The organism is Streptomyces sp. NPDC058650 (assembly GCF_042717315.1).
Taxonomy (GTDB): Bacteria; Actinomycetota; Actinomycetes; order Streptomycetales; family Streptomycetaceae; genus Streptomyces.
This window is the reverse complement of the sequence record NZ_JBHXRL010000003.1, coordinates 223,133-276,818: the sequence shown is the minus strand read 5'-3', so window position 1 is coordinate 276,818 and position 53,686 is coordinate 223,133. Positions and strand designations below refer to the sequence as shown.

Below are 53,686 nucleotides of genomic sequence, written 5' to 3'. Positions count from 1 at the left end.
CCGGCGGGCCGGTCGCCAGGCCGCCGCGACCCCGGCGACCGAAGGCCGGCCGGTGTCGGCTCCTCGGATCGTGGCCGAGGGCCGGCTGGTGTCGGTCTGGAAGGCCTTCATGCGGTCGAGGACGCGGTCGGCCGTCGGCGCGGCCATCCGGTCGACGAGCCGCCCGTCCGCGAGGAGGACCACCTCGTCGGCGTGGGCGGCGGCGACCGGGTCGTGGGTGACCATGACGACCGTACGGCCGGTCTCCCGCACGGTCCGGCCGAGCAGCCGCAGGACTTCCTCGCCGGAGCGCGAGTCGAGGTTCCCGGCGGGTTCGTCGGCGAAGACGACGTCCGGGTCGCCGACGAAGGCACGGGCGACGGCCACGCTCCTCCTACGCCCCGCGGGCGTGGGGGACCCCCAGCTGCTGACCGCCGGAGAGTTCGCCCGGCCGGTGGTGCAGGCGGTCCCGCAGGCCGACGGTGTCGACGAGCCGGTCGAACCGGGCCCGGTCAGGGGGTCCTCCCGGCGGAGGTCGAGCGGGAGGGTGATGTTCGCCACGACGGTCAGGGTCGGCAGCAGGTTGAAGGCCTGGAAGACGAAGCCGACGCGGTCGCGGCGCAGGAGCGTCAGGCGGCGGTCGTCGAGCGTGGAGAGGTCGGTGTCGCCGACGAACGCGGCGTCGGAGGTGAGGGTGTCGAGCCCGGCGACGCAGTGCAGGAGGGTGGGCTACCCGAGCCCGAGGGGCCTACGACGACGGTGAACCGGCCGGCCGGGAAGTCGACGCTCACCCCGTCGAGGGCCCTGACCTCGGTGTCGCCGCGCCCGTAGACCTTGACGGCGTCCGGGACCCGGGCCGCGTCGGCGGGGGTGTGGGTGGCGGTGGTCATGCCCGACGGCCCTTGGTGGTCGCGGCGCGGCCGAACTGCTCCTCCAGGACGGTGAGGCGCCGCCAGTACTCGTCCTCGTCGATCTCGCCTGCGGCGAACCGGTGGCCGAGCAGGGCGATCGGCGAGTGCTCGTCCGGCCCGCCGTCGCGGTAGGGGCGGCCGCCGCGTCCCGGGCGCCATCCGGCGCGGCGGGCGACGGTGACGATCCCGGCGATGACGACGGCCCAGACCAGGGGGAAGAGGAGGATCCACGGGCCGGGGCCCGCGTGGGCGAGTGTGTTCATGAGGGTTCAGCTCCTCGGTGCGCTGTGGGGATGTGTCCGTGGTTCGAGACTCGCCCCGGGAGGGGGTCCGGGGCGTCCTACGGGCAGCGGCTTCGCGCGTACGACAGCGGGAGTACGGCGGGCGGGTGCGGGGGCCTCCCGTCGGACCTTCCGTTCTGTACCTACTGGTATGTACAGTGCGGTCATGAGCACCCCGAAGACCACCTCCGAGCGGCTCGTCGAAGCCACCCGCGAACTGCTCTGGGAGCGCGGCTACGTGGGCACCAGCCCCAAGGCCGTCCAGCAGGCGGCGGGCGCGGGCCAGGGCAGCATGTACCACCACTTCGCCGGGAAGCCGGACCTGGCGCTCGCGGCGATCCGGCGCACGGCCGACGAGATGGGCGCGGCGGCCGAGGCCGTGCTGGGCGGCGGGGGTTCGGCGTACGCCCGGATCGAGGCGTACCTGCTGCGCGAGCGCGAGGTCCTGCGCGGCTGCCCGGTGGGGCGGCTGACCATGGACCCGGAGGTGATCGCGCATCCGGAGCTGCGCGCCCCCGTCGAGGAAGTGCTCGGCCGGCTGCGCGGCAGACTCGCCGAGGTGGTCCAGGAGGGGCTGGACAGCGGTGAGTTGAGAAACTCCCTCATCCCCGAGGAGATCGCGGCGACGGTCGTGGCGACCGTGCAGGGCGGCTACGTACTGGCCCGTGCCACGGGCTCCCGGGCGCCGTTCGACAGCGCCGTGCGCGGGCTGCTGACGCTGCTCGCCGCTACCTGATCCCCCGGTTCGAGATCACCGGAGGCCGTTCCGTGCACGCGATGCAGTACGAGATCACTCTAGCCAACGGGGCACCCTTGCATAGACGTTATCACGGCCGTTGACCTGCGGAAACGACGACTCCCCGGCCATCCTCCACGGGGGAAGAGGGCCGCGCGTGCTGTCGCTGTGTCTGCCCGGACTGCCACGCTCGGATGCGACGCGCCGAGACGCTGGAGTTCGGCGTCGATTGACCGGATCTCCGCTTCCGCGGCCGTCGCATCCACGTCGATGCCGATGCGCTTGCCGGACAGAGTTTCCATGCGGGCGCGAAGACGGGCGAGTTCAGCGTCCACTCCCGTGTCGGAGAGGCGGACGTCCAGGCGCGGCATGGCCTGAAATGCTGCCGTCAGCTTCGTCTTCAGGGAGCGCGCGAAGGCGCCGCCTGTGTCGCTGCCCTGTCGAGCCGCAGCGCGCTGAGCCGCCTGACCACCGGTCTGTATCGCTTGCGGGAGTGCGGTACCTACCTGACGCACGATGGCGTCAGCCATGCGATCGCCGAGGATGCGACCCGCTTCCTGTCCGACCCGGTCCGCGGCAGGAAGGACTATGCGCCCAGCTTCCGGTGGAAGTTGGGCGCGATCGGCAGAACGTCGACGCCGGCACTACCGACGATGTCCAGGTCTGACGCCATCAGAACTCCACCAACGGGCCGATGTCGGTGGGTTCACGCCGCGCGTCGAGTGCCGCACGCAATTTCTCCATGCCTGCCTTCGCTACAGGCGTGTCCGCCGTAACCGGGGCGGTAGCGAGGGTGCGCTCCAGCCACAGGAAGTCAGCACAGGTGTGACTGCAATGCGCCGTCGGCAACAGCACGTCGCCGACCATCGTCAGCATGGGCAGGAAGGTTGCAGCCGTCGCGTGCACACGGCTCGTTCGGGTCAGCGGGCATCGGTACCTCTCAAGAGTCTGGAAACCTCGAAGGGCCCGCAGCGTTATGGCTACGAGCCCTTCGGGGATTAGTTGGTTACTGCACCTTTGGAACACTTCTGGGCTTCTGACCTGCGGTTTTCGTCAAGCCAGAGAGGGCGCTCCTGCCTAGATCTAGCTCGCTCGCTGGGCGCGATCCACCCTGTCCGGCCCGCGCGCGGGCCCCTGACGGGCCTAGGCGGCCCCTACGGGGCTCCTGTGGACACCGTGGCGGCATCCCCCAGACCCGTACAGACAGAGAGGACTAGCACCTCTACGGTCTTGAGGGTGACCGGCAGGGGGTCACCGGGTGGCCCTGTTGAACTAGCCTTCCTTGCAGCATCGTTGCTCTTCCTGTACGTTGGGCGGCGCGTGTATCGGCTGGAAACCTTCGCACGCGCAACCCTTCCCGAAAGGACGAACTGACTGTATTTGGCCTCGCCGCAATGGCGCAGGCCCAGGAGCTGCCACGTCGGCTCCTAGCTGGAGACTTCACCCCTAGGTGAGGTGTGTCTCCATGCAATACGCGTCAGTGACACTCGGGAGGAAACAGCGTGACGTCCAGCGGCACCACCACTATCTGCGCGCACCCGGTTCGCGACATCATCATCGTGATGCTCGTCGGTGTGGTGGCGGGCCTTCTGTCTTTTATCGTCGTCACCGAACTCGGTGGCACTGCTCTTGATGGCCTCACCAAGGCCGGAACCGCGTGCCTCGCGGTTACTGGTGCGGGCCTCATCGTGCTCCAGTACCTCAAGCGCAACTAACGTCTTCGAGAGGGGCGACCCAGTCGGGTTGCCCCTCCGACGCATGGAGTCCCTCAGCGCTCCATGGAGTAGCCGTTCTCCACAAACGGATTGCGGTTGGCGGTCGGGACCGTCTTCTTCTCGGGACGCCGGCCGTCCTCGTCAAGCCCGTTGCGCTCGCGGTAGAGGGCGGCGCCAGCGCTGACACCTCCTCGGTTGCTGCCGACGTCGGGTCCCTGGTTGCCACCGGAACGAGGCGCGGGCGGCGTCGGGTTCGCTGCGCTGAGCTCAGCGGCGAACGCCTGCGCATCGGCCGTCAGCTCGTCCGCCGTCGCCCCGCGGAGTCGCTCGCTCTGCTCGGGCGTCAGGCCAGCAGCGAGACCGGCGCGGAGCTTGGCAAGCTCCAGCTCTGCGGGGTGGGGCGTCTGCGGGTTCTGCTCGGGTTCCATCTCGATACCTCTCTTCTAATAGCGCCAGACAGGCGCCGTCGAGTCCCCCGGAGTTGCGTTGGCTTTGGGCTTGTCGGGGGCGGGATCGCTGTGGTTCAGGTGCGGCGTCGTGGAGTGCGGGTAGACATCCGGCGCCTTCGGCGTGGGGATAGGCGTCTCGGTCACCCGAAGCGTCACCGGGCCGTGGTCGTCGTAGACGATGGGCGCCGGCGTGGCGGCTTCGACCTCTTCCGCCAGTTCCTCGAACGACCCCGGGACGTAGGCGGCGCCGCTCTCAGCAAGCCAGAGCACCGAAGCAACGGAGTAGGTCTTGGAGCGCGCGGCGTTCCGCACGTACTCCGGCACGTCGTCGGCTCGGGCTCCCCGCGCTTCACCGTGGCCGGCTGTGCGCCAACGCGTGGCTAGATTGCGCGCCTCGTTGCTTCCTGGCAGTTCTCCACGCCGCAGCTTCGGCGTCAGCAACGCCCATTGCGCCGCACGCACGTTGGCGACGTCAGAGACGCACGCCTGAAGCCGTCCCCACGCCTCTACGGCGTCGCCTCCGGCTTTGATGGCCTCCTCCGCGTTCCTGGCTCCGCTGAGCTTTTCGGAGGCCGCGAGAGCCTCGCTCAGGACGTCAGCCAGGCGCCCCGCAAGGTGCGCGAGAGCGTCGGGTGCGAGGCTCTCGAACGCATCGGTTGCACGGTCCTCCGTGAACTCGACGGCGTGCTTCAGCGCGAGTCGCTCCGCTTCCCACGACATCCCGTCCGCGTAGGCCGTCGCCGCTCGCTCGCCAATGTCAGATGGCCATCGACCGGTAGCCGCGAACGACTGGACCGCCTCGTCGATCACGCGGTCTCGTGCACGGTGGGGCTCCTCGCCGGCACCGTGCCGCGCGAGACGTCGCTTGGCAGCCTCGAATACGTCGTCCGTGCGCTTGATCTCCGGAACGGTCGCCAGCGCTGCCGCCAACTCCGGGTTGGTTACTGCCATGTTCGGTTACCTCTCGTTGGAAATGACTGAGCCCCCACCGGTCGGCAGGGGCTCAGGAAGGGGTCTGTGCGGGCGCCTAATTCTCCAGCCGTAGATCGTGATCTTCACGTCTGACCGGCTTGCCGTCGATAGTGGCTGGCCTGGGCGCGGGCTTGGTGGCGACGTCGCCAGCAGGACCAGTCGAGCTGGTGGGCCGCGTCGCGGACGGGCCGGATGACGAGCGTGGTGAACAGGCGCTGGATCTCGTGGCAGGTGAGCGGTATCAGGTCGGCCGGTCCGGGTTGCCGGGTGTGCTCGTCGGCTCGGACGACTGCGAGGAAGGCGTGGGCGAGCATGGCGAGGGTGACCCAGCGGGACCAGGAAGCGAAGCGGCGGACCTGGTGCTCGGCCAGTCCGGCCAAGCCCTTGCCGGACTGGAAGAACTCCTCCACCCGCCACCGTGACCCCGCGACTCTCACCAGCGTGGGCAGCGGCACGGGGGTGGTCGAGTAGCAGCGGTAGAAGGCGAGTTCACCCGTGCCGCGGTTGCGGCGGATCAGCAGCTGGTAGCTGCCGGGGCCGGGGTGGACGAGGTCGATGACGGCCCAGTCGTAGAAGCGGTGTCCCTTCGCCCCGGTCCCGGCGGACAGTTTCTGCCAGGCCCTCTTCGGCAGCTTCTTGGCCAGGGCGTCCGCGCGGAACTTCCCTGCCTAGGTGGTGACTTCGTGGGTGCGGGCGACGGCCAGGACGTAGCCGCAGCCGCAGCCGCGCTCCTCCAGTGCGCCCCGCAGCGTCGGATTGCCGCCGTAGACCTCGTCGCCGGCGACCCACGGGGCTTGGTGGGCCGCGTCCAGGAACCGGCCGATCATGCGGGCGGCCAGCTCCGGCTTGGTGGCGAACACGGTCTCCCCGCCGAGCCCGGCGGCCTGGCAGCGGTCGGGCTGGTCGGTCCACGAGCGCGGCACGTACAACTCCCGGTCCACCGCGGCGTGACCGCGCCGCCCTGCGTAGACGAGGTGGACAGCGACCTGCGAGTTCTCGATCCTGCCCGCCGTGCCGGTGTACTGGCGCTGGACACCGACCGTGTGGGTGCCCTTCTTCACGTCCCCGGTCTCGTCGACCACCAGCACCGCTTGGTCGTCGCGCAGATGCTCCACTACGTACTCGCGGACCTCGTCGCGCACCAGGTCGGCGTCCCACTTGGCCCGGCCCAGCAGGTGCTGCATCCCGTCCGGAGTCGCATCGCCGGCCCACTCGGCGATCGTCCAGCAGTTCTTGCGCGGCAGGTCAGACAGCAGACCGAGCACCAACAACCTCACCCGGCGCCGGGGCTCGACCCGCGTGAACCGCCCCGCGATCCGGCCCATCAGGCCCTCGAACGCGTCCTGCCAGCGGGCGGGATCTATGCTGTGACCTGCGGCCACCGTCTCTTCGTCAGTCCACACAACTCACGATGATCAACGGTGGCCGCACCTGTGTCGGCACAGGCCCTGACCAGCGAAGTCACGCAGTGCCGCTACTGGCTAGACTCGAATCAGGGGCATCTCAAGGTCGGAGGTGACTCCATGCCCGCTATCCTCTTCGTCCGGATCACATCCGGACTCGATGCGCAGGAGTTCGAGCGGCGCCTGCTGGAGCGGCGGCCCCGCTTCCGTGACGTACCCGGTCTCCTGCAGAAGGTCTACGGCCGCGACAGCGCGACCGGCGACGTGTGCGGCATCTACTTCTTCGAGAGCCAGGAGGCGCTCGACGCGTTCCGGGAGACCGAGCTTGCCCGCACCATCCCTGCCGCGTACGAAGCGGTCGAGGTCCGTCGCGAGGTGTACGAGGTGCTCTATTCGCTGCGGCCCGACCGGGGGCCCTTAGCCGAGTCCGGCCACCCGGCGGCGTGACCCGCCGACGACTGGCGCGAGGGCATCAGACCGAGCCCGTGCCAGCCGCTACCAGCGCCAAGCAGCGCAACAACCGTGAAGATCACGATCTACGGCTGGAGTACTAACCGTGTCCGTGTACGCGCTCAGGTTGTCTGCCCAGACCTTACGAACCACGTAACCGTTGTCCGAAGCCCAGCGACGTCCTCGCTCTTCTTGGGCTCGGAATGTCAGCGCCCGCTCCCGCTGACGTGTGATGGCTGACTTGCGCAAATACAGATCGATCTGCTGCATCTGCTCCCCTGCCTGGCGGTGAGACTACATGCAAGGGTGCCCATGCAGCCCTGCCCGCCGACTACGACATGGGGATCATCCGCGAGCGGGTCGCGACGAGGGGCCATCTGCTGGACGCCTTCCCGGGGCTCGGGCTGAAGGCCTATCTGATCCGGGAGCGGGCGGCCGGATCGCCGGTCAATCAGTACGCGCCGTTCTACCTCTGGGCCACCCCCGAGGGCATGAACTCCTTCCTCTGGGGGCCCGGCTTCCAGGGCATCGTGAACGACTTCGGCCGGCCGGTGGTGCAGCACTGGACGGGCCTGTCGTACGAGGAGGGGCCGGCGGCCGCGTCGGCTCCCCGTACCGCGACGCGACGCAGGATCCCGCTCGGTGAGGCGGTGCCGCCGGGCGAGGCGGTGGCGGAGGCGGTGGCCCGGCACGCGCGGGAGGCGCGCCGGGACCGTGTGGTCGCCTCGGCCCTGGCCGTGGATCCCCGCCACTGGGAGCTGCTCACGTTCACCCTGTGGGCCGACGGGCCGTCGACCGATCGAGAAGCGCGCGCCGGCGAGGGCGAGTGCTTCCGGGTCCTGCATCTCTCGGCCCCCGGTCGCGGAGTACTGGGGGCCGGACGGCGCCGGTGGTGACGCGGCCTCAGGCCACGGCGACGAGGGTGAGGTACGTGATGCCGAGGGCCCGCCGGTAGCCGTTGAGCCAGCTCGACCGCTGGCGGTCGACGCGCTCGCGGGTCTCGGTGGCGAGCGGGTGATCGGGGTGGGCGGCGAGCCAGACCTCGGTGTCGTACCGGTAGCCGGACTCGAACTCCTCCCATTCCTCGGCGCTCGCCGTCTCGATCCACGCGGGTCGGAAGCCCGCCTCGATCGCGACGTCCACGAGGGCGCCGAGGGAGAGGTGGTCACCGGTGTGCGCGCCGGGCCACATCCCGGCCAGCTCCTCCTCCGTCGGCGTGCGCTCCCAGAAGCCCTCGCCGAGCACGACCCGACCGCCGGGCCGGACGAGCCGGCGCAGTTCGCGGAGAGCGACAGCGGGGTCGTGCGACTGCTCGGGGTCGCAGAGCGCCTGACTCGACCCGAGGCAGAGGATCGCGTCGACGGGGCCCCGGTCGGTGCCGAGGGCCGACTCCTCGACGAAGAGCACGCGGTCGGCGAGACCGCGCTCCTCGGCGAGCGCCCGGCCGCGGGCCAGGTCCTCGGCGTTGATGTCGATCCCGATCCCCTTGGCGCCCGGGGCGTTCTCCAGGACGCGGAGGAGCAGCTCGCCCCAGCCACAGCCGATGTCGAGGACATCCGCGGGCCGTTCGGCGGCGAGCCGTTCGATCATGCGGGTGGCGCGGGCCTCGGAGAGGGGCCCGTGGAAGGTGAGGCTGCCGAGGCGCGGCGGAAGACTGGAATCGGAAGTGATCATGAGGTGGAACGCTACGTCGTACGCCCTCCTCCGCCCATCGATTTTTGGCCGACACGGCACGGGATACGTCACATTCCACGCGCCCCGCATCCGCCCGTCCGGCCGGCAGCCCCCTGATGTCGGCGATCTTCCACGACGAACCCGCCATCGACGCCCTCGAAGAACTCGGCGTCACCGCGTCCTCCGTCCTCCGTCCTCCCCGCCATGGCTCGGGCCGGTCCGGTCGCGGGGGACGTTCAGGCTGAGTCCCGGCCGAGCGCGGCCAGCGGATCGTCGAGCACCGGCTGCCAGGCCAGCTCGGCGGCCCCCACCAGGCTGTTGTGGTCCAGGGTGCAGGGCAGGATCGGGACACCGCCGCTGCGGCCCCAGAGGCTGCGGTCGGCGACGACCGCGCGGAGGCGCTCGGGGTCGGCGTCGAGGAGCTCGCGGTGGAGTCCGCCGAGGATGATCCGGTCCGGGTTGAGGATGTTCACCAGACCCGCGAGACCGAGACCGAGGCGGTCGATCAGCTCCCCGACGGCCACCCGGACGCCCGGGTCGTCGCGACTGGTCCGCAGCAGGTCACGGGCCTGCTGGAGCAGGGAGACCTCGGGACCGGGATCCCGGCCGGCGACCGTGAGGAAGGCGAGCGGGTCGGTCTCGACGTCGAGGCAACCACGGCTGCCGCAGTGGCAGGGGCGCCCTTCCGGATTGACCGTCAGGTGACCGACTTCCAGGGCGAGGCCCGCACTGCCCGTGTGCAGGCGCCCGTCGAGGACGAGCGCGCCGCCTACACCCCGGTGGCCGGTGGCGACACAGAGGAGGTCACGGGCGCCGCGCCCGGCGCCGTGGCGGTGCTCGGCGAGGGCGGCGAGGTTGACGTCGTTGCCGGTGAAGGCCGGCCCCTCGATTCCGGCGGCCCGCACCCGCTCGGCGAAGATCTCCCGGACCGGCGCACCGGCGGGCCAGGCGAGGTGGAGCGGGTTGAGTGCCGTGCCCTCGGGCTCGGCCACGGCGGAGGGCGCGGCGAGTCCGGCGCCGACGCAGCGGCGGCCGCTCTCCCGGAGCAGCGCGGCTCCCGCGTCGACGACGGCGCCGAGGACCTGGGCCGGGTCGGCGGAGACGGTGACACAGCCGGGGGCCGTGGCGACGATGGTGCCGCCGAGACCGACGAGCGCGGCCCGGAAGCCGTCCGCGTGGACCTGGGCGGCGAGGGCGACGGGGCCCTTCTCGTCGACGGCGAGCCGATGGGAGGGACGCCCCTGGGAGCCCGCGGCGGCACCGGGGTTGGAGTCGACGCGGATGAGACCGAGGGCCTCGAGCTCGGCGGCGACCGCACCGGCGGTGGCCCGCGTGACGCCGAGCTCGGCGGTGAGGACGGCTCGGGTCGGCGCCCTTCCGGTGTGCACCAGCTCCAGCGCGGGGCCGAGCGCGTTGCGCCCCCTGTCCAGCCGTGTCCGGATCGTCGTCGCCTTGCCGTTCATGGGGTGGAGTCTCCCATGATCGGGGCGTGGGGTGTTCCCTGGACGGGGTGCGGGGTACCCGCTGGCCAGGGCCTGTGTCCGCTGGGCGGTCGGGCGGGCACCCCGTCGGTCCAGCCGTGGGGGACGCTCCGGGACCGTATGCGGAGCTGCATGATTCACGGCGCGCACCGGGCCTGGAGAGCGCGGGCTCTTCTTACGCGCCGCGCCACACATCACGCTTCACGTCCCGGACACGGGCTCTGCGCGTCCCTCGGTCCCGTGCGTCACCGAATCGCCCCACCTCCGGAGCGGGCCGGCTCGGGCGAGGGCTGCGTCCTCGCCCGAGCCAGGGGTGGTGTCAGGTCAGTGGGCGCCGAGGAAGGCGCCCTCCGGGCCCTTCTCCCAGCCCTTCTCGAAACACGAGCCAGTGAAGATCGTTCCGTACACGGACGGGACGCCGGTCACCGCGCAGTGCGAGCTGAAGCCCGCGCTACCGGCGGAGAAGTACCCCGCCCCGACTCCGTCGTTGGCAAGCGCGGCACCGGCGCCGCCCAGCAGAATGCCCACGGCCAGGACAGACGCGGCGAGAGAACGCATGACTACTCCTCAAGATCTCGGAATGACGTGCCAGAAGTGCTCGTCTGCCGGTCAAACGCCTCCGGAAAAGGCGAGACACGACGTCTCACTCCAATGCCGGGCAGTCGGATCCATGGGTCACGCGGGTGCAGAAACGATGCTCTCCGGTGGCCCGTTGGGGAGCACCCTCACCACGATGACCTGGCCTTTGTCACCCGAACAGCGTCCACGGCCGTGGACATCACAGTTCGGCGCGGAGGGTGCGGCTTCATCGGCGCCGCCTTCAGGGCACGGGCGGTCACGAGGCCGTCGGCGATCTCGCAGCGCCAGCGATCGGCCGGCGGTGCCCGATGATCAAGAGTCACCTTCGGGTTCGCCCGCCGCGCGCTTGATTGCGGCCGGGGGATCCCCCTATCCTGAGTTTGTGCCGCTACTAAACAAAGTACGGACGGCCGCATCGGGGGGCTTCGGCGAAAACACCGCCACCCGCTCCCTGTCCCGCCTCCGCATCGCCCTGACCCTCTTCTTCGCCCTCGACGGATTCCTCTTCGCCGGCTGGGTGGTCCGCATCCCCGCCGTCAAGCAGCAGACCGGCGCCTCGGCCGGCGACCTCGGCCTCGCCCTCCTCGGCGTCTCGGCGGGCGCCGTCGTGACCATGACGCTGACCGGGCGCCTCTGCCGCCGCTTCGGCAGCCATGCCGTCACCGTCGCCACCGCCGTCCTGCTCTCCCTCTCGGTCGCCCTCCCGGCGCTCACCCGGTCCCCGCTGGCCCTCGGCCTCGTCCTGCTGGTCTTCGGCGCCGCGTACGGCGGGATCAACGTCGCCATGAACAGCGCCGCCGTGGACCTGGTGACCGCCCTGCGCCGCCCGGTGATGCCGAGCTTCCACGCCGCGTTCAGCCTCGGCGGCATGCTCGGCGCCGGCATCGGCGGGCTCCTCGCCGGAAGCCTGTCCCCCGCCGTCCACCTCCTCGGCCTGACGGTCGCCGGCCTGGCGCTGACGGCCGCCGCCGGGCCCGTACTCCTGCGCCACACCGCTCCCGGCCGACCGGAATCCCTCCAGGGAGAGACGGAGAAGTCGCCGAACGCCGGGAAGCCCTCGCGGGCGGCTCGCCGCACGGTCCTCGTCTTCGGCGTGATCGCGCTCTGCACGGCGTACGGCGAAGGGGCACTGGCCGACTGGGGCGCGCTCCACCTCGAACAGGACCTGGGCGCCCACCCGGGCGTGGCCGCCGCCGGCTACTCGGTCTTCGCCCTGACCATGACCGCCGGCCGGCTCTCCGGCACGCTCCTCCTGGAACGGCTCGGCCAGACCCGTACCCTCGTCGCGGGCGGGGCCGTGGCCGCCGCCGGAATGCTCCTCGGCGCGCTCGCCCCGACCGTCTGGGCCACCCTCCTCGGCTTCGCGGTGACCGGCCTCGGCCTCGCCAACATCTTCCCCGTCGCCGTCGCCCGCGCCGGCGCGATCGCCGGACCCGGCGGGGTGGCGACGGCCTCCACCCTCGGTTACGGAGGCATGCTGCTCGGCCCGCCGACCATCGGGTTCCTCGCCGACTGGTTCTCCCTGCCGGTGGCGCTCACCACCGTCGCGCTCCTCGCCGCCGGTGCCGCGGCGATGGGCTACTGGGCGCGGAACGCGAGTGCCAGACCCACGAGTTGAGCACGCGCACGCACGCGGGCTGCGAGAATCCGCCCCATGGAAACGATCACCGGGGGCACGATGAAGATCGCAGAGCACATCACGGCGCTGGAGACGGCCGGGCGGGCGCTCGCGGAGGCGGCGGCCGAGGCCGGGCCGGACACGGAGGTCCCGACCTGCCCGGGGTGGCGGGTCCGGGACCTCCTGCGGCACACGACGATGGTGCACCGCTGGGCCACGGCCTTCGTGGTCGAGGGCTACACCACGTACCACCCGGACGGCGGCGAACCCGCCCTCGACGGCGACGAGTTGCTCGCGTACTACCGGGAAGGCCACGCGGGCCTGGTCGCCGCGCTGCGCGCTGCGCCGGAGACGCTGGAGTGCTGGACCTTCCTCCCCGCACCCTCGCCGCTCGCCTTCTGGGCGCGGCGGCAGGCACACGAGACGATCGTCCACCGCGCGGACGCCGAGTCGGCGCTCGCGACCGGGCCGGGGACGGTTGACCCGGTGTCGGCCGCCGACGGGATCGACGAGCTGCTGTGCGGCTTCCACGGCCGCGACAGCAGCCGGGTGCGTACGCCCGGGCCGCGGATCCTGCGGGTGCGGGCCACGGACACCGGCGACGTCTGGACCGTACGCCTGTCGGCCACGGAACCGCCCCGGACGGAACGGGGCACCCAGGCCGCGGCGGCGGGGCCGGGGGCTGCGGCGGATGCGGAATTCAGCGGGACGGCCGGGCGGCTGTACCTGACCTTGTGGAACCGGCTGCCGGCCGACGCCGTGACCCTGACCGGGGACGATGAGCTCGCCCGGCTGTGGCGCGAGAACTCGGCGGTGACCTGAGCTGAGAGCGGGGCCGCGTCGGGGCCGGGGACCCGGACCCAGGGCGGGGACCCGGACCCAGGGCGGGAGCCCGGACCCAGGGCGGGAGCCCTGACACGAGGGCGGGAGCCCGGACCCAAGGCCGGGGGCAGGCCCAGCCCGCAGCCCCGGAGCACCGCTCTCGGCTCAGGAGCTGCGGTCCAGCATGCGGATCAGCACCTCGCGCTGGAGCGGCCGCACTTCGACATGGCGCGCGAGGCCCTTCTCCGTGAGCTTCACCTGGACACCGCGCCGGTCCTCGGCGCACATCCCCCGCAGGACCAGGCCGTCCTTCTCCAGGCGCGCGACCGTACGCGACAGCGCGCTCTGGCTGAGGTGGACCCGCCCGGCGAGCTCCTGGACGCGCCAGGAGCCCGGGCCGTCGTCGGTCGCGCCCTCGGCGAGGACGTCGAGGACCTCGAAGTCGCCGGCGCCGAGCCCGTACGGATGGAGGGCCCGGTCGAGCTCACAGGTCGTACGGGCGTGCAGGGCGAGGACGTCACGCCACTCGTCCACGAGCGCGCGTTCGGACTGGTCGCTGGCCTTCCTACCGGCCGGCGTGCTCGTGGCGCTCTCCTCCACGAAGATCGGCGGAATCGTGGACCGCTTCGGCACGCCCCGGGTGATCGCCGTCGGCTTCACGCTGCTCGTCGTCGCGTACGCGCTGTTCCTGCGGATCTCGCTGATCCCGCAGTACGCGGCCGTGATCCTGCCCTCGATGCTGCTCCTCGGCGCCGCCTGCGCCCTGGTCTTCCCCTCGCTCAACATCCAGGCCACCAACGGCGTGGCCGACCGCGAGCAGGGCATGGTCTCCGGACTGCTCAACACCTCGATCCAGGTCGGCGGCGCGCTCTTCCTCGCCGTCATCACCGCCGTCATCACCGCGGACGGGGAGGCGTCGCCGTCTCCACAGGCGGCCCTGGACAGCTTCCGCCCGGGCCTCGCCGTGGTCACGGTCATCGCCCTGGCCGGACTCCTGATCACCCTGCCGGGGCTCCGGAAGAAGCGGCGGAGCACCACCGAATCGGTCGTCGTCGCCCGCTCGGAGTCCACGGACGCCCCGGCGAAGGTCGCGGTACGCGACTGAGCCCGCCCACCGGAGGCCGTCACGGACGGGAACACGGACGGGAGTCCGGACGGGAGTGACGGCCTCCGGCCCTCCGGTCCTCCGGCCCTCCGGTCCTCCGCTCAGCCCAGCCAACCGGGCCGCACGAGGCCGGACTCGTAGGCGAGGACCACGAGTTGGGCCCGGTCCCGGGCCCCCAGTTTCACCATCGCGCGGCTCACATGGGTCTTCGCGGTGAGCGGACTGACGACCAGCCGACGGGCGATCTCCTCATTCGAGAGGCCGATCCCCACGAGCGCCATCACCTCCCGCTCCCGTTCGGTCAGCGCGCCGAGCGCGGCCGTGGCCGCCGGGGCCTTGGAGCGGGCCGCGAACTCCTCGATCAGCCGCCGCGTCACGCCCGGCGAGAGCAGCGCGTCCCCGTGGACGACCGCCCGCACCGCCCGCAGCAGCTCCTCCGGTTCGGTGTCCTTCACGAGGAAGCCGGAGGCGCCGGCGCGGAGCGACTCGAAGACGTACTCGTCGAGTTCGAAGGTGGTCAGCATCACGACCCGGACCTCGGCGAGGTCCGGGTCGTCCGTGATGCGCCGGGTGGCGTCGAGCCCGTCGAGCCCCGGCATCCGGATGTCCATGAGGACGACGTCGGGGCGCAGCGCCCGCACCCGCTCCACGGCCTCGCCGCCGTCCGCGGCCTCCCCCGCCACCTCGATGTCCGGCTGGGCGTCGAGCAGGGCCCGGAACCCCGCACGGACCAAGGCCTGGTCGTCGGCGAGCAACACACGGATCACGGGGTCTCCTCGGAACTGGGCGGACTGAGCGGGAGAACGGCGTGTACGCGGAAGCCGCCGTCGGGCCGGACGGCCGCCTCGATCGTGCCACCGAGCGCGGCGGCCCGCTCCCGCATTCCGGCAAGTCCGTTGCCGCTGCCGCCCGCCTCGGTGCCGGTGGCCGGGCCGTCGTCGTCGACGCGCAGGTCGAGGCGGGCGGGGCCGTGCGCGATCTCCACCCGGGCGGTGCGGGAACCGGAGTGCCGGACCACGTTGGTGAGCGCCTCCTGCACGATCCGGAAAGCCGCGAGGTCGGCGCCGGGAGGCAGGGCCGCGGTGGGCGGGCCGCTCGCCGTGACGGTGACGGTGAGACCGGCGGCGGCGGCCTGTTCGACGAGTTCGGGGAGGCGGCCGAGGCCGGGGGCCGGGGCGCGCGGGGCGGCGCCGGGGGTACGGAGGGTGTCGAGGACCTGCCGCACCTCGCCGAGCGCCTCCTTGCTGGCGGCCTTGATGGTGGTCAGCGCGGTGCGGGCCTGCTCGGGGTCGGCGTCGAGCAGGGCGAGGCCGACCCCCGCCTGCACGTTGATCACGGAGATCGAGTGGGCGAGCACGTCGTGGAGTTCGCGGGCGATGCGGAGCCGCTCCTCGTCGGCGCGGCGCCGCTCTGCGGCGGCACGCTCGGCCCGCTGCTGCGCCCACTGCTCGCGCCGCACCCGTACGAGCTCGGAGGCGGCGAGCACGGCGACGGCGAAGGCGCCCGCGGGCAGCTCCTGTCCCCAGGGCGCGGGACCGTCGCCGGCCGGGGGCAGCCATCGGTACAGCCAGTGCGAGAGCAGCAGGTGGCCCGCCCACAGCAGGCCCAGGGCGCACCCGGCGGCGGTCCGGTGACCGTGGACGACGGCGGCGAAGCAGGCCACGGCGACCAGGACGAAGACCGGGCCGTACGGGTAACCGGCCGCCAGGTAGGCGAGGGTGACGGCCGTGACGCCGAACACCACGGGAACGGGCCACCGGTGACGGAGCACCAGCGGCGCCGTCCCGAGGAGCAGCAGGGCCCGCCCGAGGGCGTCGAGCGTCTCCCGGTCGGGCTGGTTCCGTGCGGCGAAGCCGGTCCCGGCCATGACGAACACGGCGATCACCAGCGTGGACCGCCACGGCAGCCCGGCCGGGCCCCGGTCGCCGGCCCACCATCCCCACGGCGCCCGGCCAGGGCCTCCGACACCGCGCCCGGCGGTCCGCTCCTCGTCCATACCCGCCACGCTAGCCGGGCCCGCCGCACGAGGACGTCAGCCGAGCGGATTGGCTGCCTGTACTCCCGCCGGAGTATGCGGGGGGGGTACGGGAGCGGGGTACGGGCCGGGGGACGGGCCGGGGGATGGGAGCGGGGTACGGGGCCGGGTACGGGAGCGGGCGCTCAGGCGCGGGGAAGGAGGCCCACGTCCTGGCCCAGGCGGCGGGCGGCCGTCGTGAAGAAGGCGTCGCGGTCCTCGACGAGGCGGTGGAACTGGCCGAAGACCTCGAAGGAGACCAGGCCGAACAGCTGCGACCAGGCCGCCACGAGGGCGACGACGAGCGCCGGGGGGAGGTCCGGGGCCATGTCGGCGGCGATGCGGACGGCTTCGGGACGGACGGCGTCCGGCAGCGGGGGAAGCGCGACGCCCTCGCCCTCGTGGGCCTCGCGGGCGATGCCGACGAGGACGAGACCGACGCGGGCGGCGGGGGCGTTGGTGTCCTGGGGTGCGGTGTAGCCGGGGACGGGCGAACCATAGATCAGGGCGTACTCGTGCGGGTGCGCGACGGCCCAGGCGCGGACGGCCCGGCAGACCGCGGTCCAGCGGACGAGCGGACGCTGCCCGGCGGTCTCTCCGGCGGCGCCTTCGGCGGCGGCTCCGACGGCGTCGTAGGCGTCGACGATGAGGGCGGTCAGCAGTTCGTCGCGACTGGGGAAGTACCGGTAGAGCGCGGAGGACACCATGCCCAGCTCACGGGCGACGGCGCGCAACGACAGTTTGGCGGCGCCCTCGGCGGCGAGCTGGGTACGGGCCTCGGCCTTGATGGCCGCGGTGATCTCGACACGTGCGCGGGCGCGGGCTCCTCTAACGGTTGTCATGGTGAGCAGTGTGCCATTCGCAGAGCACCGACCCGAAACGAGAGCACTGCTCTTGCATGAGAGCGCCGCTCCGTGCAGACTGGAAGCAAGCGAGAGCAGTGCTCACGCTTCACACCCACCGTTCCGCAGGAGGAACCCATGTCCGCTCAGCCCGCCGCCCACGTCATGAAGCCCGGCTGGTTCACGGTCAACGTCCTCAACCGCGCCGTCTCGTGGATGACCCGTCGGGGCATCAGCGTCTGGGGCTCCCGTGTCCTCGCGGTCCGCGGCCGCAAGAGCGGCGAATGGCGCCGCACCCCCGTCAACCTCCTGACGGTGGACGGCGCCCAGTATCTGGTGGCCCCGCGCGGCCACGTCCAGTGGACCCACAACATGCGGGCCGCCGGCGGCGGACAGCTGCACCTCGGCAAGCGCGCCGAGGGCTTCACCGCCGTGGAGCTGGCCGACGACGACAAGCCCGCGCTCCTGCGCGCCTACCTCAAGCGCTGGAAGGCCGAGGTCGGCGTCTTCTTCGCCGGGGTCGGCCCCGACTCCTCCGACGAGGAACTCCGTGCCATCGCGCCGAAGCACCCCGTCTTCCGCATCACGACGACGGGCCCCGCCGCCCCGGCCGTGTGAACAGGCCGGGGCAGCGGAGCCCGTACGCGTCGCCGACGCCGACGATCGTGCTGTCGGCGAACCGTCAGATCTGCTCCGCGGTCTCCGAAGCCGCCGACGTCGGGCCGTCCGCCGTCGGCTCCGGCACCGCCCCCGACACGGACTCCGACTCCGACTCCGCCCCCGACTCGATCCCCGTCTCCGCCTCGGAGTCGGACTCGGACGCCGATTCCGACTCCGCGCGCTCGCGCGCGGTGACGCCCCGGCCGGCGGGGCCGACGCCGGAGGAGGTGTCCATCCTCTTGTCCAGGATGTCCAGCGCGCGCCGGGCCAGGCCGTTCGAGCGGACCATGCCGCCGAGGGTGGCGGAGCCCCTGGTGATGTCGGCGAAGGCGTTCCACGCGGGGCGGAACCCCGTGATCGTGGCGTGCAGCAGCCCCGGGCGCCGCTCGAAGAGCGCGAGCATCCGCCGCCCGACCGCCATCTCCACACCGAGACCGGCCTTGATGGCGAACGCGTAGTTCAGGGCCTGTCGCCGGGCGTCGACCGCGTCGTTCGCCTCCGCGACCCGTACCGCCCACTCCCCCGCGAGCCGCCCCGAGCGGAGCGCGTACGAGATGCCCTCGCGCGTCCACGGCTCCAGCAGCCCGGCCGCGTCGCCACAGACGAGGACCCGGCCGCGGGAGAGCGGCGAGTCGTCGGCGCGGCAGCGCGTCAGGTGCCCGGAGGAGATCGTGGGCTCGAAGCCGGCGAGGCCGAGCCGGGCGACGAAGTCCTCCATGTACCGCTTGGTGGCGGCGCCCTCGCCGCGCGCCGAGATGACGCCGACGGTCAGCGTGTCGCCCTTGGGGAAGACCCACCCGTAACTGCCCGGCATCGGACCCCAGTCGATGAGGACGCGGCCCTTCCAGTCCTCGGCCACGGACGGCGGCACCGGGATCTCCGCCTCCAGGCCCAGGTCGACCTGACCGAGCTTCACCCCTACATGCGCTCCTATGCGGCTGGCACTGCCGTCGGCACCGACGACCGCGCGCGCGAGGACGGTCTCGCCGTCGGCCAGGACGACGGCGACGGTCCGCCGGTCCGGCACGGAGGGGCCGTGCTGCTCCACCCGGCTCACCGTGGCGCCGGTGCGCAGCTCCGCGCCCGCCTTCTGCGCGTGCTCGACGAGCTGGGCGTCGAACTCCGGGCGGTTGATGAGCCCGAAGAGCATCCGGCGCGAGCGGCGGGTGCGGGCGAAGCGGCCGTCGAGGGAGAAGGTGACGGCGTGCACCCGGTCCTGGAGGGGCAGTTCGAAGCCGGGCGGGAGGGAGTCCCGGGAGGGGCCGATGATGCCGCCGCCGCAGGTCTTGTACCGGGGCAGCTCCGACTTCTCCAGGAGCAGGACCCGGCGGCCCGCGACCGCCGCCGCGTAGGCCGCGGAGGCGCCGGCCGGGCCCGCGCCGACCACGACCACGTCCCAGACCTCCGCCTCCTCGTTCGCGCCGGTGTCGGCGGCGGTGGCCGTGACATCGGGCGCGGGGGTGCCGGCGGGGGTGGGGGTGGCGTCGGCGGTGGCGATGTCGTCGGCGGCAGCGTCGGCGGCGTCGACAAACTCGGCGGCGTCGTCAGCGTTGGCGGCGTTCTCGGGACCGGCGTTCTCTGCGTGCTCGCTGCTCACGATGTGCTTCTGCTCCTGATCCGACCGGTGGTCTGCTCTCGACGCATCCTACGGCTCGGTAGCCGGAGCCCCGCGCCGTAGGATCCACGGTGCGTTCGCCGTACCACGACATACGACGAACGCCCTCCCTACGTCGTAACGTCGCACCCACCAGGAGCGTGCCCATGACCGCGAATCCGATCGCCGAGACCGTCCGGTCCCTGATGCCCCGGGCGAAGGCCGAGCTCACGGAGCTCGTGGCCTTCGAGTCGGTGGCGGACGAGGCCGTGGCGCCGCGCAGCGAGTGCGAGGCGGCGGCGAACTGGGTCGCGGACGCGCTGCGCGCCGAGGACTTCCAGGACGTGGACCTGCTCGACACGCCCGACGGTTCGCAGGCCGTGTACGGCATCCTGCCCGGCCCGGCCGGGGCCCCGACCGTCCTTCTCTACGCGCACTACGACGTGCAGCCGAAGCTGGGCGAGTCCGCCTGGCTCAGCCCGCCGTTCGAGCTGACCGAGCGGAACGGCCGCTGGTACGGACGCGGCACGGCCGACTGCAAGGGCGGCTTCATCCTGCACCTGCTCGCGCTGCGCGCCCTCAAGGCGAACGGCGGCGTTCCGGTGACGGTCAAGGTGATCGTGGAGGGGTCGGAGGAGCAGGGCACCGGCGGTCTGGAGCGGTACGCGGAGCAGCACCCCGAGCTGCTGACCGCCGACACGATCGTCATCGGCGACGCGGGCAACTTCCGCGTGGGCCTGCCGACGGTGACCGCGACGCTGCGCGGCATGACGATGATCCGGGTCCAGATCGACACCCTGGAGGGCAACCTCCACTCCGGGCAGTTCGGCGGCGCCGCGCCGGACGCGCTGGCCGCGCTGATCCGCGTCCTCGACTCGCTGCGCGGCCCCGACGGCTCCACCGTCATCGACGGCCTGCCGGGCGACAAGGCGTGGGAGGGCCTCCAGTACCCGGAGGAGGACTTCCGCAAGGACGCCAAGGTCCTCTCGGGCGTGGCCCTGCCGGGCGCCGGCACCGTCGCGGACCGGATCTGGGCGCGCCCGGCCGTGACCGTCATCGGCATCGACTGCCACCCGGTGGCCGGGGCGACCCCGTCGATCCCCGCGTCGGCCCGCGCCCAGATCAGCCTGCGCGTGCCGCCCGGTCAGGACGCGGCCGAGGCGACGAAGCTGCTCTTCGCGCACATCGAGCAGCACACGCCGTGGAACGCCCGGGTGTCCCTGGAGCAGGTCGGCCAGGGCCAGGCCTTCCAGGCCGACACGTCGAGCCCGGCGTACGCGTCGATGGCCGAGGCGATGAGGATCGCGTACCCCGGTCAGGAGATGCAGACGGCGGGCATGGGCGGCTCGATCCCTCTGTGCAACACGCTGGCCTCGCTCTACCCGGAGGCGGAGATCCTGCTGATCGGTCTGAGCGAGCCGGAGGCGCAGATCCACGCGCCCAACGAGTCGGTCTCGCCGGAGGAGCTGGAGCGTCTCTCGGTGGCCGAGGCTCACTTCCTCGTCAACTACGCCCGCTCGAAGCAGGCCTGACGTCCTGACGGAGTGACTGCCTGACGCCTGACTGCCTGACCGACTCGAACGGACGGTTCGGATTCAGCGCTCGGCGAAGCTCGCCGAGAGCGGACAAACATACGGCGGACCTGCGGGATTGCGTAGGTTCGCCGTATGGAACTCATCCCGATCACTCCGCGGCTGTACCTCCTCGACCACACCATCGGCCAGTCCTATCTCTGGCGCGACGAGGAGGAGTTGACTCTCGTCGACGCCGGATGGGCGGGTTCGGCCGACGCGACGACGGAGGCCATCCGGGTGGCGGGCCTCGACCCGGACCTGCTGCGGCGGATCGTCCTGACCCACTGCCACCGGGACCACGTGGGCGCGGCCCAGAAGTTGGCGGACCGCCATGGCGCCGAGATCCTCGCCCACCGCCTGGACGCCCCGATGGTCCGGGGCGAGGCCCCCGTCCCCGAGCCGGACCTGCTGGACTGGGAACTCCCGCTGTACGAGCACGGGCTGACCGTGCCGGTGGCGCCGCCCACCCGGGTGGACCGGGAGGTGGAGGACGGCGAGGAGCTCGGCTTCGGCGACGGCGCGGTGGTGGTGCACACCCCGGGCCACACGCCCGGCTCCCTCGCGGTTCATCTCCCCCGGCACGGCGTGCTGTTCACGGGGGACACGGTGGCGTCGGTGCAGGACGTGATGTTCGGCGTCTTCCACGTCGACCGCGCCCTCGCCATGGAGTCGATGCGCCGCATGGCGAAGCTGGCGCCCTCGGTGCTGTGTTGCGGCCACGGGGCTCCGGTGACCTCGGACACGGCGGCCCGGCTCGCCGCCGCGGCCGCGCCGGCAGGATGATGACGATCATGGAACCTTCGACTCGTCCGAGGACCGACCAGGCGCCCGCCGACCCCGCGGCCACCGACGACGCCCTCGCCGCCCAGCCCATCGGCTACTGGAGCGGCCTCGCGCATGCGGCCGTCACCCGGCACCTGCGGGACGCCATGGCCCGCGTCGACGTCACGCAGCCGCAGTACTGGGTGCTCAACCGGGTGAACGGCGGGCCCGAGGCGCCGAGCCGCGAGGAGGTCGTCGGTCAGCTGACGCCCCTCGCGGACGGGCCACACGAGATCGCGCGCGTCGTCGAGCAGTTGCTGCACCGCGGCTGGCTCCGGGCGGACGACCTGCGGCGCCTGCACCTCACCGACGCGGGCGAGGCCGCCCGCGTACGGCTCCGTGAGCTGGTGACCGAGGTACGCGCCGAGGTCCACGACGGCATCAGCGACGAGGAGTACGTGGCCGCCCTCAAGGTCCTGCGCCGGATGGTCGCCAACGTCGAGGGTGACGGGACCTCTTAGGGGACGCCCGGCCCCACCGGGACCCCTGCCTCCAGGTTGAGCACCGTGCCGCGTTCGCGGGCGCGCAGCGCCCAGCGGAGGCGGTCGTAGCGGACGGGCGGCAGAAGGCCGGCGGCCTCCTCCTCGGTGACGAAGCGCCACTCGCGGAGCTCGGCGCCGGGGAGGCGGAGGCGCGCGGTGTCGTCGGCGCGGAGCGTGCCTCCGTCGAAGAGGAGGCGGAGGCCGCCGTATCCCGGGGGCTTGGGCCGCTCCCAGTCGACGAGCAACAGGCGGGGTACGGCGTCGAGTTCGAGCCCGAGTTCCTCCGCCACCTCGCGCACTCCGGCGCGGGCCGGCGGTTCGCCCGGTTCGACGACACCGCCGGGGAACTCCCAGCCCGGCTTGTACGTGGGGTCGACGAGCAGGAAGCGGTCCTCCTCGTCGAAGAGCAGGACGCCCGCGGCGAGGGTCTCGCCCGTCGGTTCGGGCGTCTGGACGATTCCGCAGGGTGCGGCCCGGTCGGCCCGGACCGCGTCGGCGACGGTCCGGGCGGCCTCGGCCACGGTGAGCTCCGAGGTGTCGACGACGTACGCGTCCCCCACGAGCCAGTCGAGCGCGGCGCGGTACGGCGGGATGTGGCCGTGGCACCACTGCCGGACGCGGGCGTCGGCATCGGGTTCGCCGTGCTCGGTCCGGCCGTCTATCCGCTGCCGCAGGATCGTTTCCTCGGGAGCGAGCAGGACATGCCGCACCTCGATCCTGCGGGCGGCCAGCGCGCCGAAGATCTCGTCCCGGTACTCCTGCCTGAGCAGGGTCATAGGGACGATCAGCACCCCGCCGACCTCGGCCAGCAGGGCGGCGGCGGTGTCGACGACCATGCGGCGCCAGATCGCCAGGTCCTGGAAGTCCTCGACCTCGGCGAGCCGCTTGGCCGGGAGCAGCGAGGTCATGGCCCCGCCGACGAGCTCGGGGTCGAACAGAGTGCTGTGCGGGATCAGATCGACCAGTTCGCGCGCGGTACTGGACTTCCCCGCGCCGAACGTACCGTTGATCCAGACGATCACGATTCCCCCTCTTGGGTAGCCCCCAGTGGATTGCCCGCAACACCCTGCCACGAAAACCACGAACAGATGTCCGGCACGTGTCCGGTCAGGACGACGCCGTCAGGAGCCGGAGCGGGGCCACACTTCCCCACGCCCGCCGCACCCGGCCGCCGCCGCGGCGCCGAGGAGCCCTGCGTCGGTACCGGTGACGGCAGGGACGACCGTGAGGTTCCGTACGAAGGAGAGCGTCGCGTAGCCCCCGAGGCTGCGCCGCAGCGGACCGAAGAGGACCTCGCCCGCGCCCGCCACCCCGCCGCCGACGACCGCGATGTCGATCTCGACGAGCGCCGCCGTGGCGGCGATGCCCGCCGCGAGCGCCTGCGCGGCCCGCTCGAAGGAGGCCACGGCGACCGGGTCCCCGGCGCGCGCGGCGGCGGCCACCGCCGCCGCGGAGGCGTCGCCGTCGGGCCCCGGCCGCCAGCCGTTCTCCAGGGCGCGGCGCGCGATGTGCGGGCCGCTGGCGAGCCGTTCGACGCAGCCGCGCCCGCCACAGGCGCAGGGATCACCGTCCAGGTCCACGGAGATGTGGCCGAGGTGACCGGCGTTGCCCGTGGGTCCGGGGTGGAGTCGGCCGTCCAGGACGAGACCGCCGCCGACTCCGGTGGAGACCACGAGACAGAGGGCGTTGTCGTGGCCGCGCGCGGCCCCGAGCCAGTGTTCGGCGGCGGTCATGGCGACCCCGTCGCCGACCAGGGTGACCGGGCGCCCGCCCGTCGAGCGGCCGACCCGTTCGACGAGCGGGAAGTCGCGCCAACCGGGCACGTTCACCGGGCTCACGGTCCCCCGCGAGGCGTCGACCGGGCCGGCGCTGCCGATGCCGACGGCCTCTGCCGTCTCCCACAGCGGCGTCGCGGCGAGCTCCCCGAGTACGGCCTCGACGGCCTTCATCACCGTCTCGCCGTCCTCCCGCGCGGGGGTGGGCCGCTGGGCCCGCACCCGGACACGTCCCGCACCGTCGACCAGTGCCCCGGCGATCTTGGTGCCGCCGATGTCGAGCGCGACGACAGGACCCGGCACGGGGCGGGTGGCGGGGGCGGTGTCCATGGGCACGGATCCTCCAGTCGGCGGCCGGGAGCGGCCAGAGGTGATCCGTACATTCTGCCCAGTCTTCCGCCGTATGACAACGTTGTCCAGGCTCTATGCTCGACCTGAGACCCGACCCGAGACCCGCGACCCGCGACCGGGATCCGGAACCGACACGACGGAGGAACCCCGCACCGTGGCCGACATCGCCCGCCGCACCGATCACCGCTACGGCAACCGGCCCACGATGAAGGACGTCGCCGCCCGCGCGGGGGTCGGCCTCAAGACGGTCTCCCGGGTCGTGAACGGCGAGCCGGGCGTCACCACGGACACCGAGCGCCGCGTCCAGGAGGCCATCGAGGCCCTCGGCTTCCGCCGCAACGACAGCGCGCGGGTCCTGCGCAAGGGCAGGACGGCCACCGTCGGCCTGGTCCTCGAAGATCTCGCCGACCCGTTCTACGGGCCGCTCAGCCGCGCGGTCGAGGAGGTCGCCCGTGCGCACGGCGCGCTCCTCATCAACGGCTCCAGCGCCGAGGACCCGGACCGGGAGCAGGAGTTGGCGCTCGCGCTGTGCGCGCGCCGGGTCGACGGCCTCATCGTCATCCCCGCCGGTGACGACCACCGCTATCTGGAGCCGGAGATCAGGGCGGGCGTCGCCACGGTCTTCGTCGACCGGCCCGCGGGGCGGATCGACGCCGACGCCGTCCTCTCCGACAGCTTCGGCGGGGCGCGTGACGGCGTGGCCCATCTGATCGCCCACGGACACCGCCGGATCGGTTTCGTCGGCGACCGGCCGCGCATCCACACCGGCGCGGAACGGCTGCGCGGCTACCACGCGGCGATGGAGGACGCGGGCCTGCCCGTCCGGGAGGACTGGGTCTCGCTCGGGTCGACGCACCCGGAGCGGGTGGGCGCGGCCGTACGGGAGATGCTGGCCGCGCCGGAGCCGGTGACGGCACTGTTCGCGGGGAACAACCGGGTCACCGTGACGGCGGTGCGGACCCTCGCCGGACACCCGGCCCCGGTCGCCCTCGTCGGATTCGACGACATCGAACTGGCCGATCTGCTCGGCATCACGGTCATCGCACAGGACGCCGCCTCGCTCGGCCGGACCGCCGCGGAGCGGCTCTTCCGCCGCCTCGACGGGGCGGGCGGGCCTCCGGAGCGGGTGGTGCTCGGCACGACGCTCATCGCCCGCGGCTCGGGCGAGATCACCGCGCCGGCCGGCTAGCACGACGTCCTCGACGACAGCACCGCCCCGCACCCTGTCGGGCACGTGCGCGCGGAGCACACGGACGCGTACGGGGTACGGGGCGGTTCGCCGGAGCGGGAGGTTACTCGGCCGAGGGGGTGAGGTCGCCGCGGCGCGGGGCGGCGAACCGGTCCAGGGCGGCGCGGGTCAGGCCCGTGAGGGCGTCGACCTCGGCCGTGTCGAGGGCGCCGCAGTCGATGCCGCGCAGCAGGTACGAGGAGAGCGCCTTGGCGGTGGCGGGCTCGTCCATGACGTCGCCGCCCGCGTGGTTGGCGTAGGCGGAGAGGCGCTTGGCTGCGGCCTCGAAGCCCTCGCGGTAGAAGGCGAAGACGGCGGCGTAGCGGGTGGGGATGTGGCCGGGGTGCATGTCCCAGCCCTGGTAGTAGGCGCGGGCGAGGGCACGGCGGGTCAGGCCGTAGTGCAGGCGCCAGGCCTCGTGGACGTGCTCCTTGGAGCCGACCGGGAGGACGTTGGTGGAACCGTCGGAGACGCGGACGCCGGTGCCGGCGGCGGCGACCTGCATGATCGCCTTGGCGTGGTCTGCGGCGGGGTGGTCGCTGGCCTGGTAGGCGGCGGAGACGCCGAGGCAGGCGCTGTAGTCGAAGGTGCCGTAGTGCAGGCCGGTGGCGCGGCCCTCGGCGGCGCCGATCATGCGGGCGACGGCGGCGGTGCCGTCGGTGGCCAGGATGGACTGGCTGGTCTCGATCTGGATCTCGAAGCCGAGGCGGCCGGCGTCCAGGCCGTGGGCCTTCTCGAAGGCCTCCAGGAGGCGCACGAAGGCGGAGACCTGCTCGGGGTAGGTCACCTTGGGGAGGGTGAGGACGAGGCCGTCGGGGAGGCCGCCGTTCTCCAGGAGTCCGGTGAGGAAGACGTCGGTGGTGCGGATGCCCCGGTCGCGTACGGCGGACTCCATGCACTTCATCCGGATGCCCATGTACGGGGCGGCCGTGCCGTTCCGGTACGCCTCCGAGATCAGCCGGGCGGCGCGGGCGGCGTCTGCGTCTTCGGCGGCCCCGTCCTTTCCCGCGTAGCCGTCCTCGAAGTCGACGCGCAGGTCCTCGATCGGTTCGCGCTCCAGCTTGGCGCGGACGCGGCCGTAGACGTCCTCGGCGAGGTCGTCGGCGAGGCCGAGGACCGCGGCGAAGGAGGCGGCGTCCGGGGCGTGCTCGTCGAGGGCCGCGAGGGCCTGGTCGCCCCAGGAGCGGACGGTGTCGGCGTCGAAGACGTTGCCGGGGACGTAGACCGTGTGGACGGGCTGGCGGGTGCCGGGGTCTCCCGGGTAGCGGCGGTCGAGCTCTGCGTCCACCGCCGCCAGGGAGGCGCTGATGCCCTCGCTGACCGCGCCCGCGAGGCTCGTCGACACCTTCTCCTGCTGACCCATCCCACATCCTCCTGTTTTCCGCTTCACGGAATCAACAATCCGTATAGCGAAGTTAATAGTCGGCCGGGACCCACGTCAATGGGTGTCCGAAACGGCCGGGGGCCGCGCGGCGACGAATCACCACGCGGCCCCCGGACCGTACAGAACCGCAGGTCAGCCCTTGCGGGCCTGAACCTCGGCGGTCAGCTGCGGGACGACGTCGAAGAGGTCGCCCACCACGCCGTAGTCGACGAGGTCGAAGATCGGGGCCTCGGCGTCCTTGTTGATGGCGACGATGGTCTTCGAGGTCTGCATGCCCGCGCGGTGCTGGATCGCGCCGGAGATGCCGGACGCGATGTACAGCTGCGGCGAGACCGACTTGCCGGTCTGGCCGACCTGGTTGGCGTGCGGGTACCAGCCGGCGTCGACCGCGGCGCGCGAGGCGCCCACGGCGGCACCGAGCGAGTCGGCGAGCGCCTCGATGATCGCGAAGTTCTCGGCGCCGTTGACGCCACGGCCACCGGAGACCACGATCGCGGCCTCGGTCAGCTCCGGGCGGCCGGTCGACTCGCGCGGGGTGCGCGCGGTCACCTTGGTGCCGGTGGCCAGCGGGCCGAAGGAGACCGCGAGGGTCTCGACGGTGCCGGCGGCCGGGGCGGCCTCGACGGGCGCCGAGTTCGGCTTGACCGTGATGACCGGGGTGCCCTTGGAGACACGGGACTTGGTGGTGAACGAGGCGGCGAACGCGGCCTGCGTCGCGACCGGGCCCTCGTCTCCGGCCTCCAGGTCCACGGCGTCGGTGATGACACCGGAGCCGATGCGGACCGCGAGGCGGGCGGCGATCTCCTTGCCCTCGGCGGAGGACGGGACGAGCACGGCGGCCGGGGACACGGACTCGTACGCGGCCTGGAGCGCGTCGACCTTCGGGACGACGAGGTACTCGGCGAACTCGGCGGCGTCGGCGGTGAGGACCTTCACGGCGCCGTGCTCGGCGAGCGCGGCGGCGGTGTCGGCGGCGCCGTTGCCGAGGGCGACGGCGACCGGCTCGCCGAGGCGGCGGGCGAGGGTCAGCAGCTCCAGGGTGGGCTTGCGGACGGCACCGTCGACGTGGTCGACGTAGACGAGAATCTCAGCCATGGGACTTCAGTCTCCTGCGAACGAAAAGGGGCGGACGGAACGGCTCGCGCGAGCCTCAGATGCTGTGCCGGCCCGGGGGCGACCCCCGGACCCCCAGCAGCTAAATGAACTTCTGGCTCGCGAGGTACTCGGCGAGCTGCTTGCCGCCCTCGCCCTCGTCCTTGACGATCGTGCCCGCGGTGCGCGCCGGACGCTCGGCGGCCGACTCGACCCGCGTCCAGGAGCCCTCCAGGCCGACCTCGTCGGCGTCGATGTCGAGGTCGTCGAGCTCCAGGGACTCCACCGGCTTCTTCTTGGCGGCCATGATGCCCTTGAAGGACGGGTAGCGCGCCTCGCCCGACTGGTCCGTCACGGACACGACGGCCGGAAGCGAGGCCTCCAGCTGCTCGGAGGCGGTGTCGCCGTCGCGGCGGCCGGTCACCTTGCCGTCCTCGATCTTGACCTCGGAGAGCAGCGTGACCTGCGGGACACCCAGGCGCTCGGCGAGGATCGCCGGCAGGACGCCCATGGTGCCGTCGGTGGAGGCCATACCGGCGATGACGACGTCGTAGCCGGTCTTCTCGATCGCCTTGGCGAGCACGAGCGACGTCGCCATGACGTCACTGCCGTGCAGGTCGTCGTCCTCGACGTGGACGGCCTTGTCGGCGCCCATGGACAGCGCCTTGCGCAGCGCGTCCTTGGCGTCCTCGGGGCCGACCGTCAGCACGGTGACCTCGGCGTCGTCCGCCTCTTCGGCGATCTGCAGGGCCTGCTCGACCGCGTACTCGTCGAGCTCCGACAGCAGGCCGTCGACGTCGTCGCGGTCGACCGTCAGGTCGTCCGCGAACTTACGGTCTCCGGTCGCGTCGGGCACGTACTTCACACAGACAACGATCCTCAAGCTCACGCCGGCTCTCCTACTGCATCGTCATAACTTGGCTGCCTTGTTGCTCGCAGCATAGGCGCCTGAAGGGCGGGTTTCCGGTCGGGGCGCCGGACGCCCCGACCGGAATATTACTCGTCAGTACACCCAGTTCGTTACGGGTAAGCAAGCGCTCAGCGATGTGACCTTGACAACGCGCGGAGAGGGCGCGCACGGGAACTCTCAGTCGCGCAGCGCGTTGAAGCGCCCGTGGTGGTAGAGGAGGGGCCGGCCCACTCCGTCCGGGTCTCCGGCGACGGCCTGCGCGATCACGATCCGGTGGTCGCCCGCGGGCACCCGGGCCACCACGCGGCAGACCAGCCAGGCGAGGACGCCGTCCAGGACGGGCACCCCCTCCGGCCCCACGCTCCAGCGGGTCGACCCGCCGAAGCGGTCGGCACCGCTGCGCGCGAAGGTGGCGGCCAGCTCCTGCTGGTGCTCGCCGAGTATGTGCACGCCGATGTGCTCGGCCTCGGCCACCACGGGCCAGCTGGAGGAGCCGGTGCCGACCCCGAAGGAGATCATCGGGGGATCGGCGGCGACGGAGTTGAGCGAGGTCGCGGTGAAACCGACGGGGCGCTCGCCGTACGCGGTGATCACCGCGACACCGGCCGCGTGCCGACGGAAGACGGAGCGGAGCAGATCGGGAGAGGCCTGCCGGGGTGCGCCGATCGTGGGAGCGGTACCGAGCTGGAGGTCCGGCGTAACCGTCATGGAATTGTCCTTCTGCGAGGGCGTCATGAGGGGAGTCCTGGGGTGGTCAGACACCCGGACAGCGCGCGCTCGCGTTGCGGGCCAGGTCCACATGGACCCGGCCGTAGAGAAGGAGTTCTGGGGGCACTCCGCCAGGGTGACGATCGGTGGCGGGTGCAGTCAAGTGCGTACCGGGATGTGGGAGAAGTGTCACCGCGTCAGACCGCCCGCCCCAGCGCCGCGATGACGTCCGCCCTGCGGGGCTGTCCGGCGGCGCGGCGGACGACCCGGCCCGCGCGGTCGAGGACGAGGACGGTGGGCGTCCGGGCGATGCCCAGCTCCCGTACGAGGTCGAGGCGTTCCTCGGCGTCGATCTCCACGTGCGCGACGCCCGGCACCATGGCGGCCACCTCGGCGAGGGTGCGGCGGGTGGCACGGCAGGGCTGACAGAAGGCGGTCGAGAACTGCACGAGGGTGGCTCTCTCGCCCAGTTCGGCGCCGAGCACCTCCGGCCTCAGGACCTCCGCTCCCAGGGCCTCCGACATCCTTCTCCCCTTTCCCATGCGTCTCTCCTCCCCCACCAGCAGCGTCGCACGGGACCGTTCGATTCCCGCCACGGCCACCGGGGGTGACGAGAATCTCCCTGTACGAAGCCGCTTGGACTGGTCACGGCGCCCCGCATGGGGCACGATCTGCCCAAAGCCGAAAACCTACGGCCGCGTAACTTCGCCGGGAGAACCGCTCCGGGCACACGAAGAAGAGGTTCCTCTCCGATGGCAGAACTCGTCTATCGACCGGTCGTCGGCGCCGCCCTCACGCTGTTCAAGGCGCTCGACCTGAAGATCGACACGCAGGGTTCCGAGAACATCCCGCGCACGGGCGGGGCGGTGCTCGTGAGCAACCACATCAGCTATCTGGACTTCATCTTCACGGGGCTCGCGGCCCTGCCCCAGAAGCGTCTCGTGCGCTTCATGGCGAAGGACTCCGTCTTCCGGCACAAGGTCTCCGGGCCGCTCATGCGCGGCATGAAGCACATCCCCGTCGACCGCTCGCAGGGCGAGCACGCCTACCAGCACGCGCTCGAGTCGCTGCGGGCCGGCGAGATCATCGGCGTCTTCCCCGAGGCGACCATCTCCCAGTCCTTCACCCTCAAGAGCTTCAAGACGGGTGCGGCGCGGCTGGCGCAGGAGGCGGGCGTCCCGCTGATCCCGATGGCGCTCTGGGGCACCCAGCGGGTCTGGACGAAGGGCCGCCCCCGGAACTTCAAGCGGAGCCACATCCCGGTGACGATCCGCGTCGGCGAGCCCCTCGAGGCCCCCGCCGACCAGTACGCGGGCGCCATCACGCGCCGGCTGCGCGAGCGCGTCCAGGAGCTCCTGGAAGCCGCGCAGCGCGCCTACCCGGTCCGCCCCAAGGACGCGAACGACACGTGGTGGGTGCCCGCGCACCTCGGCGGTACGGCTCCGACGCCGGCGCAGGTCAAGGAAGCGGGCTGACCCTGCCCGTAGGCGGGGTCAGAGCTCCGTAGGGAGCGTCCGCCAGAGGTACGGCCGGTCCGGGGCAGCCTTCAGCGCGCCCAGGACGGCCGGGTGCGGTTCGGCGTACAGCCGCGGGTAGTCGACCTCGCCGAGCTCCGGCCGTACGGTCCAGGCGAGGCGCTCCTCCCCCAGCGAGAACCGGGCGTCGACGCCCGGCTTGTTGCCCCGCACGTCCTGCCGGGCCCAGTGCCGCTCGCCGGGCAGTCGTACGGCCACGAGGCCGTGGATCACGGGGTTCGACCCGTCGTCCTCCGCGAGCCGCTGGTAGCAGAGGGCGGCCGGGATGCCGCGGGCCCGCAGGAGCGCGGCGTAGGCGAGGGACTTGGCGTAGCAGATGCCGGTGCGCTGCTCCAGGACGTCGGAGGCGCGCCAGGTGACGCGGAGGTCGCCCGAGTCCTGGGAGTGCGGGATGGTGTCGCGTACGTAGGCGTAGGACGCCTCGGCGTATGAGTATGCGTCGGGATGATCACCGGAGAGCCGGGCCGCCACCTCCCTGACGAGCGGGTGGTCATGGTCGACGGCCTCGCCGACTGCCAAGTAGGCCGAGATGTCGGGGTGCTGCTGCACGAGTTCCATGCGGTGAGAGCGTAAGGAAACGGCCGGACGGAAGTCAATGACTTTCCGTCCGGCCGTATATTCATGCAGCGCTAGCGTCACTCATGGAGTGGAGGGCCTACTGGCGCGCCATCTCCTCCTTCAGCGCCTGGAGGAAGTCGTCCACGTCGTCCTCCGTGGTGTCGAAGGCGCACATCCAGCGCACGTCGCCGGCGGCCTCGTCCCAGAAGTAGAAGCGGAACCGTTCCTGCAGGCGCCTGGTCACCTCGTGCGGAAGCCGTGCGAAGACCGCGTTGGCCTGCACCGGATAGAGGATCTCCACCCCGTCGACCTCGCGCACGCCGGCGGCGAGCCGCTGGGCCATCGCGTTGCCGTGGCGGGCGTTGCGCAGCCACAGGTCCTTGGCGAGGAGCGCCTCCAGCTGCACCGACACGAAGCGCATCTTCGAGGCGAGCTGCATGGACAGCTTGCGCAGGTGCTTCATGTGGCTGACGGCGTCCGGGTTGAGGACGACGACGGCCTCGCCGAAGAGCATGCCGTTCTTCGTACCGCCGTACGAGATCACGTCCACGCCGACCGCGTTGGTGAACGCGCGCATCGGCACGTCCAGCGAGGCGGCGGCGTTGGCGATCCGGGCGCCGTCGAGGTGCACCTTCATGCCCTTGGCATGCGAGTGCTCGACGATCGCGCGGATCTCCTCGACCGTGTAGACGGTGCCCAGCTCGGTGTTCTGGGTGATCGAGACGACCTGCGGCATCGCCCGGTGCTCGTCCTCCCAGCCCCAGGCCTGCCGGTCGATCAGCTCGGGGGTGAGCTTGCCGTCCGGGGTGGGCACGGTGAGCAGCTTGAGGCCGCCCATCCGCTCGGGCGCCCCGCCCTCGTCCACGTTGATGTGCGCGGACTCGGCGCAGATGACGGCGCCCCAGCGGTCGGTGAGGGCCTGGAGCGCGGTCACGTTGGCGCCGGTGCCGTTGAAGACCGGGAAGGCCTCGGCACTGGAGCCGAAGTGGCTGTGCATGATGCGCTGGAGGTGCTCGGTGTACTGGTCCTCGCCGTAGGCGACCTGGTGGCCTTCGTTGGCGAGGGCGAGGGCCGCGAGGACCTCGGGGTGGGCGCCGGCGTAGTTGTCGCTGGCGAAGCCCCGGACCGACGGGTCGTGGTGACGACGCGCGTCGGTCCTCGGGCCCGGGCCCGCTGTCACGGCTTGGGGGTCAGCCACAGACGCTGTCCATTCACTTCCTGGGCGGGCGTGTTCCACAGTCCGGCGATCTCGTCGGCCAGATCCTTGACGTCGGTGAAGCCCGCGAACTTCGCGTTGGGCCGCTCGGCGCGCATCGCGTCGTGCACCAACGCCTTGATCACCAGGATCGCAGCCGCCGCCTGCGGGCCGTCGTCGCCCCCCAGCTTGCGGAACGAGTCCGCCATGGCGAGGGTCCAGGCCTCGGCGGCCGCCTTGCCTGCGTTGTACGCGGCGTTGTTGGCGAGCGGCTTGTGCGCGCCGACCTGACTGATCAGGGCGTACCGGCCGCGTCCGCCGGCGCGCAGCAGGCCGTCGTGGAAGGCGAGCGAGGTGTGCTGGACGGTGCGGATGAGGAGCTTCTCCAGGAAGTCCCAGTCCTGGAGATCGGTCTCCGTGAAGGAGGCGCTGCCGCGCCAGCCGCCGACGAGGTGGACCAGGCCGTCGATCCGGCCGAACTCCTTCTCCGTCTTCTCGGCCCAGTCGCGCGTGGCGTCCAGGTCGAGCAGGTCAACCGTGTCGCCGATGACCCGGGCGCCGCCGTGGGCGTAGCGGGCGGCGTCGACGGCCTCCGCGAGGCGCGCCGGGTCGGCGTCGGAGCCGACGACGGTCGCGCCCGCCTCGGCGAGGCGCAGCAGGGTCGCGCGGCCCGCGGGACCGGCCGCGCCGGCGACCGCGATGACGGCGCCGTCCAGCGGCCCGCCGTTTCCGTTGGCGTTCATGGGCGACGCCTCCTCCGTGGTCTCCGGATGGTTCGTGGAGTCGCTCACGCGGCGGCCCGCTCGTGGCGCGGGACGTCGGCGGCGGTGATCCCCTTGGTGTCGGCGATCACGCCCTTCAGCTTCTTGGCAAGGGCCTCAAAGAACATGCTGAGCGGAAACTCGTCCGGAAGCACGTCGTCGACGAGCTTGCGCGGCGGGAGGGACAGGTCCAGGGCGTCCGGACCCTTGGCCCACTTCGATCCCGGGTGCGGGGAGAGGTAGGTGGAGACGAGCTCGTACGCCTTGAACCAGTGGACCAGCTTGGGGCGGTCGATGCCGTCGCGGTAGAGCTTCTCGATCTCGGCGCAGAGCTGGTTGGTGACCTCGGGGGCACGCTGCCAGTCGATCTTGAGGGTGTTGTCCGTCCAGCGCACCACGTCGTTCTTGTGGAGGTACGCGAAGAGGAGCTGGCCGCCGAGACCGTCGTAGTTGCGGTTGCGGTCGCCGGAGAGCGGGAAGCGGAACATCCGGTCGAAGAGCACCGCGTACTGCACGTCACGGCCGTGCGCGTTGCCCTCGGCCTCCAGCTTCACGGCCTCCTTGAAGGCGGTGAGGTCGCAGCGGAGCTCCTCGAGGCCGTACATCCAGAACGGCTGGCGCTGCTTGATCATGAAGGGGTCGAAGGGCAGGTCGCCGTGGCTGTGGGTGCGGTCGTGGACCATGTCCCAGAGCACGAAGGCCTGCTCGCAGCGGGTCTGGTCGTCGATCATGGCGGCGATGTCCGCGGGCAGCTGGATGCCCAGGGTGTCGACGGCCGCCTCGGTGACCTTGCGGAAGCGGGCGGCCTCGCGGTCGCAGAAGATGCCGCCCCAGGTGAAGCGCTCGGGGGCCTCGCGGACGGCGATGGTCTCCGGGAAGAGGACGGCCGAGTTGGTGTCGTACCCGGCGGTGAAGTCCTCGAAGGTGATGCCGCAGAAGAGCGGGTTGTCGTAGCGGGTGGCTTCCAGCTCGGCGAGCCACTCCGGCCAGACCATGCGGAGCACGACGGCTTCGAGGTTGCGGTCCGGGTTGCCGTTCTGCGTGTACATCGGGAAGAGCACGAGGTGCTGGAGCCCGTCGACACGGTCGGCGGCCGGCTGGAAGGCCAGCAGCGAGTCCAGGAAGTCCGGGACCGTGAAGCCGCTCTCGGCCCACTTGCGCAGGTCGGAGACGAGCGCGCGGTGGTAGGCGCCGTCGTGCGGAACGAGCGGGGAGAGCTGCTCGACCGCGGCGGTGACCCGGTCGAGGGTCAGCTCGACGAGGGCGCGGGCGGGCGCGCCCTCGGGCTCGAAGTCGATGGAGCCGTCCGCGCTCTGCCAGGCACGGATCTCCTCCACGGCGTTCTTGAGCTCGGCCCAAGCCGGGTGGTCGATCACCCGAGCGTCGGTGGATATCCCCCCACCGGTCACGTCCTGCACAAGAATTTCCGTCATGCCTCTTCCTCCACAGGAGAACCTCGCGTCAAGACACCGTAACCATTCACGGTTCCCTGACACAAGGGGAGCAAGGGAAATTATCCTGTGCGACCCCCATGGCAACCGAAGTTTTTCCTGTCTGTCGAGCTTGAAGCCACCCTTCCGCCGTACGGGGTGGCTGTAGCGCGTCAGCTCAGGGGCTTGACGAGCAGCTCGAACTCCAGATCGTCACGCTGGGGCAGGCCGAAGCGCTCGTCCCCGTACGGGAAGGGCGTCATCCGTCCCGTCCGCCGGTAGCCGCGCCGCTCGTACCAGGCGATGAGCTCCTCGCGCACGGAGATCACCGTCATGTGCATCTCGCGGACGTCCCACAGCTCGCGCACCTGCCGCTCGGCCTCCTCGATGATGCGCTTGCCGAGGCCCGCGCCCTGGAGCTCGGGGCGGACCGCGAACATCCCGAAGTAGGCGGCCTCGCCCCGGTGCTCCAGCTGGCAGCAGGCGACGAGCTCCCCGTCCTGCTCGACGACCAGGAGGCGGCTGCCGGGGGCGGTGATGACGGCGGCCACCCCCTCGGGGTCGGTGCGCTGCCCCTGGAGGATGTCCGCCTCCGTCGTCCAGCCGCCCCGGCTGGCGTCGCCGCGGTACGCCGACTCGACGAGCGGGACGAGCACGGGGACGTCGTCCAGGACCGCCTCGCGGTACTCGATCCGGCTCTTGATCCGGCCGGTCTCCTGGGACGTGGCGGTGTCCATGCGTACGGGCTCCCCTCGGGCGCTGACGATCGGCGTGCGCGATCGTCCCGAGCCTAACGCGCGCGCCTTTCACTCCCCCTCGTACACCTGTGCGCGCCCGTGCGCCCGCGTGGGGCCTTCGGGCGGCGGGCATCTCTCTCGGCGAGGGGGGTGTGTGCCGTGCACGGAGGGGCCCTGTCCGGGTGGCTGCTGGTCGCGCTGTGCGCGGCCACGGGCACGTACTGCCTGCTGCGGATGCGCGTCTCGGATGGGGAGGAGCGGCGGGCGGCGGGCGGCGAGGCGCTGATGGGGTTCGGGATGGCCGTCATGGCACTGCCGGCGTCGGTGGTGGCACAGCCGGGCTGGAGCTGGGCGGTGTACGCGGCGGTGTTCGGCGGGGCGGCGCTGCTCGCCGTGGCCGGTGCGGCCCGGGGCGGCGGACGCCATCTGCACCATCTCGTCGGCTCGCTCGCGATGCTCTACATGGCGGTGGCGATGGCCGCCCCCGTCGCACAGGGGGCGCACACGGGGCACGCCATGGGGACGGCGGGCGGCATACCCGTGCTGACGGGCGTGCTGCTCCTCTACTACGCCGTGTACGTCCTGCGTGCGGGGGCGCGGCTCGCACCGGCGGCGGTGGCGGCCGCGGGCGGCCCCGGACCGGCGTGGGCGACCCGGCCGGAGCTCACCCTCACGTGCCGGCTCTCGATGGCCCTGGCGATGGTGGCGATGCTCGTGACGTTGTGAGGCTGTGCCGCCGTGACGCCGTGACGCCGTGACGCCGTGACGCCGTGACGCCGGGCCGTCCACACCCCGCCGCACAACGAAACCGTGTCGTACGTCACTTGGCGTCCGGGGCCATACCCCCGACCAGTACCGCGCTCATAGGGTGGCGGTCATGTGGGTCTCCCTCGCACTCCTCCTGCTCGGCTTCCTGACCGCCGTCGCGGCCCCCCGGCTGCTGGCGCGGGCCGACTGGGTGGAGCGAGAACCCGTGGTCGCGCTCTGGGTGTGGCAGTGCGTGGTGGCGGCGGTGCTGCTGAGCTTCGCGCTGTCGATGACGCTCAGCGCGTCGGCGGCCTGGCAGGCGGTACGGGGGCAGCTCTTCGCACCCGCGCCGCGCGCGGTGGTCGACGCGTACGAACTCGGCACGACCGGCCCGTGGTCGGGGGTCCTCGCGGTCGCCCTGGCCTGCGGCGGCGTCTGGTCCGGGGCGATGCTCGGCCGGGAGATCGGCCAGGCGCGCGCCCGGCGCAGGCAGCGCCGCTGCGATCTCCTCGTCCGCGCTCCCCTGCTGCCCGGGGAACAGCCCGGCAGCGAGCGGCTCGTCGTCCTGGAGGGCGAGCGGGCGGACGCGTGGTGGATGGCGGGGACCACGCCCCGACTGGTCATCACCACGGCCGCGCTGCGGCGCCTGAAGGGCCGGCAGCTGGACGCGGTCCTGGCACACGAGCAGGGCCACGCCCGGGCCCGGCACGACTGGCTGTTGCACTGCTCGGCCGCGCTCGCCGGCGGGTTCCCGGGGGTCCCCGTCTTCACGGCCTTCCGCGAGGAGATGCACCGGCTAGTGGAGCTGGCCGCCGACGACGTGGCCTCGCGCCGGTTCGGGCGGCTGACGATCGCGCTGGCCCTCGTCGAACTGAACGAGGACCGGGGGGTGTTCGGCCCCGGCCCGGCACCGGACGCGGATCTGCCGCAGCGGGTGCACCGGCTCCTCACCGCGGCCCCGCGGCTCACGGCGGGACACCGACTGCGACTGACCGCCGTCGCGTCCCTGGTCCCAGTGGTCCCGGTCCTCGTGGCCTTCGTCCCGGCGCTCACCGCGCTGGGATAGCGGGGGCGGATCGCACCCGGAGGGCGCTGCGGACCAACGGCTGGGGCGCGGCGAACCAACACCTGGGGCGCGGCGGATCACCGGCTGGGACGCGGCGGACCGACACCTGGGGCGCGGCGGACCACCGGCTGGGACGGGGCGGACCAGCGCCTGGGACGGGGGCGGACCAGTGCATGGGGCGGGGGCGGATCACCGCTTGGGGCGGGGCGGATCACCGCCCGAGACGGGGCGTCGGGCAGGATCGGCGCATGCGTTCGTCCGCCGTGGTCTCCGGAGTCCTCTTCGTCCTCCTGCTCGTGCTCGTCGCCGCCGGGTGGTCCCCCTTGCTCTCCTTCGACCGGTCGGTCGCCGAGGAGTTGCACCGCGACGCCGTCGCCCGCCCCGGCGTCACCGGCCTCAACCGCATCCTCAGCGACTGGGTGTGGGACCCCTGGGCGATGCGCGCCCTGGCCGCGGTCGCCGTGGTGCTGCTGTGGTGGCGACGGGAGCGGCTCCTCGCCCTGTGGGTGGCGGGCACGAGCCTCTTCGCGGTGGGTCTCCAGCAGGGGCTGAAGTACCTGGTGGGGCGGGACCGGCCCGCATGGCCCGACCCGATCGACTCGGCCCGGTACGCGGCCTTCCCGTCCGGGCACGCGATGACCGCGATGGTGACCTGCGGAGTGCTCCTGTGGGTGCTCGCGCTGCACTGGCGGCCGGAGCGGCGCGGCTGGGGCGTCCTCGCGAGCGTCGCGGTCGTGTCGGTGCTCGGGGTCGGCTGGACGCGGATCTACCTGGGCGTCCACTGGGCCTCGGACGTCCTCGGCGGCTGGCTGCTCGGCTGGTGCTGCGTGGCCGTGGCCGTCCTCACGTACCGCTGGAGGACAATGGGAGAGACGCGATGAAGCCGCCTGTTCTGGACGATCCCCCGTGTCGCCCAGAACAGACGGCCTCCCCGTCGGCCTGCCACGGGGGCGCGGCGACGGGATGCGCTGAGTATATTGGCCGGCAGCCAGTCAACGCAGGAGCCAAGCATGTCCCCGCGTAGCCCATCGGTCAATGAAGAGCTCAGGCGCCGCTCACGTGAGCGGATTCTGCGGGCCACCGTGGAACTGGTGTCGACGCGCGGCTACGAGGCGACCACGCTCGGCGACATCGCGGAGCGGGCCGGTACGGCGCGCGGACTCATCTCGTACTACTTCCCGGGGAAGCGGCAGCTGCTGCAGGCGGCGGTGCACCGGCTCATGCACCTGACGCTGGAGGAGGCGCTGGAGCGCGAGCCGCGCACGGAGGACGGCCGGGAGCGGATGGCCCGGGCGATCGACGCGGTCCTGGGCCTCGCGGTGGACCGGCCCACCCTGATGCGGACCCACATGGCGGGAATCCTCCAGGCCGAGGGCTTCGTGCAGTGCGAGGAGCAGCAGCGCCTCGCGTTCCTGCTGCGGGACACGGTCACCCGGTACGGCTCGGAGGACGTGGACACGGACTATCCGCTGCTGCGCGCCCTGTTGATGGGCGCGGTGGTGGCGGTCCTGCTGCCGGGCGCCCCGATGCCCATGGCGCGGCTGCGGTGGGAGCTCTTCCAGCGGTACGGGCTCGGCTGGGAGCAGGGCGCGCCGCCGGACGGGGGTCCGCCCGACGGCGCGCCGGTGGTGCCGCTCGATCAGTCGTCGAGTCTGCCGTCGACGTCGTCGAATCAGTCGTCGAAGTCGAAGTAGTCCGGCTGCGTCTGGACGTTGAGCTCGTCCATCCGGATCCGCTTCGCGGGGTCGGTGCGGCGGTCGGAGAGCTTCAGGACGTCGAAGCCCTTGGCGATGTCGTTCGAGTAGATGTAGCCGTTGTAGTAGTACGCGGACCACGAGCCGCCCGTGGAGATCGTGGTGGCGGACAGCGGGCCGCGCTCGAAGTAGCCGATCTCCTTCGGGTGGGCGGAGTCGGTGAAGTCCCAGACGGAGACGCCGCCCTGGTACCAGGCCTGGACCATGAGGTCCTTGCCCTTGACCGGGATGAGCGAGCCGTTGTGGGCGACGCAGTTCTCGGTGTCGGCCTGGTGGCGCGGGATCTTGAAGTAGCTGCGGAAGACGAGCTTGCGCTTGTCGCCCTTGCCGACGATGTCGTAGATGCCGTCGGCGCCCCGGTTCGGGCCCACCACGGCGTTGCAGGTGGCGCCGCCGCCACCGCCGAGCTCGTCGGTGAAGACGACCTTGTTGGCCTTCTGGTTGAAGGTCGCCGAGTGCCAGAAGGCGAAGTTGACGTTGTCCTGGACCTGGTCGATCACCCTCGGGTGCTCGGGGTCCTCGATGTCGAAGAGGATGCCGTCACCCATGCAGGCACCGGCGGCGAGGTCCTTCTCCGGCAGCACGGTGATGTCGTGGCAGCCGGTGGTCTTGGAGACGCCCGGGTTGGTGGGACCGCCCGGGTTGCCGCCGCCGTCCGGGCCCTCGCCCGGGAAGAGGACGGGGAAGCTGACGATCGCGGCCTTCTCGGGCGCCTTGCGGGGCACCTTGATGACCGAGATGCCGTCGTGCGGAGGCTGGCAGTCCGGGAAGGCGGCGTTGGGCGAGTAGGAGGAGACGTACACGTACACGTTCTTGCCCTTGGGCAGGAGCGTGTGGGTGTGCGAGCCACAGGCGGTCTCGACGGCGGCGACGTACTTCGGGTTCCTGATGTCGCTGATGTCGAAGATCTTCATGCCCTCCCAGGATTCCTTCACCGAGGCGGGCTGCGACGTGCTGGTGCACGAGTTGTCGCTTCGGGAAGAGTCGGTGGAGAGGAAGACGAGGTTCCCGGAGACGGAGATGTCGTTCTGGGAGCCGGGGCAGAGGACCTGGGCGACGGTCTTCGGGGCCTTCGGGTTGCTGATGTCGAAGATCCGGAAGCCGTCGTAGTTGCCTGCGAAGGCGTACTTGCCCTGGAAGGCGAGGTCCGAGTTGGTGCCCGGGAGCGCGTCCTTGGGGATGTTGACGAGGTGCTCGATGTTCTTGCTGTGGACGATCTCGTCCACGCCGGGGATCTCACCGCTCTGGATGGCGGAACGCGCTTCGGCCGCCTGCTCCGCGGAGACGGTGCCCTGGGTCAGGGCGTCTCCGGGGTCGGGTGTGGCGACCGAGGGGCCGGCCGCCAGCATCGTGGCCAGCAGCCCGGCCGCGGCGGTCGCCACGCCCAGGCGTCTGATCCGTGCACGCGGGCTACGCGGGGTACGCGGTATTCGCAACGAAGTCACTCCGTCCTCGCTGGTATCCGTTCGGCCTTGAACGGATGTTGGACCCCGGCAGTATGGTCCTTGGCGTGCGCATCTCAACAGATGGCAACACAGATGTAATGCAGGATTTTGATCGATCCCCCCGAGAAAAGTGCTAGGAACGGTCACTGTCCCCGCAAGAACATCTGGAGGTCGCGTTGTTGATCCGCCGTCAGCGTGCCGTCGTCGCCGTGGCCCTGTCCGCCGTCGCCGTACTCGCCCTGGGCGCCTGCGAGTCGGGGTCCGGCACGGCCGCACCGCGGGCCGAGTCCTCGACCGGAGGCTCGGTGGTGGCGCCGGGGAAGCCCGGCGAGCCGGCCAAACGGATATCCCCCGAGGAGGCCGCCCGCCTCCTCCCCGACGAGCGCCCGAACAGCGCCGACTTCCGGTACGCGCAGATGATGATCGTCCACCACCGCCAGGCGCTGACCATGACGGAGCTCGCCCCGCAGCGGGCGGGATCCCCGCAGGTCAAGAAGGTGGCCGAGCGGATCTCGGCCGCGCAGCTCCCGGAGATCGCCGCGATGGAGGGCTGGCTGAAGAACAACGGCGGGCCGCGCGAACAGGGCGGCCACGACCATCACTCGATGCCGGGCATGGCGACCGAGGCCCAGCTGAAGGAGCTGAAGGGCGCGAAGGGCGAGGCCTTCGACGAACTGTTCCTGAAGCTCATGATCACGCACCACGACGGGGCCGTGACGATGGCGGCCGACGTGCTGAGCGAGGGCAACAACGTCCTGGTGGAGGAGATGGCCAATGACGTGATCGCCCAGCAGACTTCGGAGATCAACCGCATGCGGTCGCTGTAGGGCGACCGGGAGAGCGGTGTACCCCCGGGTCGGTCACGCCCCTGCGACACCGCCCTGACGGCCGGCCTGCGCCTCGGCCGCCGTCAGGACGGTGTCCAGGAGGCCGGGGAAGAGGGCGTCCAGGTCGTCCTTGCGCAGGGCGTTGAGCTTGGCCGTGCCCTGGTACATCTGCTGGATGACACCGCTCTCGCGCAGGACGCGGAAGTGGTGCGTCGTCGTGGACTTGGTGACGGGCAGGTCGAAGTACGAGCAGCTCAAGGCATCGCCCTCGCGCGCCAGATCCCGGACGATGCGCAGCCGCACGGCGTCCGAGAGCGCGTGGAGCACCCCTTCGAGTCCGATCTGGTCCCGCGTGGGGTGCTCGAGCGCGCGGGGGCTGGTGGCGATCGTCATGACGGCGGCTCCACTTCATCCGGGTGACCCTCATTGTACGAGAACTCTCGTAGTTTGACAGATGCCGTACTACGATGAGTATCGTACGAGCATCCTTCGAGGTCCCCGAAACGGAGTCCGCCATGAGCGTCGCCCTGTTCCAGCCCTACACCCTGCGTTCGCTGACCGTGCCCAACCGGGTCTGGATGGCGCCCATGTGCCAGTACTCGGCCGAGATGACCGGACCGAACGCGGGTGTGGCCGGCGACTGGCACTTCGCCCACTACGCCTCCCGGGCCACCGGCGGCGCCGGGCTCATCCTCGTCGAGGCGACCGCCGTCGCCCCCGAGGGCCGGATCAGCCCGGCGGACCTCGGCCTGTGGAACGACACCCAGACGGAGGGGCTGCGCCGGATCGCGGGCTTCCTCAAGGAGCACGGCACCGTGCCCGGCATCCAGATCGGTCACGCCGGACGCAAGGCCTCGACCAACCGCCCCTGGCAGGGCCGCGGCCCCGTCGCGCCGGGCGGACCCGGCTGGCAGCCCGTCGGTCCCAGCCCGGTCGCCTTCGACGAGGGGTACCCGGTGCCGACCGAGCTGACCGTCGAGCGGATCCACGAGATCACCGGTCAGTTCGCGGACGCGGCCCGCCGCGCGCTGGACGCCGGCTTCGAGGTCGTCGAGGTGCACGGCGCCCACGGTTACCTCATCGGCGAGTTCCTCTCCCCGCACAGCAACCACCGCACCGACGAGTACGGCGGCTCCTTCGAGAACCGGACCAGGCTCGCCCTGGAGGTCGTCGACGCGGTACGGGCCGTGTGGCCCGAGGAGCTGCCGGTCTTCTTCCGGATCTCCGCCACCGACTGGCTGGAGGAGCAGGGCTGGACGGCCGACGAGACCGTACGGTTCGCGGCGCTGCTGCGCGAGCACGGCGTCGACCTCCTCGACGTCTCCAGCGGCGGCAACGGCGGTCCTGCGCGGATCCCCGTGGGTCCGGGCTACCAGGTGCCGTTCGCCGCCCGGGTCAAGGCGGAGACCGGACTGCCGGTGGCCGCCGTCGGTCTGATCACCGAGAGCGACCAGGCCGAGAAGATCCTCGCCAACGGCGAGGCCGACGCGGTCCTCCTCGGCCGCGAGCTGCTCCGCGACGCCTCTTGGGCCCGCCGCGCGGCCCGCGAACTCGGCGCGGAGATCCAGGCCCCGGCGCCGTACGCCTGGGCGATCTGAGACGCCCCGCGGCGGCCCGAGTCGAGCCTCCGGGGCTCCAGGGCTCCGGGCCTTCCAGGGCGCCGCGGGTGTGTCCGGGGGCCGTTGTCAGTGGCCGGGTGCAGACTGGCCCGTATCCCGCGACAACGGCGTCCTGGAGGTAGCAGCCATGCCCGACGTACTCCTCACCGTAGGCACCCGCAAGGGGCTCTTCATCGGCCACCGGCACGACAACCGATGGGAGTTCGACGATCCGGCGTTCCCCGCGCAGGCCGTCTACTCGGTCGCGATCGACACCCGAAGGGCTGCCCCGCGCCTGCTCGTGGGCGGGGACAGCGCCCACTGGGGGCCGTCCGTCTTCCACTCCGACGACCTCGGCAAGAGCTGGACCGAGCCGGCACGGCCCGCGGTGAAGTTCCCCGAGGACACCGGGGCCTCGCTGGAGCGCGTCTGGCAGCTGCACCCGGCACCCGCGCACTCCCCCGACGTCGTGTACGCGGGGACCGAACCGGCGGCGCTGTTCCGCTCCGCGGACGGTGGGGAGTCCTTCGACCTCGTCCGCCCGCTCTGGGAGCATCCCACCCGCTCGCGCTGGGTGCCCGGTGGAGGCGGCGAGGCCGTGCACACCGTCGTCACCGACCCTCGCGACCCGGACGCGCTGACCGTCGCGGTGTCGACCGCGGGGGTGTTCCGCTCACGTGACGGCGGGGCCGCGTGGGCGCCGTCCAACCACGGGGTGTCCGCGGTCTTCCTGCCCGACCCGGACCCGGAGTTCGGGCAGTGCGTGCACAAGATCGCCCAGGACGCGGGCGACAAGGACCGGCTGTACCTGCAGAACCACTGGGGCGTGTTCCGCAGCGACGACGCGGGCGGCAGCTGGTCCGACATCGGCGCCGGACTCCCCTCCGACTTCGGCTTCGCGGTCGCCGCCCACCCGCACCGCCCGGACACCGCCTACGTGTTCCCCATCGCGGCGGACTCCGACCGCGTCCCCGCGGGCCGCCGCTGCCGGGTCTACCGGACGAGCGACGCGGGGGCCACCTGGGAGCCGCTGACCCGCGGGCTGCCCGAGGGCGACCACTACGGCACGGTGCTGCGGGACGCGCTCTGCACGGACGACGCGGACCCGGCGGGCGTCTACTTCGGCAACCGCAACGGCGAGCTGTACGCGAGCGCCGACGACGGGGAGAGCTGGCGACTCCTGGCGGAGCACCTTCCGGACGTGCTCTGCGTCAGAGCGGCGGTGATCTGAGGACCCCGCCCCGCGGCGGCACGGGTCAGGGCAGACGCCAGTCCACGGGCTGGGCGCCCTGTTCCAGGAGGAGGTCGTTGGCGCGGCTGAAGGGGCGGGAGCCGAAGAAGCCGCGGTCCGCGGACATCGGGGACGGGTGCGCCGACTCGATCGCCGGGAGGTTTCCGAGAAGCGGCCGGGCGTTGCGGGCGTCCCTGCCCCACAGGATGGACACCAGGGGCTTGCCCCGGGCGGCCAGGGCGCGGATGGCCTGCTCGGTCACCTCTTCCCAGCCCTTGCCACGGTGGGCGGCCGGCTTGCGCGGGGCCGTGGTCAGTGCCCTGTTCAGGAGGAGGACGCCCTGACGGGTCCAGGGGGTCAGATCGCCGTTCGACGGCCGGGGCAGACCGAGGTCGGTGTTCAGCTCGCGGTAGATGTTCTCCAGGCTGCCCGGAAGCGAGCGGATCTCGGGGGCGACCGCGAAGCTGAGTCCGATCGCCATCCCCGGCGTCGGATAGGGATCCTGACCCACGATCAGGACCCGCACGTCGTCGAAGGGCTGCTGAAAGGCCCGCAGGACGTTCGGCCCGGACGGCAGGTACGTCCGGCCCGCGGCGATCTCCGCGCGCAGGAAGTCGCCCATCTCCGCCACACGGCCCGCGACGGGGCTCAGAGCCTCCGCCCAGCCGGGCTCCACCAGTTCGTTCAAGGGTCGCGCTGTCACGGTCCGTCACTCTACCGGCCTACAGTGACACCCCGGTCCGGCCCGGCCCCCGGGCCACCCCCTAGACTCCCGCCACTCGCCTGCCCCTTGTCGCCCTCACGCCAGGACGGTGCACCGTGGATTCCGTGAACGAACCGCCCGTGGACGATCCCTCCGAGGGGCTGGTCGTCGGCGTCGACTCCGGCGGCTCGGGATTGCGGATCGCCCTCGCCGAGGCGGCGAGCGGCACGGTCCTCGACACCCTCGCCTCGCGGGAGCCGGTCCGGACCGGACCGGGCGGAATCTCGGCGGCTCACTTCCTGGAGCAGGTCGTCCCTGCCGTCCGCGCACTGCGGGAGCGCGCCGCGACGGGGGCCGCCGCCGGCCGGCCGGTCCTCGCCGTGGCCGTGGGCGCCGCCGGAATGGCGACGCTCGGGGACGAGCTGCGGGCGGAACTCCCCGGCGCCTTCGCCGCGGCCTGGGGCGTGCGACGCCTCGCGCTCGCGGCCGACGCCGTCACCGCGTACACCGGGGCGCTCGGGCAGAGGCCCGGCGTGGTCGTCGCGGGCGGCACGGGGATGATCGCGCTCGGTACGGATCTGGCGGCCTGGCGCCGGGCCGACGGCTGGGGGCACCTCCTGGGCGACTGCGGCAGCGGCGCCTGGATCGGCCGGGCGGGCCTGGAGGCGGCGATGCGCGCCCACGACGGGCGGCGCGGCGGTTCGGCGGCGCTCCTGGCCCGGGCCGAGAAGCTGTTCGGGCCGGCGGGGGGCCTGCCGGGCGCCCTGTACCCCCGTACCGACCGACCTGCCGTGCTCGCCTCCTTCGCCCCGGAGGTGGGGGCCTGCGCCACCGCCGGTGACCCGGTCGCGGCGGACATCCTCGTCCGGGCCGCGGAGCACGTCGCGGACGCCGCCGAGGCCGTGTGTCCGGCGGACCCCGGGGCCCTGGTCGCCCTGACGGGTGGCCTCTTCAAGATGGGCGACCCCCTCCTCGTACCCCTGCGGGCCGCGCTCGCGGAGCGGATCCCGCACGCCCGCGCGGTGGCCCCCGCGGGTGATCCGCCGGCCGGGGCGGTCGCCCTCGCCTCGGCGCTCGCCACCGGCACGCTGCGGCTGCCGGAGGACCCGTCGCTGCTGCGCCTGTTCGACGGCGATACGGCGGAGACGACGGCATCCGCCCAGGTCGGGGGTGGTGCGGAGGGAAGGACCCGGCCCGGAGCGGACGCGGAGACCGGACATACGGGGACACACGGCGCGTGATCGCACCTCACCGAACAGCGTGGCCGACGAAACCAGTAGCATGCGGCGCCATGAGCTCCCCCACTGGGCCTGCTTCCGGCCTGCCTGTACGAATGCCTCGACCGCGCCAGTCCGGGCGGCACCGTCGCCCCGAACCCGCGGCGGCGCCCGAGGGCGCTCCCGCGCTGGTTCTCGCCGTTCCCGGTGCGCCGTCGGCCGCCATACGCTCGCTGGCCGAAGAGGTCGTGAGCATCGCCCGCTCGGAGCTGCCCGGCCTGGAGGCCGCGATCGGTTTCCTCGACGGCGACGACATCGAGTACCCCGCGCTCGCGTCCGTGCTCACGGCCGTGGACGCGCTCCGCACCCAGCGGTACCACCTGGGCGTGGCCGCAGGCCGTGAGGTCGCCGCCCCGACCGGTCCCGCCGCGGTCGTGGTCCCGCTGCTCGCGGGCCCGGACAGCGCCCTGATGCGCCAGGTGCGCCAGGCCGTCATGGACAGCGGCAACACCGCCGAGCTGACCGAGGTCCTCGGTCCGCACCCGCTGCTCGCCGAGGCGTTGCACGTGCGCCTGTCCGAGGCGGGGCTCGCCCGTGCCGACCGCGCCCGGCTGTTCACGGTGGCGACGGCCGCCGACGGCATCATCCTGGCCACGGTCGGCGGCGAGGAGGCCGTGCAGGCCGCCGGGATCACCGGCATGCTGCTCGCCGCGCGCCTCGCGGTGCCGGTGATGGCCGCCGCGCTCGACCAGGAGGGTTCGATCGCCTCCATCGCCGAGCAGCTGCGCGCCGCGGGTTCGGCCCAGCTGGCCCTCGCGCCGTACCTGATCGGCCCGGAGCTGGCCGAGGGTCTGCTCGACGAGGCCTCGAAGGAGGCCGGGTGCGCCGCCGCCGAGCCGCTGGGGGCCTACCCGGCGATCGGCAAGCTGGTGCTCTCGCAGTACACCTCGGCGTTGGGGATCCCGCCGCAGCAGCCGCAGGGCCCGCCGTCGCTCTGAGGCGCAGCACGAGGAGAAGGGGCCCGCACCGGAAGCATCCGGAACGGGCCCTTTCTCGCGTACGGACCTGGCCGCAGGGTCGCGTACGGCCCTGGCCGCAGGCTGGCGATCAGAGCCGAAGGTTCGCGTACGGGTCAGCGGAAGGCTCGCGTACGGGTCAGCCGAAGACGACGCAGGAGGCCGCCGGGGCTTCGATGGCGCCCGCTCGGACCGGTACGCCGGTCTCCGGGTCGAGGTCGAACCAGGTGACGTCACCGGAGCGCTCGTTGGCCGCGTACAGCCGCCGTCCGGAGGGGTCGAGGGTCAGGTCACGGGGCCAGGCGCCCCCGCAGGGCACGGTGGCGACCAGATCGGCCTTCGCGCCGTCCGGGTCGAGGGCGAGGACGGCGAGGGTGTCGTCGCCGCGGACGGCGGCCCACAGGAAGCGGCCGTCGGGGGACGCGACGACCTCGGACGGGTAGCTGGGGCCCGTGGTGCCCTCGGGGACGACGGAGGTCTCGCCGAGCGGTTCGAGGACGCCCTCCGCGGCGTGCCAGCGGCAGACGGTGAGGGTGGGCTCCAGCTCGTTCAGGACGTAGGCGTGGCCGCCCGTCGGGTGGAAGGCGAGGTGGCGCGGGCCGGTGCCGGGGCGCAGCGCGGTCTCGCGGTGGAGGGTGAGCGCCCCGGTCGCGGGATCGAGCGCACAGATCCGTACGGAGTCGGTCCCGAGGTCCACGCTGACGACCCAGCGGCCGGAGGGGTCGGGGAGCACCTGATGGGCGTGGGGGCCGCTCTGGCGGCCGGGGACGGTGCCGTGGCCCTCGTGCCGCAGGACGGCCGTGGCGGGGCGGGGAGTGCCGTCCGCGGCCAGCGGCAGGACGGTGACGCTGCCGGAGGTGTAGTTGGCCGTGAGGAGGTGGCCGGCGGCGAGGGCGAGATGGGTGGGGCCCGCGCCGTCGACGGAGACGGGTTCGCCGAGCGGCCGGGGTACGGGGCCGGCGACGTCGAAGGCGGCGACGGCGCCGGGCTCGGTCTCGGAGACCGCGTGGAGCACGGGGCCGGCGAGGGCGAGGAAGGAGGGGTCGGCGACGGCGTCACTGGCGCCGGTGACGGTCAGCGCGCCCGTCGCCCCGTCGACGTCGGCGGCGAGGACGCCGAGACCGCCCGCCGAGGTGAACGACCCGATGTACGCCCGCGGCGCGCTCCGGCCCTGTACCGCCTCTGTGTCGCCCATGGCGCCTCCCCTGTCGCGGGGCCGGTCACGGACGACCGGCCGTCGTCCGGCCGACGGTAGCAGGCGGTCTAGACCAACCTCCTCCGGTCCGGCGCGGACGCGCCACGTCGGGCCGCTGGGACCAGCGGGGCGCGCGGGGAGGTGCGCAGCGGCGGCGCCGCCAGGTCGACGAGGGCCTGGTCCCGTCCGTGCAGGTGCCCGAGGGCGGCCTCGGCGCGGGGGGTGTCAGGAACGGGCCATCCAGGTGCTCGGCTGGGTCCGCAACGGAGCATCCAGCTCCGTGAGGACGCGAGCGAGCCCGCTCGCGTGCGCGAGGGCGGGCACGCCCGCGTGAGCCTCGCCTTCGGCCCGGAGGTGCGGATCCGTCGCGACCGCGGCTCCACTGCGCGAGGTGAGGGCCTCCACGGCGGCTTCGACCCGCCAACAGGCCGCGGCCAGGCGAGCGTCGTGACTGGCATCCGGGTCGGCGGCCACATCGACCAGGCCTCGGACCTCGCCTGCGGCTTCGTCGAGCAGCGTCAGGACCCGGCGTGCTCGCTGCTTCCTGGCCAGGAACGGGTTCAGGGGATGCACCAGGGGGGCGAGTGACAGCCGTACCCGGCCGAGCAGGGACTCCAGCTCGGCGGCATGCGGCGTGGGGTCCGCTGTCGCCTCGCCGGCGAGGCGACGGACCGACGCGGATGTGGCCGACCGCACGCAGAGCAGTGCTCGCTGGATCCACGCGTCGTTCGTCGTGTGGGTCCGCACCGGAAGGACCAGGGTCACGGCGAGACCGGCGCACAGCGCGCCGACACCCGTCTCCGCCACGCGCAGGAGGAGCAGCGAGCCGTCCAGCACCCCCAGCAGGCCGTAGAGGAGGCTCGCCATCACGGTGACGGCGAGGATCATCCAGCTGTACGAGACCGCGGCGGTGTAGAAGATCCCGAAGACGCACGCGGCGACCAGGACGGCTGTGGCTGCGGGCGCACCGCCGAGCGGGATGGCCACGAGGAATCCGCCGGCGATGCCGGTGACGGTGCCGAGGACGCGGCGGAAGCCGCGGACGAGCGTCTCGCCGCGCGAGGCGGTGTTGACGAAGATCCACCAGACGGTGCCGACGGCCCAGTACCAGCGCTCCTCCGAGAGGAACTGGCCCACCACGAGGGCCACGCCGGACGCCACGGCGACCTGGACCGCCTGGCGCGTGGTCGCGCGGGCCAGCCCCCTGCCCGGAAGCGCCGCAGGCACCGCAGGCGGCGGGACGCGCCGCTCGATGGGCCAGACCAGGAAGCGGACGGCCGCCGCCGCGCCCAGAGCGACGCCGGTGGCCGCGTACAGCTCGGGGAGCTGGGCGGGGAGCGCGTGCAGGAACTGCGTCACGAAGAACTGCATGAAGGCGAAGATGCCGAGCGCGTGCCCGCGAGGTCCCCAGCGGCGGGCGTAGACGCCGGCGAACACCACGAGCAGCCAGGCCGCGTCCCGGAGGAGCGGCGCGGCATGGAGAAGGGTCGCGAGTGCGAGGACGGGGAAGCCGACGGCCGGCAGCAGGGCGGTGGTGACGGCCTGGCGCCGCACGGTGGGGTCACCCACGGTGAAGAGCGCGAGGAGAGCGGCGAGACCGGCCGTGATGGAGGCGGTGAGTGAGAAGCCGAGGAGTTCGGCCAGGGCGACCGCGAGCGTGATGCCGAGAACGGCACGGAGCGAGACCCTGAGCCGGACGAGCCCCGGGTCCGGGGCCATGAAGTACTTCTGCACGGCGGCCAATCCCGCCCCCCTTGTTCCTGATCCTCGCCGCACGCGAGACTCCCCGGGGGTGGTGGGGGCTCGGACACGACGGAAGCACCGCGGGCCGGTCCGGCCTCGTCGCCGGACGGCGCTGCGCGGCGCCGAAGGTATGTGATGCCTACAAGAATAGCCCCCAAGGGGTACATCGGCTCAACAGGTGAACGTACGGGTGGGCCAATGGCCCATCCCCACGGACGATCACGTGGCCAGAGGCGGCCATTGGCCCACACGGTCTACGAGCATCCCGCCGAGTCCCGCCCTGCCCACGCGTACGCGTCCGCCGCCCTGAACAGGGTCTCGCCGCACGACCATCTTGTGCGGCGGACCTCTCCTCCCTCCACGCCGACCTGCACATTGGAGCCCTCTTGCCCATGCGGACAAGCATCACGCGCCCGATATCCCTGCTGTTGTCGACCGCGCTCGCTGCCGCGACGCTCACCGGCTGCGCGTTGATGGAGCTCGCCAGGGACTGCGAGGGGACCGACGACAGGGTGAAGGAGGTGGCCGCACTCGACATCCTCGACTCCCGGCCCGCAGGCGCCACCGTCGCCCGGGGTCTCGAGGAGGTCGACGCCGGCTGCTGGGCGGACAGCGGCGATGTCGCGGTGTACGCCGACCGGACGTACGCCTTCCCCGGCACACAGGCCGAAGTGGCCGCACATTACCGGGCGGCGGCGGTACGCGACGGATGGAACCCGAACCCCGAGGCCTTGCCCGACGACCTGGATTTCGTCAGAGACGACATGGTCCTGCAGGTCGTCTTCCTCACTGCCGAGCGCCTCGCGAAGGGCGGTCACGGGAAACGCCCCGACCTCACCACCGGGGCCGGCTACTCGATCAGCGTCAACGCGTTCCTGGACAGCGGCGTCGAGGCAAGCCGTTAGGGGATCGGCGTCACCGGCCGGTTCTCCGCCGTCGACGGCCTGATCACCGACGTGGTCAGGGGGACGCCGTGAGTGGCGTAGTGTTGTACCTACCGACGCGGGGTGGAGCAGCTCGGTAGCTCGCTGGGCTCATAACCCAGAGGTCGCAGGTTCAAATCCTGTCCCCGCTACTGAAGTGACATGAGGCCCGGATCCTGTGGATCCGGGCCTCATGCGTGCACCGGCGGGCCTGTTACTCCGCGAGGCACGTACACCCACGGACGACATCACCGGCCCCGCCACCTGGCAGCACCTCCTCACCAGCAGCTGACCCCCGCCACCCACCGAGGCCCCGTCCGCCTGGGCGGACGGGGCCCCGGACGAAGGAGGCCGAGTGTCGGCACATGTCGTCGGGGGTCAGGTGAGGGCGAGGAGGCCGACGGCGAGGGCGGCGGTGCCCAGGCCGGCGAGCTGGCCCCGGTGGATGCGTTCGCCGAGCACGCTACGGGCCAGCAGGACGGTACCGGCCGGGTAGAGGGCGGTGATCACCGCGACGACCGCGAGGTCGCCGTCGCGGGCGGCGAGGAGGAACATGAGGTTCGCCAGCGAGTCCAGCACGCCCGCCCCCGCCGACATCGCGTACGCGGGCCGCTCGGAGCCGAGCTTGCGGTACATCAGCGCGGCCGCGGCCAGGGTGACGGCCGAGGAGACCGCCCGGCCGACGATCAGCGGGGCCACGCCGCTGTCGGACGGCGCCTGATGGAGGAAGATCAGTTGCAGAGCGATGGCGGCGCCCGCGCCGAGGGCCAGCAGCAGCGCCGTGCGCGACGGGCGTGCCGACCCGCTGCCGTGACCGGCGCTGACCAGGACCACCGCGGCAAGCGCGAGGGGCAGGCCGATCAGTCCGGCGGCGCCCAGTCGCTCGCCCTGGAGCAGGCCCACGCCCACGGGCAGCATGGCGGATATCAGCGCGGTGACGGGCGAGAGCACGTTCATCGGGCCGATCGCCAGGGTGCGGTAGAGCAGGGCGAACGCCGCGGCCGAGGCGACCCCGGACGCGGCGCCCCAGACGACGGCACCGCCGCTGAAGTCGGCACCGAGGAACGGCCACAGCAGCAGCTCGACCGCGAGCGAGGCCGGGGCCGCGATCATCACGGTGCGCAGCACGTGCGCCTTGCGGGCGCCGAGGCCGCCGAGGAAGTCGGCGCACCCGTAGGCGAGGGAGCTGCCCAGGGCCAGCAGCAGAGCGATCACGGTACGTACATCCCTTACTATCTCAATGGAACGACTGAACCATACAACGGATCGACCGAGGCGTGTCCATCAAACGACCGCACGGTCATTGCAGTGGTCCACTGGTGACGATGAGGATGGATGGTGACCGGATGGCCGAGACGGCCTCAGCCCTGCGGACGCTCGCGCACAACGTCAGGGCGGCCCGGACCCGCGCCGGCCTGTCCCTGGACGAGCTCGGCCGGCGTGCCCAGGTCAGCAAGGGCGCCCTGGTGGGCCTGGAGAAGGCCCAGGGCAACCCCAACTTCGCCACCCTGGTGCGGCTGGCCGACACCCTCGGCGTCTCGGTGTCCGCGCTGATGGAAGGACCGGCCGAGGACCGCGTCCGCGTCGTGGCCGCCGACGCCGTCATGCCGCTGTGGACGGGAGCGCACGGAGGCGAGGCCCGTCTGATGCTGACGACCTCGGGCCCGGCCCCCGTCGAGGTCTGGCGCTGGAAGCTCGAACCTGGCGAGGAGTACCCGAGCCACCCCCATCAGGCCGGGGTCGTCGAGACCGTGAGCGTCACCGCCGGCCGGATGACCCTGGTCGTCGACGGCGCCGAGCATCCGGTCGAGGCGGGTCAGACCGCCGCCTTCGACGGCGACGCCCCCCACACCTACCGGGGCGCCGGTACGGAGACCTGCCTGCTGATCATGACGGTCCACCTCCCGCCCGGCCCGGCCTCCCGGGTCTGACCCGGCCGCCCTTCTCGCGAGGCCGAGGTCAGCGTCCGTACATGCCGCGGCAGAGGTCTGCGGCGCCCATCGGGGCTCCGATCTCCTGGGCCTGTCGGCAGAGCCGACGCATCTCGGGGGCCTGACCGGTCACCGGCTGCCGCGGACGTGGACGCGCGGCAGGCTGCGGCGCGGACCGGGGCTTCGGGCTCGGGCCGGTCCTCCGGGCGGGCCTCTCGGCCGGCTTCGGCGTCCGCCGCTCCGTCGCCGTGCCCGGCGTCTTCCCCGGTGCCGCACAGCGAACGGGCGCCGGCGCCTCCGGCCGCGGGGCGGCGCGGTCCACGGTCGGCGCACGCTCCGCGGGGGCGGCCTTCGCGGGCGGGCGGCCGGGGCGCGGCTCGGTGACGGCGAGGTGCTCCCGGGGCGGGGCCTGGGTGGGCTCCGGCCATGCCGGGAGTGCGGCGGGCCGGCGTTCGGCGGCGGG

At 72.4% G+C, this 53,686-nt stretch carries 56 protein-coding genes, 1 tRNA gene and 2 pseudogenes (2 of these 59 cut by a window edge); 25 read left to right on the top strand and 34 right to left on the bottom strand.

Going from position 1 to position 53,686, the window contains the following annotated elements; translation table 11 throughout:
* The 3 genes in view from ACFWWU_RS07395 to ACFWWU_RS07385 are tightly spaced (each overlapping or abutting the next) and all read right to left on the bottom strand, a layout consistent with a single transcriptional unit that may run on beyond the window.
* Nucleotides 1–699 carry the 5' portion of an ABC transporter ATP-binding protein gene (locus tag ACFWWU_RS07395; RefSeq protein ID WP_384140664.1) on the bottom strand. Its footprint begins 42 nt before the window's first position, so only the first 699 of its 741 coding nucleotides appear in the window; the start codon lies at nt 697–699; its stop codon lies off the left edge, out of view.
* Nucleotides 609–869 (bottom strand): hypothetical protein, encoded by a 261-nt coding sequence (locus tag ACFWWU_RS07390; RefSeq protein ID WP_384140260.1) that lies wholly within the window; start codon nt 867–869, stop codon nt 609–611. Before ACFWWU_RS07390 ends, ACFWWU_RS07395 begins: the two co-directional genes overlap by 91 nt.
* Nucleotides 866–1,153, bottom strand: coding sequence for an SHOCT domain-containing protein (locus ACFWWU_RS07385; RefSeq protein ID WP_384140257.1), 288 nt, complete (start codon nt 1,151–1,153; stop codon nt 866–868). Before ACFWWU_RS07385 ends, ACFWWU_RS07390 begins: the two co-directional genes overlap by 4 nt.
* Before the next feature lie 169 nt (nt 1,154–1,322).
* Between ACFWWU_RS07385 and ACFWWU_RS07380 the strand changes: the two genes are divergently transcribed.
* Nucleotides 1,323–1,907 (top strand): TetR/AcrR family transcriptional regulator, encoded by a 585-nt coding sequence (locus ACFWWU_RS07380; protein ID WP_384140255.1) that lies wholly within the window; start codon nt 1,323–1,325, stop codon nt 1,905–1,907.
* A gap of 672 nt (nt 1,908–2,579) precedes the next feature.
* On the opposite strand, the gene ACFWWU_RS07375 is transcribed toward ACFWWU_RS07380, so the two are convergent.
* Nucleotides 2,580–2,783 (bottom strand): hypothetical protein, encoded by a 204-nt coding sequence (locus tag ACFWWU_RS07375; RefSeq protein WP_384140253.1) that lies wholly within the window; start codon nt 2,781–2,783, stop codon nt 2,580–2,582.
* Between the two features lie 626 nt (nt 2,784–3,409).
* Here ACFWWU_RS07375 and ACFWWU_RS07370 point away from each other — a divergent pair.
* Entirely contained in the window at nt 3,410–3,622 is a 213-nt protein-coding gene (locus tag ACFWWU_RS07370; protein ID WP_384140251.1) for a hypothetical protein, read from the top strand.
* Nucleotides 3,623–3,675: 53 nt separating this feature from the next.
* Here ACFWWU_RS07370 and ACFWWU_RS07365 read toward each other — a convergent pair whose 3' ends face one another.
* From ACFWWU_RS07365 to ACFWWU_RS07355, 3 genes and pseudogenes are all read right to left on the bottom strand, one after another.
* On the bottom strand, nt 3,676–4,050 hold the full coding sequence (locus tag ACFWWU_RS07365; RefSeq protein ID WP_384140248.1) for a hypothetical protein: 375 nt from the start codon (nt 4,048–4,050) through the stop codon (nt 3,676–3,678).
* 15 nt (nt 4,051–4,065) lie between these two features.
* Nucleotides 4,066–5,022, bottom strand: coding sequence for a hypothetical protein (locus ACFWWU_RS07360; RefSeq protein WP_384140245.1), 957 nt, complete (start codon nt 5,020–5,022; stop codon nt 4,066–4,068).
* 104 nt (nt 5,023–5,126) lie between these two features.
* Nucleotides 5,127–6,368, bottom strand: a pseudogene (locus ACFWWU_RS07355) (IS701 family transposase).
* Nucleotides 6,369–6,566: 198 nt separating this feature from the next.
* On the opposite strand from ACFWWU_RS07355, the gene ACFWWU_RS07350 reads away from it, so the two are divergent.
* Entirely contained in the window at nt 6,567–6,893 is a 327-nt protein-coding gene (locus ACFWWU_RS07350; protein WP_384140242.1) for a YdhR family protein, read from the top strand.
* A 323-nt stretch (nt 6,894–7,216) separates the two neighbouring features.
* Nucleotides 7,217–7,792 carry a DUF4865 family protein gene (locus ACFWWU_RS07345; protein WP_384140661.1) on the top strand — a complete coding sequence of 192 codons (576 nt, stop codon included), beginning with the start codon at nt 7,217–7,219 and terminating at the stop codon, nt 7,790–7,792.
* Nucleotides 7,793–7,799: 7 nt separating this feature from the next.
* Here the strand turns inward: ACFWWU_RS07345 and ACFWWU_RS07340 are convergent, their stop codons facing one another.
* From ACFWWU_RS07340 to ACFWWU_RS07330, 3 genes are all read right to left on the bottom strand, one after another.
* Nucleotides 7,800–8,570 carry a methyltransferase gene (locus ACFWWU_RS07340; protein WP_384140239.1) on the bottom strand — a complete coding sequence of 257 codons (771 nt, stop codon included), beginning with the start codon at nt 8,568–8,570 and terminating at the stop codon, nt 7,800–7,802.
* Between the two features lie 236 nt (nt 8,571–8,806).
* Nucleotides 8,807–10,033 carry an ROK family protein gene (locus tag ACFWWU_RS07335; RefSeq protein WP_384140236.1) on the bottom strand — a complete coding sequence of 409 codons (1,227 nt, stop codon included), beginning with the start codon at nt 10,031–10,033 and terminating at the stop codon, nt 8,807–8,809.
* Nucleotides 10,034–10,375: 342 nt separating this feature from the next.
* Nucleotides 10,376–10,609, bottom strand: coding sequence for a hypothetical protein (locus ACFWWU_RS07330; RefSeq protein WP_384140233.1), 234 nt, complete (start codon nt 10,607–10,609; stop codon nt 10,376–10,378).
* A 403-nt stretch (nt 10,610–11,012) separates the two neighbouring features.
* Between ACFWWU_RS07330 and ACFWWU_RS07325 the strand changes: the two genes are divergently transcribed.
* Both ACFWWU_RS07325 and ACFWWU_RS07320 read left to right on the top strand, forming a co-directional pair.
* Nucleotides 11,013–12,248 carry an MFS transporter gene (locus ACFWWU_RS07325; protein WP_384140231.1) on the top strand — a complete coding sequence of 412 codons (1,236 nt, stop codon included), beginning with the start codon at nt 11,013–11,015 and terminating at the stop codon, nt 12,246–12,248.
* A gap of 60 nt (nt 12,249–12,308) precedes the next feature.
* On the top strand, nt 12,309–13,070 hold the full coding sequence (locus ACFWWU_RS07320) for a maleylpyruvate isomerase family mycothiol-dependent enzyme (protein ID WP_384140658.1): 762 nt from the start codon (nt 12,309–12,311) through the stop codon (nt 13,068–13,070).
* Between the two features lie 165 nt (nt 13,071–13,235).
* On the opposite strand, the gene ACFWWU_RS07315 is transcribed toward ACFWWU_RS07320, so the two are convergent.
* Nucleotides 13,236–13,670 (bottom strand): MarR family winged helix-turn-helix transcriptional regulator, encoded by a 435-nt coding sequence (locus ACFWWU_RS07315; RefSeq protein ID WP_384140655.1) that lies wholly within the window; start codon nt 13,668–13,670, stop codon nt 13,236–13,238.
* On the opposite strand from ACFWWU_RS07315, the pseudogene ACFWWU_RS07310 reads away from it, so the two are divergent.
* Nucleotides 13,624–14,175: pseudogene (locus ACFWWU_RS07310) on the top strand (MFS transporter); the annotation flags it as partial. The gene ACFWWU_RS07315 and the pseudogene ACFWWU_RS07310 overlap by 47 nt on opposite strands.
* A 101-nt stretch (nt 14,176–14,276) precedes the next feature.
* Here the strand turns inward: ACFWWU_RS07310 and ACFWWU_RS07305 are convergent.
* The 3 genes from ACFWWU_RS07305 to ACFWWU_RS07295 all read right to left on the bottom strand — a co-directional run bounded on the left by ACFWWU_RS07305 (nt 14,277) and on the right by ACFWWU_RS07295 (nt 17,031).
* The gene (locus ACFWWU_RS07305; RefSeq protein ID WP_384140228.1) at nt 14,277–14,942 is read right to left on the bottom strand and encodes a response regulator; all 666 of its coding nucleotides are present in this window, start codon (nt 14,940–14,942) and stop codon (nt 14,277–14,279) included.
* The gene (locus tag ACFWWU_RS07300) at nt 14,939–16,171 is read right to left on the bottom strand and encodes a sensor histidine kinase (RefSeq protein ID WP_384140225.1); all 1,233 of its coding nucleotides are present in this window, start codon (nt 16,169–16,171) and stop codon (nt 14,939–14,941) included. The genes ACFWWU_RS07305 and ACFWWU_RS07300 overlap by 4 nt, the downstream gene beginning before the upstream one ends.
* 164 nt (nt 16,172–16,335) lie before the next feature.
* Complete coding sequence (locus ACFWWU_RS07295; protein ID WP_384140222.1) at nt 16,336–17,031, bottom strand: TetR/AcrR family transcriptional regulator; 696 nt, start codon at nt 17,029–17,031, stop codon at nt 16,336–16,338.
* A 138-nt stretch (nt 17,032–17,169) separates the two neighbouring features.
* Here ACFWWU_RS07295 and ACFWWU_RS07290 point away from each other — a divergent pair, with 138 nt between their 5' ends.
* Nucleotides 17,170–17,649 carry a nitroreductase family deazaflavin-dependent oxidoreductase gene (locus tag ACFWWU_RS07290; RefSeq protein ID WP_384140219.1) on the top strand — a complete coding sequence of 160 codons (480 nt, stop codon included), beginning with the start codon at nt 17,170–17,172 and terminating at the stop codon, nt 17,647–17,649.
* 64 nt (nt 17,650–17,713) lie between these two features.
* Here ACFWWU_RS07290 and ACFWWU_RS07285 read toward each other — a convergent pair whose 3' ends face one another.
* Nucleotides 17,714–19,084, bottom strand: a complete 1,371-nt coding sequence (locus tag ACFWWU_RS07285) for a geranylgeranyl reductase family protein (protein ID WP_384140652.1) — start codon at nt 19,082–19,084, stop codon at nt 17,714–17,716.
* A 368-nt stretch (nt 19,085–19,452) separates the two neighbouring features.
* Here ACFWWU_RS07285 and ACFWWU_RS07280 point away from each other — a divergent pair, with 368 nt between their 5' ends.
* From ACFWWU_RS07280 to ACFWWU_RS07270, 3 genes are all read left to right on the top strand, one after another.
* Complete coding sequence (locus ACFWWU_RS07280; RefSeq protein WP_384140217.1) at nt 19,453–20,817, top strand: dipeptidase; 1,365 nt, start codon at nt 19,453–19,455, stop codon at nt 20,815–20,817.
* Nucleotides 20,818–20,952: 135 nt separating this feature from the next.
* On the top strand, nt 20,953–21,642 hold the full coding sequence (locus tag ACFWWU_RS07275) for an MBL fold metallo-hydrolase (protein ID WP_384140214.1): 690 nt from the start codon (nt 20,953–20,955) through the stop codon (nt 21,640–21,642).
* A gap of 8 nt (nt 21,643–21,650) precedes the next feature.
* On the top strand, nt 21,651–22,142 hold the full coding sequence (locus tag ACFWWU_RS07270; protein WP_384140211.1) for a MarR family winged helix-turn-helix transcriptional regulator: 492 nt from the start codon (nt 21,651–21,653) through the stop codon (nt 22,140–22,142).
* Here the strand turns inward: ACFWWU_RS07270 and ACFWWU_RS07265 are convergent.
* Both ACFWWU_RS07265 and ACFWWU_RS07260 read right to left on the bottom strand, forming a co-directional pair.
* On the bottom strand, nt 22,139–23,185 hold the full coding sequence (locus tag ACFWWU_RS07265) for an NUDIX domain-containing protein (RefSeq protein ID WP_384140208.1): 1,047 nt from the start codon (nt 23,183–23,185) through the stop codon (nt 22,139–22,141). The two genes, ACFWWU_RS07270 and ACFWWU_RS07265, sit on opposite strands and share 4 nt — an antisense overlap.
* Before the next feature lie 99 nt (nt 23,186–23,284).
* A complete protein-coding gene (locus ACFWWU_RS07260; protein ID WP_384140205.1) occupies nt 23,285–24,268 on the bottom strand; it encodes an ROK family protein in 984 nt (327 codons plus the stop codon).
* A gap of 226 nt (nt 24,269–24,494) precedes the next feature.
* Between ACFWWU_RS07260 and ACFWWU_RS07255 the strand changes: the two genes are divergently transcribed.
* Nucleotides 24,495–25,478 (top strand): LacI family DNA-binding transcriptional regulator, encoded by a 984-nt coding sequence (locus ACFWWU_RS07255; RefSeq protein WP_384140649.1) that lies wholly within the window; start codon nt 24,495–24,497, stop codon nt 25,476–25,478.
* A 103-nt stretch (nt 25,479–25,581) separates the two neighbouring features.
* Here ACFWWU_RS07255 and ACFWWU_RS07250 read toward each other — a convergent pair whose 3' ends face one another.
* The 5 genes from ACFWWU_RS07250 to ACFWWU_RS07230 form a co-directional block, all read right to left on the bottom strand.
* Nucleotides 25,582–26,880 (bottom strand): DUF6986 family protein, encoded by a 1,299-nt coding sequence (locus tag ACFWWU_RS07250; protein ID WP_384140203.1) that lies wholly within the window; start codon nt 26,878–26,880, stop codon nt 25,582–25,584.
* 153 nt (nt 26,881–27,033) lie between these two features.
* Entirely contained in the window at nt 27,034–27,996 is a 963-nt protein-coding gene (locus ACFWWU_RS07245; protein WP_384140200.1) for an electron transfer flavoprotein subunit alpha/FixB family protein, read from the bottom strand.
* A 100-nt stretch (nt 27,997–28,096) separates the two neighbouring features.
* Entirely contained in the window at nt 28,097–28,882 is a 786-nt protein-coding gene (locus ACFWWU_RS07240) for an electron transfer flavoprotein subunit beta/FixA family protein (protein ID WP_384140197.1), read from the bottom strand.
* Between the two features lie 198 nt (nt 28,883–29,080).
* Nucleotides 29,081–29,611: a flavin reductase family protein gene (locus tag ACFWWU_RS07235; RefSeq protein WP_384140194.1), complete on the bottom strand. Its 531-nt coding sequence runs from the start codon at nt 29,609–29,611 to the stop codon at nt 29,081–29,083.
* A gap of 197 nt (nt 29,612–29,808) precedes the next feature.
* Entirely contained in the window at nt 29,809–30,135 is a 327-nt protein-coding gene (locus tag ACFWWU_RS07230; RefSeq protein ID WP_384140191.1) for a TlpA family protein disulfide reductase, read from the bottom strand.
* A gap of 228 nt (nt 30,136–30,363) precedes the next feature.
* Here ACFWWU_RS07230 and ACFWWU_RS07225 point away from each other — a divergent pair, with 228 nt between their 5' ends.
* Nucleotides 30,364–31,086: a lysophospholipid acyltransferase family protein gene (locus ACFWWU_RS07225; RefSeq protein WP_384140188.1), complete on the top strand. Its 723-nt coding sequence runs from the start codon at nt 30,364–30,366 to the stop codon at nt 31,084–31,086.
* A gap of 18 nt (nt 31,087–31,104) precedes the next feature.
* On the opposite strand, the gene ACFWWU_RS07220 is transcribed toward ACFWWU_RS07225, so the two are convergent.
* From ACFWWU_RS07220 to ACFWWU_RS07200, 5 genes are all read right to left on the bottom strand, one after another.
* Nucleotides 31,105–31,704, bottom strand: a complete 600-nt coding sequence (locus ACFWWU_RS07220; protein WP_384140186.1) for a transglutaminase family protein — start codon at nt 31,702–31,704, stop codon at nt 31,105–31,107.
* Between the two features lie 97 nt (nt 31,705–31,801).
* Nucleotides 31,802–32,884 carry a threonine aldolase family protein gene (locus ACFWWU_RS07215; protein ID WP_384140183.1) on the bottom strand — a complete coding sequence of 361 codons (1,083 nt, stop codon included), beginning with the start codon at nt 32,882–32,884 and terminating at the stop codon, nt 31,802–31,804.
* Nucleotides 32,881–33,642 (bottom strand): SDR family NAD(P)-dependent oxidoreductase, encoded by a 762-nt coding sequence (locus ACFWWU_RS07210; RefSeq protein ID WP_384140181.1) that lies wholly within the window; start codon nt 33,640–33,642, stop codon nt 32,881–32,883. Before ACFWWU_RS07210 ends, ACFWWU_RS07215 begins: the two co-directional genes overlap by 4 nt.
* A gap of 44 nt (nt 33,643–33,686) precedes the next feature.
* Nucleotides 33,687–35,093, bottom strand: a complete 1,407-nt coding sequence (locus ACFWWU_RS07205; RefSeq protein WP_384140178.1) for a DUF6421 family protein — start codon at nt 35,091–35,093, stop codon at nt 33,687–33,689.
* Between the two features lie 170 nt (nt 35,094–35,263).
* Nucleotides 35,264–35,827: a GNAT family N-acetyltransferase gene (locus ACFWWU_RS07200; protein WP_384140175.1), complete on the bottom strand. Its 564-nt coding sequence runs from the start codon at nt 35,825–35,827 to the stop codon at nt 35,264–35,266.
* Between the two features lie 159 nt (nt 35,828–35,986).
* On the opposite strand from ACFWWU_RS07200, the gene ACFWWU_RS07195 reads away from it, so the two are divergent.
* The 4 genes from ACFWWU_RS07195 to ACFWWU_RS07180 all read left to right on the top strand — a co-directional run bounded on the left by ACFWWU_RS07195 (nt 35,987) and on the right by ACFWWU_RS07180 (nt 39,334).
* Nucleotides 35,987–36,553, top strand: a complete 567-nt coding sequence (locus tag ACFWWU_RS07195; RefSeq protein ID WP_384140172.1) for a DUF5134 domain-containing protein — start codon at nt 35,987–35,989, stop codon at nt 36,551–36,553.
* A gap of 151 nt (nt 36,554–36,704) precedes the next feature.
* The gene (locus ACFWWU_RS07190) at nt 36,705–37,640 is read left to right on the top strand and encodes a M56 family metallopeptidase (protein WP_384140169.1); all 936 of its coding nucleotides are present in this window, start codon (nt 36,705–36,707) and stop codon (nt 37,638–37,640) included.
* Nucleotides 37,641–37,888: 248 nt separating this feature from the next.
* Nucleotides 37,889–38,521: a phosphatase PAP2 family protein gene (locus ACFWWU_RS07185; RefSeq protein WP_384140167.1), complete on the top strand. Its 633-nt coding sequence runs from the start codon at nt 37,889–37,891 to the stop codon at nt 38,519–38,521.
* Nucleotides 38,522–38,650: 129 nt separating this feature from the next.
* Complete coding sequence (locus tag ACFWWU_RS07180; RefSeq protein WP_384140164.1) at nt 38,651–39,334, top strand: TetR/AcrR family transcriptional regulator; 684 nt, start codon at nt 38,651–38,653, stop codon at nt 39,332–39,334.
* Here ACFWWU_RS07180 and ACFWWU_RS07175 read toward each other — a convergent pair.
* Complete coding sequence (locus tag ACFWWU_RS07175) at nt 39,313–40,743, bottom strand: LVIVD repeat-containing protein (RefSeq protein ID WP_384140646.1); 1,431 nt, start codon at nt 40,741–40,743, stop codon at nt 39,313–39,315. The two genes, ACFWWU_RS07180 and ACFWWU_RS07175, sit on opposite strands and share 22 nt — an antisense overlap.
* 272 nt (nt 40,744–41,015) lie before the next feature.
* On the opposite strand from ACFWWU_RS07175, the gene ACFWWU_RS07170 reads away from it, so the two are divergent.
* Nucleotides 41,016–41,666, top strand: coding sequence for a DUF305 domain-containing protein (locus tag ACFWWU_RS07170; protein ID WP_384140162.1), 651 nt, complete (start codon nt 41,016–41,018; stop codon nt 41,664–41,666).
* Nucleotides 41,667–41,699: 33 nt separating this feature from the next.
* On the opposite strand, the gene ACFWWU_RS07165 is transcribed toward ACFWWU_RS07170, so the two are convergent.
* Complete coding sequence (locus ACFWWU_RS07165; protein WP_384140159.1) at nt 41,700–42,059, bottom strand: ArsR/SmtB family transcription factor; 360 nt, start codon at nt 42,057–42,059, stop codon at nt 41,700–41,702.
* A 122-nt stretch (nt 42,060–42,181) separates the two neighbouring features.
* Here ACFWWU_RS07165 and ACFWWU_RS07160 point away from each other — a divergent pair, with 122 nt between their 5' ends.
* The gene (locus ACFWWU_RS07160; protein WP_384140156.1) at nt 42,182–43,264 is read left to right on the top strand and encodes an NADH:flavin oxidoreductase/NADH oxidase; all 1,083 of its coding nucleotides are present in this window, start codon (nt 42,182–42,184) and stop codon (nt 43,262–43,264) included.
* A gap of 148 nt (nt 43,265–43,412) precedes the next feature.
* Complete coding sequence (locus ACFWWU_RS07155; RefSeq protein WP_384140153.1) at nt 43,413–44,495, top strand: WD40/YVTN/BNR-like repeat-containing protein; 1,083 nt, start codon at nt 43,413–43,415, stop codon at nt 44,493–44,495.
* A 25-nt stretch (nt 44,496–44,520) separates the two neighbouring features.
* Here ACFWWU_RS07155 and ACFWWU_RS07150 read toward each other — a convergent pair whose 3' ends face one another.
* The gene (locus ACFWWU_RS07150; protein ID WP_384140151.1) at nt 44,521–45,198 is read right to left on the bottom strand and encodes a uracil-DNA glycosylase; all 678 of its coding nucleotides are present in this window, start codon (nt 45,196–45,198) and stop codon (nt 44,521–44,523) included.
* A gap of 116 nt (nt 45,199–45,314) precedes the next feature.
* Here ACFWWU_RS07150 and ACFWWU_RS07145 point away from each other — a divergent pair, with 116 nt between their 5' ends.
* Both ACFWWU_RS07145 and ACFWWU_RS07140 read left to right on the top strand, forming a co-directional pair.
* Nucleotides 45,315–46,439: an N-acetylglucosamine kinase gene (locus ACFWWU_RS07145; RefSeq protein WP_384140148.1), complete on the top strand. Its 1,125-nt coding sequence runs from the start codon at nt 45,315–45,317 to the stop codon at nt 46,437–46,439.
* A 50-nt stretch (nt 46,440–46,489) separates the two neighbouring features.
* The gene (locus ACFWWU_RS07140; RefSeq protein ID WP_384140145.1) at nt 46,490–47,413 is read left to right on the top strand and encodes a sirohydrochlorin chelatase; all 924 of its coding nucleotides are present in this window, start codon (nt 46,490–46,492) and stop codon (nt 47,411–47,413) included.
* Between the two features lie 157 nt (nt 47,414–47,570).
* Here the strand turns inward: ACFWWU_RS07140 and ACFWWU_RS07135 are convergent, their stop codons facing one another.
* On the bottom strand, nt 47,571–48,626 hold the full coding sequence (locus ACFWWU_RS07135; RefSeq protein ID WP_384140142.1) for a lactonase family protein: 1,056 nt from the start codon (nt 48,624–48,626) through the stop codon (nt 47,571–47,573).
* A 225-nt stretch (nt 48,627–48,851) separates the two neighbouring features.
* A complete protein-coding gene (locus ACFWWU_RS07130) occupies nt 48,852–50,345 on the bottom strand; it encodes an FUSC family protein (protein ID WP_384140643.1) in 1,494 nt (497 codons plus the stop codon).
* 416 nt (nt 50,346–50,761) lie between these two features.
* Between ACFWWU_RS07130 and ACFWWU_RS07125 the strand changes: the two genes are divergently transcribed.
* Nucleotides 50,762–51,274: a hypothetical protein gene (locus ACFWWU_RS07125; protein WP_384140139.1), complete on the top strand. Its 513-nt coding sequence runs from the start codon at nt 50,762–50,764 to the stop codon at nt 51,272–51,274.
* Between the two features lie 96 nt (nt 51,275–51,370).
* Nucleotides 51,371–51,444: transfer RNA gene (locus tag ACFWWU_RS07120), tRNA-Met, on the top strand.
* A 226-nt stretch (nt 51,445–51,670) separates the two neighbouring features.
* Here ACFWWU_RS07120 and ACFWWU_RS07115 read toward each other — a convergent pair.
* Complete coding sequence (locus ACFWWU_RS07115; protein ID WP_384140136.1) at nt 51,671–52,507, bottom strand: EamA family transporter; 837 nt, start codon at nt 52,505–52,507, stop codon at nt 51,671–51,673.
* Between the two features lie 131 nt (nt 52,508–52,638).
* On the opposite strand from ACFWWU_RS07115, the gene ACFWWU_RS07110 reads away from it, so the two are divergent.
* Nucleotides 52,639–53,223, top strand: a complete 585-nt coding sequence (locus ACFWWU_RS07110) for a helix-turn-helix domain-containing protein (protein ID WP_384140640.1) — start codon at nt 52,639–52,641, stop codon at nt 53,221–53,223.
* A 28-nt stretch (nt 53,224–53,251) separates the two neighbouring features.
* Here ACFWWU_RS07110 and ACFWWU_RS07105 read toward each other — a convergent pair whose 3' ends face one another.
* Nucleotides 53,252–53,686: the 3' portion of a hypothetical protein gene (locus tag ACFWWU_RS07105; protein WP_384140133.1), read on the bottom strand. The gene runs 114 nt beyond the window's last position; 435 of the gene's 549 nt are visible here — the last part of the coding sequence; its start codon lies off the right edge, out of view; it ends in the stop codon at nt 53,252–53,254.

Bases quoted from the DNA above. Each gene is read 5' to 3' on its own strand.
- ACFWWU_RS07390 (WP_384140260.1), bottom strand. From the start codon at position 869: ATGACCACCGCCACCCACACCCCCGCCGACGCGGCCCGGGTCCCGGAC.
- ACFWWU_RS07385 (WP_384140257.1), bottom strand. From the start codon at position 1,153: ATGAACACACTCGCCCACGCGGGCCCCGGCCCGTGGATCCTCCTCTTC.
- ACFWWU_RS07380 (WP_384140255.1), top strand. From the start codon at position 1,323: ATGTACAGTGCGGTCATGAGCACCCCGAAGACCACCTCCGAGCGGCTC.
- ACFWWU_RS07375 (WP_384140253.1), bottom strand. From the start codon at position 2,783: ATGCTGACGATGGTCGGCGACGTGCTGTTGCCGACGGCGCATTGCAGT.
- ACFWWU_RS07365 (WP_384140248.1), bottom strand. From the start codon at position 4,050: ATGGAACCCGAGCAGAACCCGCAGACGCCCCACCCCGCAGAGCTGGAG.
- ACFWWU_RS07360 (WP_384140245.1), bottom strand. From the start codon at position 5,022: ATGGCAGTAACCAACCCGGAGTTGGCGGCAGCGCTGGCGACCGTTCCG.
- ACFWWU_RS07350 (WP_384140242.1), top strand. From the start codon at position 6,567: ATGCCCGCTATCCTCTTCGTCCGGATCACATCCGGACTCGATGCGCAG.
- ACFWWU_RS07340 (WP_384140239.1), bottom strand. From the start codon at position 8,570: ATGATCACTTCCGATTCCAGTCTTCCGCCGCGCCTCGGCAGCCTCACC.
- ACFWWU_RS07335 (WP_384140236.1), bottom strand. From the start codon at position 10,033: ATGAACGGCAAGGCGACGACGATCCGGACACGGCTGGACAGGGGGCGC.
- ACFWWU_RS07330 (WP_384140233.1), bottom strand. From the start codon at position 10,609: ATGCGTTCTCTCGCCGCGTCTGTCCTGGCCGTGGGCATTCTGCTGGGC.
- ACFWWU_RS07320 (WP_384140658.1), top strand. From the start codon at position 12,309: ATGAAGATCGCAGAGCACATCACGGCGCTGGAGACGGCCGGGCGGGCG.
- ACFWWU_RS07300 (WP_384140225.1), bottom strand. From the start codon at position 16,171: ATGGACGAGGAGCGGACCGCCGGGCGCGGTGTCGGAGGCCCTGGCCGG.
- ACFWWU_RS07295 (WP_384140222.1), bottom strand. From the start codon at position 17,031: ATGACAACCGTTAGAGGAGCCCGCGCCCGCGCACGTGTCGAGATCACC.
- ACFWWU_RS07290 (WP_384140219.1), top strand. From the start codon at position 17,170: ATGTCCGCTCAGCCCGCCGCCCACGTCATGAAGCCCGGCTGGTTCACG.
- ACFWWU_RS07280 (WP_384140217.1), top strand. From the start codon at position 19,453: ATGACCGCGAATCCGATCGCCGAGACCGTCCGGTCCCTGATGCCCCGG.
- ACFWWU_RS07275 (WP_384140214.1), top strand. From the start codon at position 20,953: ATGGAACTCATCCCGATCACTCCGCGGCTGTACCTCCTCGACCACACC.
- ACFWWU_RS07270 (WP_384140211.1), top strand. From the start codon at position 21,651: ATGGAACCTTCGACTCGTCCGAGGACCGACCAGGCGCCCGCCGACCCC.
- ACFWWU_RS07260 (WP_384140205.1), bottom strand. From the start codon at position 24,268: ATGGACACCGCCCCCGCCACCCGCCCCGTGCCGGGTCCTGTCGTCGCG.
- ACFWWU_RS07255 (WP_384140649.1), top strand. From the start codon at position 24,495: ATGAAGGACGTCGCCGCCCGCGCGGGGGTCGGCCTCAAGACGGTCTCC.
- ACFWWU_RS07250 (WP_384140203.1), bottom strand. From the start codon at position 26,880: ATGGGTCAGCAGGAGAAGGTGTCGACGAGCCTCGCGGGCGCGGTCAGC.
- ACFWWU_RS07245 (WP_384140200.1), bottom strand. From the start codon at position 27,996: ATGGCTGAGATTCTCGTCTACGTCGACCACGTCGACGGTGCCGTCCGC.
- ACFWWU_RS07235 (WP_384140194.1), bottom strand. From the start codon at position 29,611: ATGACGGTTACGCCGGACCTCCAGCTCGGTACCGCTCCCACGATCGGC.
- ACFWWU_RS07230 (WP_384140191.1), bottom strand. From the start codon at position 30,135: ATGTCGGAGGCCCTGGGAGCGGAGGTCCTGAGGCCGGAGGTGCTCGGC.
- ACFWWU_RS07225 (WP_384140188.1), top strand. From the start codon at position 30,364: ATGGCAGAACTCGTCTATCGACCGGTCGTCGGCGCCGCCCTCACGCTG.
- ACFWWU_RS07220 (WP_384140186.1), bottom strand. From the start codon at position 31,704: ATGGAACTCGTGCAGCAGCACCCCGACATCTCGGCCTACTTGGCAGTC.
- ACFWWU_RS07210 (WP_384140181.1), bottom strand. From the start codon at position 33,642: ATGAACGCCAACGGAAACGGCGGGCCGCTGGACGGCGCCGTCATCGCG.
- ACFWWU_RS07205 (WP_384140178.1), bottom strand. From the start codon at position 35,093: ATGACGGAAATTCTTGTGCAGGACGTGACCGGTGGGGGGATATCCACC.
- ACFWWU_RS07200 (WP_384140175.1), bottom strand. From the start codon at position 35,827: ATGGACACCGCCACGTCCCAGGAGACCGGCCGGATCAAGAGCCGGATC.
- ACFWWU_RS07190 (WP_384140169.1), top strand. From the start codon at position 36,705: ATGTGGGTCTCCCTCGCACTCCTCCTGCTCGGCTTCCTGACCGCCGTC.
- ACFWWU_RS07185 (WP_384140167.1), top strand. From the start codon at position 37,889: ATGCGTTCGTCCGCCGTGGTCTCCGGAGTCCTCTTCGTCCTCCTGCTC.
- ACFWWU_RS07180 (WP_384140164.1), top strand. From the start codon at position 38,651: ATGTCCCCGCGTAGCCCATCGGTCAATGAAGAGCTCAGGCGCCGCTCA.
- ACFWWU_RS07175 (WP_384140646.1), bottom strand. From the start codon at position 40,743: ATGCTGGCGGCCGGCCCCTCGGTCGCCACACCCGACCCCGGAGACGCC.
- ACFWWU_RS07165 (WP_384140159.1), bottom strand. From the start codon at position 42,059: ATGACGATCGCCACCAGCCCCCGCGCGCTCGAGCACCCCACGCGGGAC.
- ACFWWU_RS07160 (WP_384140156.1), top strand. From the start codon at position 42,182: ATGAGCGTCGCCCTGTTCCAGCCCTACACCCTGCGTTCGCTGACCGTG.
- ACFWWU_RS07155 (WP_384140153.1), top strand. From the start codon at position 43,413: ATGCCCGACGTACTCCTCACCGTAGGCACCCGCAAGGGGCTCTTCATC.
- ACFWWU_RS07140 (WP_384140145.1), top strand. From the start codon at position 46,490: ATGAGCTCCCCCACTGGGCCTGCTTCCGGCCTGCCTGTACGAATGCCT.
- ACFWWU_RS07135 (WP_384140142.1), bottom strand. From the start codon at position 48,626: ATGGGCGACACAGAGGCGGTACAGGGCCGGAGCGCGCCGCGGGCGTAC.
- ACFWWU_RS07130 (WP_384140643.1), bottom strand. From the start codon at position 50,345: ATGGCCCCGGACCCGGGGCTCGTCCGGCTCAGGGTCTCGCTCCGTGCC.
- ACFWWU_RS07125 (WP_384140139.1), top strand. From the start codon at position 50,762: ATGCGGACAAGCATCACGCGCCCGATATCCCTGCTGTTGTCGACCGCG.
- ACFWWU_RS07110 (WP_384140640.1), top strand. From the start codon at position 52,639: ATGGCCGAGACGGCCTCAGCCCTGCGGACGCTCGCGCACAACGTCAGG.